The 57,302-nt window shown below is 60.6% G+C and carries 49 protein-coding genes (2 of these 49 running past the window's edge); 19 read left to right on the top strand and 30 right to left on the bottom strand.

The features are described 5' to 3' along the window. The 4 genes from J5W70_RS12490 to J5W70_RS12475 form a co-directional block, all read left to right on the top strand. On the top strand, nt 1-1,712 hold the 3' portion of the coding sequence (locus J5W70_RS12490; RefSeq protein WP_022397396.1) for a M3 family metallopeptidase. Its footprint begins 391 nt before the window's first position; only the last 1,712 of its 2,103 coding nucleotides appear in the window; its start codon lies off the left edge, out of view; its stop codon occupies nt 1,710-1,712. A 22-nt stretch (nt 1,713-1,734) separates the two neighbouring features. Further along, nucleotides 1,735-3,057 carry a Gfo/Idh/MocA family protein gene (locus J5W70_RS12485; RefSeq protein ID WP_022397395.1) on the top strand — a complete coding sequence of 441 codons (1,323 nt, stop codon included), beginning with the start codon at nt 1,735-1,737 and terminating at the stop codon, nt 3,055-3,057. A gap of 545 nt (nt 3,058-3,602) precedes the next feature. Next, entirely contained in the window at nt 3,603-4,412 is an 810-nt protein-coding gene (locus tag J5W70_RS12480; RefSeq protein ID WP_022397394.1) for a PEP-CTERM sorting domain-containing protein, read from the top strand. Between the two features lie 132 nt (nt 4,413-4,544). Further along, entirely contained in the window at nt 4,545-8,252 is a 3,708-nt protein-coding gene (locus tag J5W70_RS12475; protein WP_022397393.1) for a LamG-like jellyroll fold domain-containing protein, read from the top strand. 299 nt (nt 8,253-8,551) lie between these two features. Here the strand turns inward: J5W70_RS12475 and J5W70_RS12470 are convergent, their stop codons facing one another. From J5W70_RS12470 to nadA, 10 genes are all read right to left on the bottom strand, one after another. Beyond that, a complete protein-coding gene (locus J5W70_RS12470) occupies nt 8,552-11,344 on the bottom strand; it encodes a tetratricopeptide repeat protein (protein ID WP_102728084.1) in 2,793 nt (930 codons plus the stop codon). A gap of 301 nt (nt 11,345-11,645) precedes the next feature. Next, on the bottom strand, nt 11,646-12,773 hold the full coding sequence (locus tag J5W70_RS12465; protein ID WP_022397390.1) for an AMP-binding protein: 1,128 nt from the start codon (nt 12,771-12,773) through the stop codon (nt 11,646-11,648). A gap of 12 nt (nt 12,774-12,785) precedes the next feature. Continuing rightward, nucleotides 12,786-13,097 (bottom strand): ribonuclease III domain-containing protein, encoded by a 312-nt coding sequence (locus J5W70_RS12460; RefSeq protein WP_022397389.1) that lies wholly within the window; start codon nt 13,095-13,097, stop codon nt 12,786-12,788. Further along, nucleotides 13,094-13,903 carry a hypothetical protein gene (locus J5W70_RS12455; RefSeq protein WP_022397388.1) on the bottom strand — a complete coding sequence of 270 codons (810 nt, stop codon included), beginning with the start codon at nt 13,901-13,903 and terminating at the stop codon, nt 13,094-13,096. The genes J5W70_RS12460 and J5W70_RS12455 overlap by 4 nt, the downstream gene beginning before the upstream one ends. A gap of 35 nt (nt 13,904-13,938) precedes the next feature. Further along, entirely contained in the window at nt 13,939-14,523 is a 585-nt protein-coding gene (locus tag J5W70_RS12450) for an NADH-quinone oxidoreductase subunit C (protein WP_022397387.1), read from the bottom strand. 49 nt (nt 14,524-14,572) lie between these two features. Further along, the gene (nuoB, locus tag J5W70_RS12445) at nt 14,573-15,154 is read right to left on the bottom strand and encodes an NADH-quinone oxidoreductase subunit NuoB (protein ID WP_022397386.1); all 582 of its coding nucleotides are present in this window, start codon (nt 15,152-15,154) and stop codon (nt 14,573-14,575) included. A gap of 447 nt (nt 15,155-15,601) precedes the next feature. Continuing rightward, entirely contained in the window at nt 15,602-15,856 is a 255-nt protein-coding gene (locus tag J5W70_RS12440) for a hypothetical protein (protein ID WP_022397385.1), read from the bottom strand. A gap of 239 nt (nt 15,857-16,095) precedes the next feature. Beyond that, nucleotides 16,096-16,347: a hypothetical protein gene (locus J5W70_RS12435; RefSeq protein WP_022397384.1), complete on the bottom strand. Its 252-nt coding sequence runs from the start codon at nt 16,345-16,347 to the stop codon at nt 16,096-16,098. Nucleotides 16,348-16,399: 52 nt separating this feature from the next. Then, nucleotides 16,400-17,398 carry an SAM-dependent methyltransferase gene (locus tag J5W70_RS12430; RefSeq protein WP_022397383.1) on the bottom strand — a complete coding sequence of 333 codons (999 nt, stop codon included), beginning with the start codon at nt 17,396-17,398 and terminating at the stop codon, nt 16,400-16,402. 16 nt (nt 17,399-17,414) lie between these two features. Beyond that, nucleotides 17,415-18,350, bottom strand: coding sequence for a quinolinate synthase NadA (nadA, locus tag J5W70_RS12425; RefSeq protein ID WP_022397382.1), 936 nt, complete (start codon nt 18,348-18,350; stop codon nt 17,415-17,417). Between the two features lie 111 nt (nt 18,351-18,461). Between nadA and ffh the strand changes: the two genes are divergently transcribed. The 3 genes from ffh to J5W70_RS12410 all read left to right on the top strand — a co-directional run bounded on the left by ffh (nt 18,462) and on the right by J5W70_RS12410 (nt 22,922). Further along, nucleotides 18,462-19,901 (top strand): signal recognition particle protein, encoded by a 1,440-nt coding sequence (gene ffh, locus J5W70_RS12420; RefSeq protein ID WP_102721508.1) that lies wholly within the window; start codon nt 18,462-18,464, stop codon nt 19,899-19,901. Nucleotides 19,902-20,131: 230 nt separating this feature from the next. Further along, complete coding sequence (locus J5W70_RS12415) at nt 20,132-21,781, top strand: beta-N-acetylhexosaminidase (RefSeq protein ID WP_022397380.1); 1,650 nt, start codon at nt 20,132-20,134, stop codon at nt 21,779-21,781. Between the two features lie 382 nt (nt 21,782-22,163). Then, on the top strand, nt 22,164-22,922 hold the full coding sequence (locus tag J5W70_RS12410) for a DUF3313 domain-containing protein (RefSeq protein WP_180971737.1): 759 nt from the start codon (nt 22,164-22,166) through the stop codon (nt 22,920-22,922). Between the two features lie 133 nt (nt 22,923-23,055). Here the strand turns inward: J5W70_RS12410 and J5W70_RS12405 are convergent, their stop codons facing one another. Then, nucleotides 23,056-23,508: a 6-pyruvoyl trahydropterin synthase family protein gene (locus tag J5W70_RS12405; protein WP_022397378.1), complete on the bottom strand. Its 453-nt coding sequence runs from the start codon at nt 23,506-23,508 to the stop codon at nt 23,056-23,058. Nucleotides 23,509-23,681: 173 nt separating this feature from the next. On the opposite strand from J5W70_RS12405, the gene J5W70_RS12400 reads away from it, so the two are divergent. After that, nucleotides 23,682-24,218, top strand: coding sequence for a hypothetical protein (locus J5W70_RS12400; RefSeq protein ID WP_022397377.1), 537 nt, complete (start codon nt 23,682-23,684; stop codon nt 24,216-24,218). 771 nt (nt 24,219-24,989) lie between these two features. On the opposite strand, the gene J5W70_RS12395 is transcribed toward J5W70_RS12400, so the two are convergent. The 3 genes from J5W70_RS12395 to J5W70_RS12385 all read right to left on the bottom strand — a co-directional run bounded on the left by J5W70_RS12395 (nt 24,990) and on the right by J5W70_RS12385 (nt 29,064). Next, a complete protein-coding gene (locus tag J5W70_RS12395) occupies nt 24,990-26,636 on the bottom strand; it encodes a fumarate hydratase (protein WP_022397376.1) in 1,647 nt (548 codons plus the stop codon). A gap of 48 nt (nt 26,637-26,684) precedes the next feature. Next, nucleotides 26,685-28,271 (bottom strand): SecDF P1 head subdomain-containing protein, encoded by a 1,587-nt coding sequence (locus tag J5W70_RS12390; protein WP_022397375.1) that lies wholly within the window; start codon nt 28,269-28,271, stop codon nt 26,685-26,687. A 292-nt stretch (nt 28,272-28,563) separates the two neighbouring features. Then, nucleotides 28,564-29,064: a helix-turn-helix domain-containing protein gene (locus tag J5W70_RS12385; RefSeq protein ID WP_102721513.1), complete on the bottom strand. Its 501-nt coding sequence runs from the start codon at nt 29,062-29,064 to the stop codon at nt 28,564-28,566. Between the two features lie 210 nt (nt 29,065-29,274). Between J5W70_RS12385 and J5W70_RS12380 the strand changes: the two genes are divergently transcribed. The 7 genes from J5W70_RS12380 (at nt 29,275) to J5W70_RS12350 (ending at nt 35,131) form a co-directional block, all read left to right on the top strand. Further along, nucleotides 29,275-29,433, top strand: a complete 159-nt coding sequence (locus tag J5W70_RS12380) for a hypothetical protein (protein ID WP_156340781.1) — start codon at nt 29,275-29,277, stop codon at nt 29,431-29,433. Next, nucleotides 29,430-29,567, top strand: a complete 138-nt coding sequence (locus J5W70_RS12375; protein ID WP_022397372.1) for a hypothetical protein — start codon at nt 29,430-29,432, stop codon at nt 29,565-29,567. Before J5W70_RS12380 ends, J5W70_RS12375 begins: the two co-directional genes overlap by 4 nt. A gap of 93 nt (nt 29,568-29,660) precedes the next feature. Beyond that, nucleotides 29,661-30,260: a GrpB family protein gene (locus J5W70_RS12370; protein ID WP_022397371.1), complete on the top strand. Its 600-nt coding sequence runs from the start codon at nt 29,661-29,663 to the stop codon at nt 30,258-30,260. Nucleotides 30,261-30,432: 172 nt separating this feature from the next. Beyond that, nucleotides 30,433-30,729, top strand: coding sequence for a hypothetical protein (locus J5W70_RS12365; RefSeq protein ID WP_102727100.1), 297 nt, complete (start codon nt 30,433-30,435; stop codon nt 30,727-30,729). After that, nucleotides 30,726-31,817 carry a histidinol-phosphate transaminase gene (gene hisC, locus J5W70_RS12360; protein WP_022397370.1) on the top strand — a complete coding sequence of 364 codons (1,092 nt, stop codon included), beginning with the start codon at nt 30,726-30,728 and terminating at the stop codon, nt 31,815-31,817. The genes J5W70_RS12365 and hisC overlap by 4 nt, the downstream gene beginning before the upstream one ends. Before the next feature lie 32 nt (nt 31,818-31,849). Continuing rightward, nucleotides 31,850-32,494 (top strand): NAD(P)H-dependent oxidoreductase, encoded by a 645-nt coding sequence (locus tag J5W70_RS12355; protein ID WP_022397369.1) that lies wholly within the window; start codon nt 31,850-31,852, stop codon nt 32,492-32,494. Nucleotides 32,495-32,875: 381 nt separating this feature from the next. After that, nucleotides 32,876-35,131, top strand: coding sequence for a beta-hexosaminidase (locus tag J5W70_RS12350; protein WP_022397368.1), 2,256 nt, complete (start codon nt 32,876-32,878; stop codon nt 35,129-35,131). A 173-nt stretch (nt 35,132-35,304) separates the two neighbouring features. Here the strand turns inward: J5W70_RS12350 and J5W70_RS12345 are convergent, their stop codons facing one another. Further along, nucleotides 35,305-36,036: a hypothetical protein gene (locus J5W70_RS12345; RefSeq protein WP_146024189.1), complete on the bottom strand. Its 732-nt coding sequence runs from the start codon at nt 36,034-36,036 to the stop codon at nt 35,305-35,307. Nucleotides 36,037-36,226: 190 nt separating this feature from the next. On the opposite strand from J5W70_RS12345, the gene J5W70_RS12340 reads away from it, so the two are divergent. Then, the gene (locus J5W70_RS12340) at nt 36,227-36,628 is read left to right on the top strand and encodes a DUF4870 domain-containing protein (protein WP_022397366.1); all 402 of its coding nucleotides are present in this window, start codon (nt 36,227-36,229) and stop codon (nt 36,626-36,628) included. A gap of 90 nt (nt 36,629-36,718) precedes the next feature. Here the strand turns inward: J5W70_RS12340 and J5W70_RS12335 are convergent, their stop codons facing one another. From J5W70_RS12335 to J5W70_RS12285, 11 genes are all read right to left on the bottom strand, one after another. Beyond that, a complete protein-coding gene (locus J5W70_RS12335) occupies nt 36,719-37,666 on the bottom strand; it encodes a hypothetical protein (RefSeq protein ID WP_022397365.1) in 948 nt (315 codons plus the stop codon). Between the two features lie 129 nt (nt 37,667-37,795). Continuing rightward, nucleotides 37,796-38,137 (bottom strand): hydrogenase maturation nickel metallochaperone HypA/HybF, encoded by a 342-nt coding sequence (locus J5W70_RS12330; RefSeq protein ID WP_022397364.1) that lies wholly within the window; start codon nt 38,135-38,137, stop codon nt 37,796-37,798. Further along, nucleotides 38,130-38,675, bottom strand: coding sequence for a HyaD/HybD family hydrogenase maturation endopeptidase (locus tag J5W70_RS12325; RefSeq protein WP_022397363.1), 546 nt, complete (start codon nt 38,673-38,675; stop codon nt 38,130-38,132). The genes J5W70_RS12330 and J5W70_RS12325 overlap by 8 nt, the downstream gene beginning before the upstream one ends. A 19-nt stretch (nt 38,676-38,694) precedes the next feature. Further along, nucleotides 38,695-39,867 (bottom strand): cytochrome b/b6 domain-containing protein, encoded by a 1,173-nt coding sequence (locus J5W70_RS12320; protein WP_022397362.1) that lies wholly within the window; start codon nt 39,865-39,867, stop codon nt 38,695-38,697. Next, the gene (locus J5W70_RS12315; protein WP_022397361.1) at nt 39,864-41,621 is read right to left on the bottom strand and encodes a nickel-dependent hydrogenase large subunit; all 1,758 of its coding nucleotides are present in this window, start codon (nt 41,619-41,621) and stop codon (nt 39,864-39,866) included. Before J5W70_RS12315 ends, J5W70_RS12320 begins: the two co-directional genes overlap by 4 nt. Before the next feature lie 26 nt (nt 41,622-41,647). Next, nucleotides 41,648-42,868, bottom strand: a complete 1,221-nt coding sequence (locus tag J5W70_RS12310; protein WP_022397360.1) for a hydrogenase small subunit — start codon at nt 42,866-42,868, stop codon at nt 41,648-41,650. Between the two features lie 85 nt (nt 42,869-42,953). After that, the gene (locus J5W70_RS12305; protein ID WP_022397359.1) at nt 42,954-44,426 is read right to left on the bottom strand and encodes a carbohydrate porin; all 1,473 of its coding nucleotides are present in this window, start codon (nt 44,424-44,426) and stop codon (nt 42,954-42,956) included. Between the two features lie 634 nt (nt 44,427-45,060). Next, nucleotides 45,061-46,332: an adenylosuccinate synthase gene (locus tag J5W70_RS12300; protein ID WP_022397358.1), complete on the bottom strand. Its 1,272-nt coding sequence runs from the start codon at nt 46,330-46,332 to the stop codon at nt 45,061-45,063. A gap of 594 nt (nt 46,333-46,926) precedes the next feature. Continuing rightward, nucleotides 46,927-48,315 carry a P-loop NTPase family protein gene (locus J5W70_RS12295; protein WP_022397357.1) on the bottom strand — a complete coding sequence of 463 codons (1,389 nt, stop codon included), beginning with the start codon at nt 48,313-48,315 and terminating at the stop codon, nt 46,927-46,929. 26 nt (nt 48,316-48,341) lie between these two features. Next, nucleotides 48,342-49,919 (bottom strand): hypothetical protein, encoded by a 1,578-nt coding sequence (locus J5W70_RS12290; protein ID WP_022397356.1) that lies wholly within the window; start codon nt 49,917-49,919, stop codon nt 48,342-48,344. Between the two features lie 14 nt (nt 49,920-49,933). Beyond that, entirely contained in the window at nt 49,934-52,459 is a 2,526-nt protein-coding gene (locus J5W70_RS12285; protein ID WP_215832850.1) for a transglycosylase domain-containing protein, read from the bottom strand. Here J5W70_RS12285 and J5W70_RS12280 point away from each other — a divergent pair. Continuing rightward, nucleotides 52,458-52,715, top strand: a complete 258-nt coding sequence (locus J5W70_RS12280) for a hypothetical protein (protein WP_180971829.1) — start codon at nt 52,458-52,460, stop codon at nt 52,713-52,715. The genes J5W70_RS12285 and J5W70_RS12280 overlap by 2 nt on opposite strands. Here J5W70_RS12280 and pth read toward each other — a convergent pair. The 3 genes from pth to J5W70_RS12265 form a co-directional block, all read right to left on the bottom strand. Next, complete coding sequence (gene pth, locus J5W70_RS12275; protein WP_102722498.1) at nt 52,712-53,287, bottom strand: aminoacyl-tRNA hydrolase; 576 nt, start codon at nt 53,285-53,287, stop codon at nt 52,712-52,714. The genes J5W70_RS12280 and pth overlap by 4 nt on opposite strands. Before the next feature lie 117 nt (nt 53,288-53,404). After that, entirely contained in the window at nt 53,405-54,307 is a 903-nt protein-coding gene (locus J5W70_RS12270) for a DUF58 domain-containing protein (RefSeq protein WP_022397352.1), read from the bottom strand. A 38-nt stretch (nt 54,308-54,345) separates the two neighbouring features. After that, entirely contained in the window at nt 54,346-55,350 is a 1,005-nt protein-coding gene (locus J5W70_RS12265; protein WP_022397351.1) for an AAA family ATPase, read from the bottom strand. A 103-nt stretch (nt 55,351-55,453) separates the two neighbouring features. Between J5W70_RS12265 and J5W70_RS12260 the strand changes: the two genes are divergently transcribed. Both J5W70_RS12260 and J5W70_RS12255 read left to right on the top strand, forming a co-directional pair. Next, on the top strand, nt 55,454-56,311 hold the full coding sequence (locus tag J5W70_RS12260; protein ID WP_022397350.1) for a carbon-nitrogen hydrolase: 858 nt from the start codon (nt 55,454-55,456) through the stop codon (nt 56,309-56,311). Nucleotides 56,312-56,349: 38 nt separating this feature from the next. Continuing rightward, nucleotides 56,350-56,868: a hypothetical protein gene (locus tag J5W70_RS12255; RefSeq protein ID WP_215832849.1), complete on the top strand. Its 519-nt coding sequence runs from the start codon at nt 56,350-56,352 to the stop codon at nt 56,866-56,868. Nucleotides 56,869-56,946: 78 nt separating this feature from the next. Here J5W70_RS12255 and J5W70_RS12250 read toward each other — a convergent pair whose 3' ends face one another. After that, a protein-coding gene (locus J5W70_RS12250; RefSeq protein ID WP_022397348.1) for a zinc-dependent alcohol dehydrogenase crosses the window boundary here: on the bottom strand, nt 56,947-57,302 show its final stretch. The gene runs 751 nt beyond the window's last position; the window shows 356 of its 1,107 coding nt (coding positions 752-1,107); its start codon lies off the right edge, out of view — the gene reads right to left on this strand; it ends in the stop codon at nt 56,947-56,949.

Raw genomic sequence — 57,302 nt, 5'->3', positions numbered from 1 at the left:
TTCAGGAAACGCTGGCGGACTTCCGTGAAAGCGGGGCGGACCTGCCGGACGAGGTAAAGCCGGAATATGCGGAAATAGAAGCCCGGCTCTCCCTGAAGACCAAGAAATTCGCGGAAAACGTGCTGGACTCCACCAACGCCTGGGAACTCATCGTGGAAAATGAAGCGGAACTCTCCGGCCTGCCGGACTCCGCGAAGGAAGCCGCCCGGCTGGACGCCCTGGCCAACGGCCACGGCACGGAAGAAGCCCCCCGCTGGCGTTTCACGCAGAAATTCACCTCCCTCCAGCCCGTCATGCAATTTGCGGACTCGGACGGACTGCGCCGTAAAATGTGGGAAGGCTCCTGCTCCATAGGGAAGGACGGGGAATATGACAACGAGGCCCTCATTGCGGAAATCCTGGAACTGCGGGATAAAAAGGCCCATCTGCTGGGGTATGGCTGCTTTGCGGACTACGCCACCTCCCGCCGCATGGCCGGGAGCGGAGCCAACGCCTTGAATTTTATTAATGACCTCCATGACAAGGTGAAGCCCTCCTTCCTGAAAGACATGGAAGCCGTACGGCGGTACAAGGAGGAAAAAACCGGAAAACCCGTGGAAAAGCTCTCCCCGTGGGAAACCGCCTACTGGTCTGAAAAACGCCGCCGCGAGCTCTACTCCTTTGACGAGGAAGATTTGCGCCCGTACTACTCTGTGGAAAAGGTGATGGACGGCCTCTTCTCCATCTACTCCGGCCTGTACGGCATCACGGTAACGCCGCGCCCCACGGTGGCGTTCAAGCCCGGTGAATCCGGGGAAGTGCCGGAAGGCGCGGTGGAAGTATGGCACCCGGACGTCCTGTTCTATGAACTGCATGATGCGGAAAGCGGGGAACATCTCGGTTCCTTTTATGCGGACTGGCATCCGCGGGACTCCAAGCGCGCCGGAGCGTGGATGAACTACCTCAGCGTGGGGGAACCCCCGCGCGGCGGCAAGCCCCGCGTGCCCCATCTGGGCCTCATGGTCGGCAACATGACCAAGCCCGTTGGGGACAAGCCCGCGCTGCTGTCCCACCGGGAGGTGGAAACCATCTTCCATGAATTCGGCCACCTGCTGCACCAGCTCCTCTCTGATGTGGAGGTGAAATCCCTGGCTGGCACCAACGTGGCCTGGGACTTTGTGGAACTGCCCTCCCAGATCAATGAAAACTGGTGCTGGGAGCGGGAATCCGTGGACCTCTTCGCCGCGCACTATGAAACGGGTGCAACAATCCCGGACGAACTGTTCTCCAAAATGCGCGCCGCCCGCAACTACATGAGCGGCACGGACTTCATGCGCCAGCTCTGCTTCGGCAAGCTGGACCTGGAGCTTCACGTGAACTGGCCGCAGTACAAGGGCGCTCCGCTGGAGGAAACGGATGAACGCATCCTGGCGGACTACCGGGTGCCCATGACCCACCGCGGTCCCTCCGTGGCGCGCCGCCTGACCCACATCTTCGCGGACCCCACGGGTTATGCCTCCGGCTACTACTCCTACAAATGGGCGGAAGTGCTGGAAGCGGACGCCTTCAGCCGCTTCCTGAAGGAAGGGGTGCTGAACCCGCAGACCGGGCGCGACTTCCGCCGCTGCATCCTCAGCAAGGGCAACAGCAAGCCTGCCGCGGAACTCTACCGCGACTTCATGGGCCGTGATCCGGACGCGGAAGCTCTGCTTGTCAAATCCGGCGTCCTTTAAATCAATCTCTAATATAACCCTCATGCCTGAACAAAAAAGACTCTCTCTCGCCGGCATCGGGTGCGGCTCCCGCACGCGCACCTACATGAAGCTGGCCATGGAACAAAAAGACCGCTACCGCATCGCCGCCGCGGCGGACCCCGTGAAGCAGCGCACGGAAGCCGTGCGTGACTTTGCCCCGGAGGAAGAGCGGGACTCCATCCGCCTGTTCAAGGACGCCACCTCCCTGCTGGAGGAACCGCGCCTGGCGGACGTAGCCATCATCGGCACGCAGGACGACTACCACTACGCCCCGTGCAAAAAGGCCATGGAGCTGGGCTACCACGTCCTGCTGGAAAAACCCATCGCCAAGACGCTGAGAGAAACGCTGGAACTGCGTGACTTGGCGCGCCAGCTGAAACGCCGCGTGGCCGTGTGCCACGTGCTGCGCTACACCCAGTTCTACCGCACCCTGAAAAAAATCATCGCCAGCGGGGAAATAGGGGACGTCATCACCTTCAACGCCAATGAAGGCGTGGGGGCGTGGCACTTCGCCCACTCCTTCGTGCGCGGCCACTGGGGCAACAGCAAAACCTCCACCCCCATGATCGTGGCCAAATGCTGCCATGACATGGACATCCTCTACTGGCTCATGGGGCGGCGCAAGTGCCTCTCCGTAGCCAGCTTCGGGGAGCTCACCTTCTTCACGAAAAAAACGCTCTCCTCCCCCCGGCCGGAACGCTGCACGGACTGGACCACCCCGGTGGGGGAAGACCCCTGGGACGCCCGCAAATACGCCACGGACGACGAATGCAAGCGCTGGCTGGGCATGGTTTACGACCGCGCGCAGGAAGCCACCGCGGAGGAAATCTGCGAATGGCTTGAAACCTCCCCGTGGGGCAGGGACTACCTCCAGTGCGACAATGACCAGCCGGACCACCAGGTTTCCATCATGCGCTTTGAAGGCGGCCTGACCGGCACCTTCACGATGACGGCCTTTGAACAGGGCCGCCATATTGAAGTATACGGCACCAAAGGCAAAATCCGCGCCGGAGCCTTCTACAAGGAAAACGGCCCCGGTGAAATCACCGTCACGCCCCACTTTGGCGGAAAAACCCGCGTGGTGGAGCTGGAGGAACTGGCTGGCGGCTACCAGGGCCACGGCGGCGGTGACTGGGGGCTGGTGGAAGCCCTTTACGATGACATGCTGACGGTTCCCTCTCCGGCGGACATGACCACCTCCATTGAAGAATCCGCCCACTCCCATGTCATGGCCTTTGCCACGGAACACGCCCGGCTGACCGGCCAGGTGGTGGACGTGGCCGAATTCGAGCGCCGGGTCATGAGAGGTGAACTGGACTACTGATCCGGTAGTTCAACACTTCAATTTCCAGAAAACGGACGGGAAACCGTCCGTTTTTTATTGCTGGTTCCGGATGTGGAACCGTAGATGGCTGCAACCATCTTCCTCCATGAAAAACGGAATAATTAATGGAATTCGTGGAAATGTAGAAAAAGAATATTTGGTCAAGTCTGGAAATCATAAATATTCCGGTTTTAAATGATAAAAAATAACTTATTGGTCAGGACAGGGTTATAAAACGGACGGATTTGGAATCCGGAGTCAAGCCTACAAAATTGAAAGAAAAACGTTTTAAGGAAATTTGGCTTGGCAATATCCTGGAAATTGCCGTAGGGATTTCCTGATATAACAGGCTTTCTTTTTGTTCCGGCGATCATTACTGACCGTCTCTGCATGTTGGCGGCGGTAGCCGTCAGGGCCGGCGGTATAAGGCTGTGAAAAGGGGGATGGGGAAATGTTGCAGAGCATCAGGAAGAACAATTTTTCACGGCTGTAACATCCATACCGGATTCCAAATCCGGCATATATCTTGTGAATTGGCTAAAACCATGAAGAAATCATTCATTCTGCTATTATTGGCAGGCGCCGTCTCCGCGGCTTCTGCGGCTTCCCTGAAAATTAATCTGGGTTCTTCCTCTGCGGGGGATCCGGATTGGATCAGTGTGGCTACCCAGGCTTCCTCCATCACGGGAGGAAAAGCCGCCTCCTACGCCTCCATTGCTTCCTTGAGCAAAAACGGGGGAAACGTTTCCCCGTCCGTGGTTCTCGGCAATCTGGGCGGTCAGGACGTCACGCTCACCATGGCGTACAAAAGCACCGCCGCCATGAATGCGGGTTACCTGGACGCGACAGGCACGTCCCCCTCCATCAACTCCCTCTTCCCGGACAGCATGGCGCAATCTTCCATTTCCGGCAAGTGCAACGGGGTGAAGGGACAGACCGTCGGCCTGCAATTCACGTTGAGCGGCCTGGCGGCCAATACCACCTATTATCTGTACGTTCTGGGCAACAACGGTTTCTCAACCAATAAAACCAGCATGGCCCTCTCGGGCGGTGTCAGCAATGTCACCGGCAGCCTGATGGACGGCTATGAAGGAGCGGGAACGGTGACCGGTTCAACTTTCCAGGGGACGACGGATTCTTCCGGCGTGGGGATGGAATGGGCATTCACCACAAACAATTCGGGCCAGGTGACGCTCACTTATGAACGCTCCGCCGGAGCGGCCGCGGATGTGGTAAATGCAGATGTCAGCTTGAACGGATTCATGCTGGCAACCGAGCCCATTCCCGAACCGGCCACGGCATCCCTGGGGTTGCTCGGACTGGCGGCGCTGCTGTTGCGGCGGCGCAAAAACTAAGGAGCATTCAGCATTATCTTTGACGAGATGTCCGGAAAGAAGGGATGGACCGCCCATGTTGTTCATCCCTCCTTTCCGGCATTTTTTATTTGCAGAAGTCTATCTGTTAGATTATTTAATAACCTTATATCTATGAAAAAGAAATCTCTCTTCGGCGTCCTTGTGGCGGTGGCTCTCTCCGTTCTGGGGAATCCGGGGCAGGGTGCGGGAACGGTGGAATCCTTTGGCGTGGACTTCGGCAATGCGGCTTCTGCGGCACAGCCGGGCTGGACGAATATGGGGGTGGTGACCACCACGCCATCCTCCACGCTGAAAAGCGTGCCCCTGCGGAGGAATAACCTGGAAGCCTCTTCCTCCCCCGTGCTGGCTGGAACGCTGTTTGGCCGCTCCGTTTATCTGGCGGTAACGGCCAAATCGGAAGCGAGCGTGGGAAACATGTGCTATAACAACGCCAATTCAACGTGGCGGGAAAAGGGGGAAACCCGCGGAGGGCAGCCGGGCGGCGTGCTGCAGGCGGAAAGCGCCTTCTCCTTTCCGAATCATGGGGAAGCCCTGAATACGAGTTTGCAATTGTTTACCAACGGCATGGCGGTCCGGGCCGGCACGGTGCGCGTTTCCCTCTCCGGACTGGCGCCCGGCAAGGAATATGCCGTTTCTTTTTTCCTGGGCAGCGGCAAGCCCGCGTACCAGTCCGTTTCCCTGGTATCCGGCGCTCATGTGGACGTAAAGGCGCTTCAGACCTCCACCGGTTCCCGCACGGAAGACACGTGGAAAGGGGGCGTCAACACGGCGGACGCGGATACCTATATGGCGGTGGAATGGACCGCGGCAGCGGATGAGGCCGGGACGCTCGTTTTTGACGTGGTGAAGGAAGGCAGCTCCGCCGGAACCGGAACCCTGAATCTGAATGCGCTGACTGTCCGCACGGATGATACCCCGGCCCCTCCCGCTCCGGAGCCGAAGCCCGTCAGCGTGCTCCACAACAGGGCGCTGACCGTTCTTTCCTCCCCGGTGGCGCTTCCCGTGCCTGCGGATGCCTGGACCGGAACGGGGGAAATGACTTGCGAACTTTGGGTCAGGCCGGATGGGGACGCCGTCTCCGGCGCTATTCTTTCCCTGGGGGCTTCCACGCTCTCCCTGAACGGAGGCCGTCTGCATCTGGAATCCGGGAATGCGGAAACTCCCGCCTCCGTGGAGGCTTCCGGCCAGCCCTTCGCCGCCGGAACCTGGCACCATGTGGCCGTGGCCCTGGGAACGGAAAACGTCAGCCTGTATGTGGACGGAACATTGGCGGGAACCGCTCCTGCCGCGCCTTACCTGGCCTCCATGAAAAACGGCTGGACAGGCCTGGTGCTGGCTGCGCAGTTCAAGGGAGCCCGGGACGAACTGCGGTTCTGGAATGCGGAGCTGGGGACCGGAGCGGACGACTTTTTCCTGACGGGGCCGCTGCCCATGGCCCACCCCAGGTATGGCCGCCTGGTGGGGCTGTGGCGGCTGGACGGAGACTTCCGGGACGCCAAGTGGACGGAATTCGCGGACAAAACGGGCAGCTCCTTCACCCGCCCGTACCAGGCGGTGACGCCGTCCGGCACGGAATTCTCCATCGTCATGGACAACAACACCTTCCGCTACATGCTGGTGACCGGGTACGTCCGCGAAAGCCATATCATGTGGAACTGGCCGTCCCGTCCCCACATGATCAATAACTCGGATATCATTTACATCGGCGCCGCTTCCGCCGCCGCCAATGGGGACATCAGCTTTTCCTACCCGGACAACGACGTGACGGAAAGCCGGGGCGTGCAGCTTCTCCCCGCTGACGGCGCGCGGACGAACGTTCTGGAATTCACCGGAGAAGACGCTTATATGAACGTGGGCAACGGACTGCTGGCGGGCAGCAATGCCAACGCGTTCACGATTGAAGTGAACCTGGCTCTATCCGCCGGGGAGCAGAACGTCACTCTGTTTGAAAACGACAGCGTGTCCATGACGCTGGCGTGGGCGGATGGCCATTACAAAGCGCGCCTGCAGGCGGGCTCCACGGCTGCCTGGGAGGCGGACCTGCCCGCCGTAGCCCTTCATGAATACTTCTGGCTGGCCTTCATCCGCAATTCCACGGCGGGAACGGGCGTCTTTTACCTGAACGGCGCCCCCCTGCAAACGGCGGCGGTTGCCGCCGGGGAGATGAACGGCACGCCGAATGCCGTCGTGGGCCGGAACCTGAAGGGGAAAATAGACGACATGCGCGTGTGGCATCTGGCCCGGCCCGTCAACCGTTTGGGCACGGAAGTACAGCCCAACTGGAATGACCGTCTCATCGTGGCTCACTGGGGGAACAGCGACGTCTTTGGCCGTGATACCGCCTCCTGGGCGGAACATGTCCGCACGCTGCGCGGCATGACGGAAGGGGTGGGAGGCATGCGCATCCGCCTGGGTATTGCCGGAGGCGCGTGGAGCGCCATGCTGCCGGATGCCGCCGCCCGCCAGAGGTTTGCGGACGGCATCAGGGACCTGTTGAAAAAATATCCGCTGGACGGCGTGGACCTGGACTTTGAATGGCTGTACCAGGGGGACGGAAAATGGACCAGTTACGGCCAGTTGGCCCAGGCCATCCGGGAGACCAATCCGGACATGTTCTTTTCCATCTCCCTGCATACCGTCGCCTACTGGTTCCCCGCCGCGTACATGCAGTATGTGGACTACTTCACCTTCCAGAACTACGGGCCGGCCATTGACGTGAATACCTATAACAGCATGGTTTCCGCCTGCGGAAAATTCAGGAATCAAGGCTTTCCGGATAAAAAGATCATCCTGAGCGCCCCATTCCAGGGAACGCCCGGAACCGCCGGGCTGCCTGACGGCAAAAAGCCGGGAGACTACATCAAGGGCTACAGGGACATTGCCGCCAATTGCCCGGAAGCGGACAACCCGGACAATGACACGGCCGTCTATTCCTATTCCGGCCTCAACCTGACGCTCCACTACAACGGCGTCACCACTGTCAAAAAGAAAGCCAAATACATCAGCGACCAGAAGCTGGCCGGCTTCATGTACTGGGACATGGGGCTGGACGCGGCGGATGCCGCCGGGAGCAACAACTACTTTGACCGCCGCTCCCTGCTGCGGGCCGCCAACCGCTACGTCTCCTCCACGTCCTTTCCTATGACGGCTTCACCGTTCGGCTTGTCCCGGGTGGGGGCGTCCGTTCCCGCCGCAGGAGGGGCGGTGGATGTGGAAATTCAAATGGAAGAGGAAGCCCTGGGCTGGGTGGTGGCGGACTCCCCGGAATGGATTTCCGTTTCCGCCGCTTCCGGCATCGGCCGGACCACGGTCATCCTGACGGCGTTGGAAAACAAATCCGCCGCCGGACGGTCCGGAACGGTGGTGTTCCGCGCTTCCGACAAGCAGGAATGCGCCGTCACCGTGACGCAGGCCGGGGCAGGCCTGGCGGGCTATGACAAGTGGGTGCAGGACACCTTCCCGCCGGACGCCACGGCGGACCGGACGGCGGCTGATGCCTCCCCCGCCGGGGACGGCGTCACCAACCTGATGAAATACGCCACGGGCCTGGACCCGCTGAAACCCTGCGGAAGCGTGACGAAGGTATCCGTGGAAGAAGGCGTTGAAGGAAGCAGGCATCTGGTGTTGCGGTGGCCGGTAAATCCTCAGGCGGCGGAGGTAAAGCATGAAGTGGAAGTCTCCCCGGACCTGGTCAACTGGACTTCCCTGGGGGAAGTGGAAACCGCCGGAAGAACGTCTGCCGAATTCCGGGATGCGGAGCCCGTGCAGGACAGCGCCATGAAGCGGCGCTTCCTGCGCCTGAAAGTGACACGGGAATAACTTCAGCCGCCCTCCTTGTGGAGGTGCCTTTCCGCCCCTGCCGCCTTGGAAAGCAAAATCCGTCCCGGCACGGCATGGCCGGAACAGGGAGCGCCATATACCCATGCGGGCGGCCCGAACAGCCACGCATGGCAGAATGCACGAACCTTGAATGGGCCTCCTCATCTTAAAAACAGGGAATGTCCCGTTGAAGAATCGCGCTCGCTTTCCTCACCTCATTCCCAGCCGGCCGCAGAGGCCTGCGGCGCTCCCTGCTCCCGCAAACCCATTCCGGGGCATTCACCGGGCAAAGGCGCAGCCTATTTCCCCGCCTTCTTCTTAATCTTTTCCTTCACCCGCTCCACATTGGCGCGGGCGTCTTCATTCCCCAGCTCCGCCGCCTGTTCATACCACTTCCTGGCTTCCGCCAGGTCCTTGGCCACGCCCGTTCCGCGTTCGTACATGGAGCCCAGGTTGTTCATGGACTTGGCGTCGTCCTGTTCCGCTCCCTTAATGTAAAACTGGTAGGCCAGAGCCATATCCTGCGGAGTGCCGAGCCCTTCCTCATGCAGGTAGCCGAGCAGGAAATACATGCCGGGCACGGCATGCGTCTGGTTCTGTTCCAGCTTGGTCAGGATGTCCATCGCCGTTTTCGGGTCCGGCTCCATATCCTCTCCCTTGATGAGCAGGCGCGCCTTTTCCACCAGGGCTTCCGGGTCTTTGGTTGCGGCGGCTTTCAGCACATAATCCTTGTGAAGCTCCTTGTTCGGCTGCACGCCGATCCCCTGCTCGTAATACCGGGCCAGCCTCTTGAGGCCGCGCACGTCCTCCTTCTTCACCAGCGCGGTGGCCGCCGTCATGGCGGAGGCCAGCAGCTGCTGCCGTTCCGCAGGGTCCTGCACGTTCCCGGCCACGGTTTCATAATAATTGGCCAATTCGTCCAGGGCGGTCAGGCTGCCGAGTTCCACGGCCTGTTCCCAGAACTTCACGGCTTCCGGATTGATGGTTTTCGGGGCAGGGGCCTGGCGTTCCCTGCCGGACGGCGTCATCCAGGGGGGGACGGCTCCGGCGTCCGTCAGCGTATCTTCCGCGTTATCCTTCTGCCCCGGCTTGCGGAGCCACGGCGGGGTGTTTCCTTCCTCGCTATTCAAGCTCAGCTTGACCTGCTGGTAGGCGGAATGGGAGGTATTCCGGCTGGCGTTCTGCGCCGCCGTTTCCGCCGTATCCTGGGGATAGGCCGCCTGGTTGGCGAGGAAGAGCAGGGAGGGAATGTGGCCCCGTGCCGCCAGGCCGTGCATCATGGCGCTGTAAGGCTGAAGGTTTTCATTATTGGAGCTCCACATGTCCGCCGCGTCCACATGGCCCTTCAGGGCCCCCCGGAACATCCAGGAATCCCCTTCCGCCATGCGTTTTTCCAAGCCGAATTCGTAAATAAGGGCGCGGCCCAGCACGTACATGCCGCAGGGATCCCCCTGTCCGGCGGAAAGCCGGGCCCAGGCCAGGGCTTCCGGATAGCCGGATTCCTCGCTCCTGTAGCTGAACAGCATCAGGTAGGCCAGGTCCGCCTGGCTGCGGGCGTCCCCTTCCTGAGCTTTTTTGCGGAGGCTGGCGGTCAGCTCCTCCCACTGTTCCGGCGTGACGTATTCGGAAATGCCTCTCAGCGTAATGAAGTCCCCGGATGCGGCTTTCGCCAGGCAGTCGTTCAGCAGCGTTCTGGCGGGTTCCGCGGCCGGCTTGTCCATCAAATCCGGGTTTTCCATCTGGGCCAGGCGCAGCTTGGCCAGGGGATGTCCTTCTTCCGCCGCCTGCTTGTACCACGTGCGCATGTTCTCCTGCGCTTCATGGGCTTTGCCTATGGAATCCATGGTATTGGCCAGTTCCTCCTTCCACAGCTCGCCCAGCTGGACGCTGGAATCCGCGTCTCCAAGCTGGGAGGCCAGCTCCAGCTCCTTGTGCGTTTTGGCATAGGGGGGAAGCTGGTTGAGCTTTTTCTGGGGAAGGGAAAGAGGTTCCTTCAGGAAGGGCATGCCCCGTTCGTCATGAAGGGCCAGCAGGTCCAGGGCGGCCTTGCGCAGCTCCTGCTCCTGTGGTGGCTTCGCTTCGGAAACCAACTGGGCGTACCAGGCGTAGGCATTATTGCTGCCCAGCTTGCGGGCCTGGTCAAACAGGGTCTGGAGCAGGTAGCCGTCCACGGTTCCCCTTTTCTCCTTCATGCAGCCGGAGAGGTCGCCCAGCAGGGTTTCCAAATCTCCCCTGGAGCGCAATTCCGCCAGAAGCTTTCCGGACTGCTCCGCGGCAGTACCCTTCGTCATCTCCGCCAGCAGGCGCATGGCTGCCGCGTGTCCCTTCTCCGCGGCCTGGGAAAGGGGCTGGACGGCCATGTTCCGCCACTCCCTGCCGTCCGGATCGTTGCCGGAGGGCCCCCCGCCCAGGGAAAGGGCCAGTTCCCCCATCCGGGCCAGAAGAACCGGTTTGGCGTTTTTCCGGTGCTTCTCCAGGGACTCAAGCACCTTGCCGGGGTCTTCCTTCAGCCAGTCCACCCTGATAAAGGCAAGCTGGGCAAGCGCGTCCTGGTCGCCGGAGGCGGCTTTCTTTTCCAGAGGGGCGAGGTAGCGCTTCAACTCGGCTTCCGGCAGGTCCGTAACGGTGTACAGCGCCGTGACGGCGTCCAGGTCTCCCTTCTCGGCCAGCTTGCGGCAGGCGTCCAGCCATTCCGCGTGCTCCGGCTGCATGGACTGCGCCTTGAAAATCCCGAAAATCCCGTAGGGGTCCGTCATCATGAGCTTGGGAGCCGGATGACCGGATTTGGCGGCCGCTTCACGGAAGAAATGCTGCATGTGCTCCAGGCAGGCCAGCGGCAGGTCCCCCCGGTTCAGGTAATAAAGCCCCATCCAGTACTCCCCGGCCAGCATGTTGGCCCGGAAGTCTCCCGCGGCAGCCTTGCCGAGCAATTCCCCGTACGTCCAGCCGCCGTCCATGGGCAGCTGGGAAAGGTCCCGGACCGGGACTTGCTCCACCTGCACGGGTGGATTTGCCCCTGCCTGGGACGGAACGTCCTGGGCATGAACCGGAACGGAAAAAATAAAGGGAATAAGCAGAAGACGGGCACGCATGGATCAACTCTTTTCTAACAGGAAAAACCTCTGCCCTACAAGCGTTTTTCACGTGCCTGAATGTTTAATTATTGATGATGTCACGTTCTTTTTTTAAAGAAGACAAATGAAGCTGTGACGGGAGGCTCCGGGCACGTGTGCGGCAGCTCCCAAGGCAAAGGATAATGATAGCCGGGAAAGGCGGAATGGACAAAGTAAACAAGGGATATTAAGCCTCCCCTGTGCCCCTTCCGTCCATCCAGTCCATCCGGTCCATCCAGTCCGGATTATTTAAAAAAGAGCCCCGGGAGGATGCGCCTCACTAAACCTCCCGCAGTTTTTCCGGGCATTCCTCCAGCAGCGCGCGCAGCCGGCGGCGGTCCAGTTTTCCCATCACCGTCAGGGGAATGGGCGTTTCCATGACGGCCCGGATGCGCTGGGGGCCGGGAGCAGCTGCATTCCATTCGCGGCACGCTCGTTCCAGCGGCACAGAGGCGGGACCGCAGGCGACCAGCTCCATTCCGGCCCGCGGGTGCGGAACGGCCTCCACTACCGCCTCCGGAACACGGCGGCGCAGCGCGTCCTGGACGGCGTCCGGGTCCACCAGTTCCCCCAGGACTTTGACGAGCCTGTCCGCCCGGCGCAGGAAGGTCAGCAGACGCCCCTCCAGGCGCACCAGGTCGCGGGTGCTCCACCACTCCTGCGGCTCCACCCGTTCCAGCAGAAAACCTCCAAGAGGCTGCGTCAGCAGGCAGCCGCACAGCTTGCCTTCCCCCTGGAAGCGCAGGAGGCCGTCCTCGTCCGTCTTTGCCTCCCAGTGGGGCAGCAGGGAAAGGCGGTCCGTGTGGTACGGATCGCCGGGGAGAGCCGTGGCGAGCTGGGAGCCGGACTCCGTCATGCCGTAGCTCTGCACCACGGGCCAGCCGAGGGCGCGGGCTTTCCTGCCCGTCTCCATGTCCAGCGCCCCCCCTCCTACGATGATGCATCCGGCGGTGGAAGGCGCGCGGAGGCGCAGATTGACCAGGTCCACCACCTGCGTGGGAACCAGGGAGGACCAGCAGGCCCCGGAGCTTTTCATCAGGTCCGCATAGGCCTGGGGATTCCACCTGCCGTGAAGCGCATGGACGGCGGTCCCGGCCAGGGCCGCGCGCAGGTAAATCATGGCGCCCCCCACGTGCCAGACGGGCAGGGGGCAGCACCAGTCCCCGCATTCCGCGTGCAGGTGTTCCAGGGCTCCGCGCGCGCAGACGTCCAGGGCGCGCCGGGTGAATAAAATGGCTTTGGGCGGCGAACCGGAAGAACCGGACGTGGCAAAGGCCGTGACCCCATCCATGCCCCGGCGGGAAAGGAAGGCGGCGGCCTCTTCCGCCCAATCCCTCAAATGGGGGGGCGCCATCACGCAGGGGCCGTTGTCCCGGTCCCAGGGCAGGGGTGTTCCGGAGGCGGACATGGCGGCGGCAGGCTACCGGAGGGCTTTTCTGCGCAGGGTGTGCCAGCGTTCCTCCATGCGGGGCTTCAAATGATGCTCAATCCAGGCATAGGCCGCTTCCAGGCCTCCTGCCTTGAAGGTGCGGCCTATTTCCGCTTCCACGCCTGTGGCGTTGCCGGTGCGGCGCAGGAAATCATTGCTGGTGAATTCGATGAAAAGCTTTCCGTTGATCGCTCCTTCCTCCGCCAGAATCCATTCCCTGACGTACAGCGCCAGAATGGCGTCCCCTACCCATGCCTCCACGCGGAGGCGTTCTTCTGTGGCCTTGTCCATATGATGGTTCATGAAAATCTGGCAATGGCGGTTTTCCCTCCCAGCGGATCCTTGATGGGCGGCGGGGGCACACCGGGAGCCTGGTTCCCGGCGGGGGAGGCCGGCTGGCGGTTTTCCCGCGGAAGCTCCGGCAGGTTGTCCGTGGGGGTGGATGCGGGCGCGCCGGGCGCCGGGGGATTCTCCTTGCGGTCCTGCGGCGCGGGGGCGGCTCCCGGCGTAAGGGGCACGTCCAGCACCCTGTCCTGGGCCGCGCGGCGGTTGACCGCATCCTTGGCCTCCAGGGATTTGCGGAGCGCCGTCTCCGATTCCGAATTCCAGTACCCGGAATCCAGTTCAATGTAAATGTTGGAATAGGGGAGGGACGTCTTGGTCTTGATGACCAGCACGTTGAACTGCTTGGCGGCGTCTTCGATCAGGGAATTGATCGTGCGGCTCATCAATTCAAAATGCTGGCGTCCCGGAAGCATTTTATTGATATTATTGCGGTAGCGCTTGATGCCGGGGGCGTAATCCTCCGTAACGCTGCGCAATTCCGAGCTGATCATGATGCGGGGCACCACGTGGGCTTCCTCCTCCAGCATGTTCAGCACGTCCAGAAGCACTTCATCGGACGTCTTGTCGGAGACCATGGTCTTGATGCCGGCTCCCGTATAGGCCGGGAAGGAGGACTCCGCAATGACAATCCAGTTTCTGGCTCCCACGATCGCCAGGTTTTTATATAACTGGTCCTTCCATTCCCGCTCTGCCGGGTTGGCGTCCTGGCAGCCGCTGAGCAGGCTGATGATACATACGGGCAGGATGAGGGGGAGTCGGGTCATGGGAGGGACCCCGCCTTGCGGGGCTGGAAAATGGGCTAGAATTTATGGGACCGGGGTTCGCGGCAGGCGCTGGGGCAGCGGCCCTGTTCCGTGGCGAACGGCGCTCCCTGGGTGGGGGCCGCCTCCGTAAAGGCGACGCCCGGCAGTTCAGTAGGTACGCCCTGAACGGGGAAATCCTTTCGCAGGGGGAAATAAGGATAGCCTTCCCACATCAAAATGCGGCGCAAATCCGGGTGGCCGGAGAACTTGATGCCCATCAGGTCCCATACTTCACGCTCGTGCCAGTTGGCGGACTGGAAGATTTCCGTGACGCTGGGCACTTCCTCTCCGTCGTCCACCTTCGTCTTGAGGCTCAGGTTCACGCCCGTTTCCGCCTGCGTCAGCGTATAATTGACTTCAAAGCGGGGGCTTTCCCCCATGTTGTCCACGGAGCAGAGGTTCACCATCATGTCAAACCCGGCGGAATCCCGCAGCCAGCGGACTACGTCCGCCACGGCATGGCGCGCGACGGTCAGCGTGATGTCGCCCCGGAACTCGTAGCGGTCCGTGATGACGTCTTTCCCAAAGCGGTTCTGGGCGTTGTCTGCGGCGGTCTTGATCTGTGATTCTAGAGAAGGCATGGAGAAGAAATGGTAAAAGATGGAACGGAGTAAAACGGTCGGAAAAGGTTTATTCGAGAGGCATTTCCGTCTCGACCGGCACGGGGGCATTGGCTTCGCGCGGTTCCTCCTTCTTGAAGAACGTGCGTGCGGGCTGCTGGGTATCCAGCTTCTTGCGGAGGGTAAGCAGGGCTTCCAGGATGGCCTCCGGGCGGGGAGGGCAGCCGGAAATGTAAACGTCCACGGGAATAATCTTGTCCACGCCCTGGAGCACGGAATAGGAGCGGAACATGCCGCCGGTGGAGGCGCACGCGCCCATGGCGATGCACCACTTGGGCTCCGGCATCTGGTCCCAGATGCGGCGGACGGCCAGGGCCATCTTGTAGGTGACGGTGCCGGCCACGATCATCACGTCCGCCTGGCGGGGGGAAAAGCGCGTTACTTCCGAACCGAAGCGGGAAAGGTCATACCGGGAGCAGGCCACGGCCATGAACTCGATGGCGCAGCAGGAAAGCCCCATCGGCATGGGCCAGAGGGAATTTTTACGAATCCAGTTGATGGCGGCGTCCAGGGTGGTGTAGACAAAATTGCCTTCCGCGTTGGAGTCCAGTACTCCTGTTTCGTAAACATTCGGTTCGTTCGTGGTGACCATGATAACAGATGATTCTTGCTGAAGCCAGATTAGCGAGATGCCTTCAACTCTCAAGCCTTAATTTGGTTCAGCCATGATTTTCTGCGGCCTGTTCCGGCCCTGTTTTCCGGGTGCCCCGGAGCGGGGATGAATAAACCCGCACAGGGTTTCCCCCGTGCGGGTTTTTATCCAACTATATTACCTATGAAACTCAGAACTCCCCATAATGGGTGGCGGTCTCTCTACCTCCCGCCGCCCGGTTTGTTACTGATGCAGGTTAGAGTCCCGGGTGGGGGCTTGCGTTCAAAAAGGAGAAAATTTTTATGACAGGCCCATGGAAGGAAATACAGGATGCTTTGAGAATGAATGCATCATGTTTTTACTGCCCTGAAAGTGGAAATAGGGGGTAGACCCGGTTTCCCTGCAATGTTGGCGTGCAGGGTGCTTTTGGGAAGGAGGGAGGATGCTTTATCCTCGGTTATCCCTGTGCCGGGAGGAGCGGATGACAAGGTGCGCGACTAGCCAGAGGCTGAGGGCAATAGTGGCTAAAAGAGCCGGCATGCTTTCCGTGATCTCTCCTAACAACAGCACGGCCAGGTCCGCTCCCAGAAGAAGGATGCCCATGAAACGCCAGTACGGGGATTCCCCGTCATGTCTGGCGCGCGGGGAAAACTCTGCTCGAAGGGACGGGATATCCAGCAGAAAGGAAAGAAGGTCAAACATGGTTTTGTGAAAGGAGTTGGAAGGAGGAAGTTGGTGGATGAGCTTTGTTATCGGAAGGCCGGGATGTTATGGACTAACTTATTTACAAGGGCCGGGAGGCCCTTGTTCCCAAAAGCGCGGTCATGATAGGAAATCCGGGATGGGACAATTCCAATGACATGCATGAGAAGCGGTCGCCTGGGAACGAAGGCCTCCCGGCCTTCGTATCTAAACTTCCCCTAGGCATAACCACGGCAATTTTATTTATAGTCATGATTCCGGAGGGATTGGACAATAATATAAGCGATCAGCCAAAAGGCAAAGACCATGCCGAGAACAAGAGCCGCCATGCTGTTCATATGTATCCATAAGAGCAGAGATCCCATGACGATTGCCAGGAGAATAATACCCGTCCATTGACGCCTCCGGGATTGTTCGTCATCCCTGCCACTCCCGGGAGGTCCAATCAATGAGGATAAAATATCTTTCAAAAAATCGGAAAGATCGAACATAGGGGCACACAGGAAGTTTAACGATGCAAATTCGGGAAAGGAATGACGAACATTACAGCCGTTCCTGGATCAGCACGTGGAAATGGCCTCCTGCGCCGTGTTCGTCCGTCAGGAAGGCGTCCTGCGGCGTGTTCTCCGCGTAGGGGAGCAGGTAATCCCGCTGGGTCATCAGGGTGACCGTATCCCCCAGGCAGTTGCGGGAAAGCTCCAGCAGGTCCGTAAAATTCACGTCGCAGGTCAGGTCCGTGAGGCCGGGGTGCCGGTACAGTTCCTCCCCGGTCAGCACCTGGTGGCTTTTATACCCGCGCAGGGAACCCTGGGGGCGGCGGTAGTAAAGCCGCTCCATTTCGTCCCCGTAGTCGATGACCGTCATGACGCCCATGTTCCAGAGGGGCAGCCAGCCGGTGAACCAGCGTGCGTAGGAATCGTGAATCTCCAGACGCTGCCCCGGCTGGGAATCATATTCCAGCATGTGGGAGAAAAGCGGCTGTTGGCGGACGGGGCGCAGTTCCTCCCGCACGGCTCCGTCCTTTACGGTAAGCCCCACTTCCCGCCAGCCCTCTTCCGTGTACTCAAACACGCGGGCCGGGAAGGCGTCCACCAGCTCGTTGGAAAAAATGAAGGCTTTGCCGCCGCAGTGCTTCAGCGCCTTTTCCATGGTAGCATAAATTTTGGCCTGGCTTCCCAGCAGAAGGTGCTGGAATTCGCGCAGCCGGGGGGAGGACTCCACAATCACGTAATCCGTATTCAGGCGGTTCCAGAACCCCAGTTGTTCCAGAACCTTGACGGCCAGGGCTCCGGAGCCGGCGCCTATCTCCAGCAGGGGCAGCCGCCTGCCGCAGCGGGCGCAGGCCTCCTTCCAGCGTGCGGCGACGGCCTTTGCCAGAATGGGGGACAGCGTGGGAGTGGTGGAAAAATCCCCGCGGCTCCCGATGTTTTCAATGGAGGAGGAATAATACCCCTCCTGCGGGTGGTGCAGGGCCAGCTGCATGAAGGCTTCCAGGGAAAGCCAGCCGCCGGCGGCCGCGATGTGGTCGGAAAGGCGTATCATGCGGGGGAAAAATGGGTCAGGATTTGGACTGCTCCAGCATGCGCAGCAGCGGGGCTTCCGCCCTCTTGCGCAGGTCTTCCGGCAGCTCCAGGGCGGGGGAAAGGTCCCGGAGAGCCAAGTACAGTTTTTCCAGCGTATTCATCTTCATGTACGGGCAGGTGCTGCAGGAGCACTGCTCCGTGGGGGCGGGAATGAACTCCTTGCCCGGCACCAGCTTGCGCAGGCGGTGCAGGATGCCGGATTCCGTGACGATGATGAAGGATGAAGCCGGGCTTTCCGTGCAGTAGGGAATCATCTTCTCCGTGGAGCAGATGTGGTCAGCCAGCAGGCGCACGGCCTCCGTGCATTCCGGGTGCGCCACCACCAGTGCGCCGGGGTGCTTCTCCTTCAGGGCCAGAATCTGGTTCCGCGTAAATTCCATGTGCACGTGGCAGGCCCCGTTCCACAACTCCATGGGGCGTCCCAGCTGGCGGCCTACCCAGGCGCCCAGGTTCTGGTCCGGCACGAACAGGATGGGACGGTCCTCCGGAGCCTGGGAGACAATCTTCACGGCGTTCCCGGAGGTGACGATCACGTCCGCCAGAGCCTTCACGCCGATGGAGCAGTTCACATACGCCACCACGTAATAATTCCTGTCGGCGTTCTCTTTCAGGAAGGCTTCCAGTTCCCCGGCGTCGCAGGAGGCTTCCAGGGAGCAGCCGGCGTCCGCGTCCGGCAGGATGACGGTTTTGTCCGGATTGAGGATCTTGGCGGTCTCCGCCATGAAATGGACGCCGCAGAAGGCGATCACGTCGCAATCCGTATGCTGCGCCTTGTAGGCCAGCCCCAGGGAATCGCCCACGTAGTCGGCCATGTCCTGGATGTCCCCGGTCTGGTAGCTGTGCGCCAGAATGATGGCGTTGCGTTCTTTTTTCAGGCGTAAAATTTCCTCTTTCAGGTCAAAAGGTGCCATGCGGGAAAAGATGGGGGGAAGCCCCCGGCAAGTCAAGCATCATGTCCCATGCAGGGCGCACTTGTTGACGGGGGGCGGGAAATGTGGCACAGTCTGGCGCATCATACGATTATGTTTTCACTTTTAGCTGATAAACTGGATAACACGTTCCGGAAGCTGCGGGGCCTGGGCAAGATTTCTGAAAAGAACATTGCGGACGCCCTGCGGGACATCCGGCTGGCCTTGCTGGAAGCGGACGTGGAATTTGGCGTGGCCCGGGAATTCATCGGCCGCGTGAAGGAGCGGGCCATGGGGCAGGAAGTGCTCAAATCCATCAAGCCCGGGGAACAGATCGTCAAAATCTTCCGGGATGAAATCGCCGCCCTGCTGGGCGGAGACGCCGTGGGACTGGACCTGACGGACCCCGCCAGAATCATGGTAGTGGGCCTGAACGGCGCGGGCAAAACCACCACCAGCGCGAAGCTGGCCCTGCGCCTGAAAAACGAAGGGCGCCGCCCCCTGCTGGTGGCCTGCGACCTGGTGCGCCCCGCCGCCGTGGACCAGCTGGCCACGCTGGCGGCACAGATAGAAGTGCCCGTGTACAAGCCCGCTCCCGGCAGCCGGGACGTGGTGGCCGTGGCGCGTGAGGCCCTGGAATGGGCCCGGACCCAGAACGGGACCGTGATGATTTTTGACACGGCGGGCCGCCAGGAAGTGGACGAAGCCCTGATTGACGAGCTGCGCCACCTGCACGCCTTCCTCTCTCCGCGTGAAACCCTCCTGGTGGTGGACGCCGCCACGGGCCAGCAGGCCGTGAACGTGGCCCAGACCTTTGACCGGGCCGTGAACGTCACGGGCATTGTCCTGACCAAGTTGGACGGTGACGCCCGCGGGGGCGCGGCCCTCTCCATGCGCTCCGTGACGGGCAAGCCCATCAAATTCTCCGGCGAGGGGGAAAAGCTGGACCAGTTCGGCCCCTTCGTCCCCGGCCGCATGGCGGACCGCATCCTGGGCATGGGTGACATCGTGGGGCTGGTGGAGCATGCCGCCGCCCGCATTGACGAGGAACAGGCGGCCAAATCCATGGACCGCATGATGTCCGGCAAATTTGACTTTAACGACTTCCTGGACCAGATGAAGATGATGCAGAACCTGGGGCCGCTGGAAGGCCTGCTGGGCCTGCTCCCCGGCTTCGGCAAAATCAAGAAGCAGCTTCCGGACGGCGCGCTGGACCCCAAGAGGATGAAGCACATGGAAGCCATCGTGCTCTCCATGACGGCGAAGGAAAGGAGCAATCCCAACCTGCTGAACCCGTCCCGCCGCCGCCGCATTGCCGCCGGCTGCGGCCGCTCCCTGATGGAGGTGAACAAGCTCATCAAGAACTTTTCCGAAATGCGCAAGATGATGTCCGGCAAGGGCAAGATGGGCGCCATGATGAAACAGATGGGCGCCATGAAGGGGAAAGGGGGCAAGATGCCCGGCCTTCCCGGCATGGGCGGCGGTCTTGGCGGCCTGAAAGGCCTTGGTGGGCTTGGAGGAGGCCTGGGCGGTCTCTTTGGCGGACGCAAATAGGCGGAAACGGATTTAACCCGGGGCGCGGCGAACATGGCCGCGCCTTTTTTAAAGAAAGGGCGGGGAGCGCCGCAAACCCTTGCGCCGGCTGAAATGAATACATCCGTCAGGACGTCCTGTTCTTGGGAAAAAGAATTCACCGCCGCCCGCCTTTATCTTCCGTTCCCGCAGGGGCCTGCGGCGCTCCTCTTTTATTGAAAGAACGGAATGCTGCTCCCCGTACTCCCGGAATGATGAATAAGGGGCGTTTTTACCGGATGGCGGCGTGGCTGGCTCTGGCCGGGTTCCTGAACGCCGGCATGGCGGAAATGCTCCCGGCGGAGGATGTGCTGCTCCCCGCTCCTTCCGCATGCACGTCCGACCGGTCCGCCGTGGCGCATCTTCCGCTGCGGCTGGCGGTCTATGCTCCTGAAAAGGATGCTCCCGCAGTGGAAGCCATCCTGAATGTGCTCAACGCCCAGGGCGTCCTGTCCGGCCTCTCCATGACCCGTGACAGGGATTCGGCGGACGTGGTGTGTTCGGTGGAAGGAAACCCCGCGGGAACCGGAGAAGGATATGAGGCGCGTCTGGAAGGAGGCCGGGAAGGACGGGGTGTGCTGCATCTGAAAGCGGGGGCGCCCGCAGGCCTCTTCTACGCGTGGCAGAGCATGGTCCAGGTCCTGAACGCCAACCGGACCGGGGAAGGCTTCTCCGTGCCCGTCTTCTCCATCAGGGACGTCCCCCGTTTTGAATGGCGGGGCATCATGCTGGACGTATCCCGCCACTTTTTCACCATGGCGGAGGTCAAGCGCATGATTGACACCATGTCCCTCTTCAAGCTCAACCGGCTTCACCTGCACCTGACGGACGGCCCCGGCTGGCGGATGGAAATCAGGAAATACCCCCTTCTCACCTCCATGAGCGCGTGGCGCGTGCCGCTGGCCAATGGAGAATGGAACTGGCAGGAAGTGAAGCTGGCCATTCAGGAGCATGACCCGGAGGCCACCTACGGAGGTTTTTACACCCGGGAGCAGATGAGGGAAATCATTGCCTATGCCCGCAGCCGCCAGGTTACCATTGTGCCGGAAATAGACCTTCCCGGCCATTCCTATGCGGCCATGCATGCCTACGGGGACTTGATCTGCGACGGGGTGGACTTTCCCGTGGAAGGGAAAAAAGGCCGGGACGCCGTCTGCATGGGGCGTCCGGAAACGCTCCGCTTCGTAAAAGACGTGGTGGATGAACTCAAGGCCGTCTTCCCGCCCGGCTCCCCCATTCATCTGGGCCATGACGAGGTATCCGCGGAAGCATGGAAAAAATGCAGGTACTGCCAGAACCGTTTGAAAGACCTGAACGAGACGGATCTCAAGGCCCTGAGCCGGGACTTCCTGCAGCAAATTGCGGACTACGTGCGGAAAGACGGTTATGACGCCATCGTCTGGGATGAGGCAGGGGAACTGGAGGCGGACAAACACATCTTCGTCATGGCATGGCGCGGCAATGACTTTGCCGCGGCGGCGGTCAGAAAGGGGCATCCCGTCATCCTGGCCCCGTGCTCCCACTTCTACTTTGACTACTACCAGTCTTCTGCCCCCACGGAACCGAAGGCCATCGGGGGCCTCATACCGCTCAGGCAGGTGTACGGCTATGAACTGCCGGAGCTGTCCCCGGAGGAAGCCTCCAAGGTGCGCGGCCTCCAGGCCAATATCTGGACGGAATACCTGTACGACATGGGGCTGGTGGAATACATGGCGTGGCCCCGCGCCCTGGCGCTGGCCGAACGGGCCTGGAGCGACTGCGACCCGCGGGACTATAAATCCTTCCGCAGCCGTGCCGCCCTGGCTCTGAAGCTTCTGGAAAAACTGGCCGTGAAATACCGTCCCATGGATGAAGAGGATTAAGGCCCCTCCCGGGTGGCCGTTCCTTTAAAAGGGTTTTCATGGACCTGCCGCGCCTTTTCCTTTTGGCATTCCCGGACGGCTCCGTTCTCGCGAACGGTAACAGGGAAAACAGGCCGGAGGCCCCTGTCTCCTCCCGTGCGCTTCTGATAAAAAGTTCCCACCCTTGTCAACATCCCTGCCGGGATATTTCCGGATGCAGGGAGGGGAATTTCCTTCCGTTTCCGTTCTTCCTGACCGGGGGGATGCCGGAAATCTGCGTTCCCTCTCCTGCCGCCTCAACGAGGAAGGCGCCGGTTTCCGCTCTTGAGCGGTTTGTTTCCTGGGTTTTATTGACAGCGGATGCCGGGTCATGTATGAAATGACTCTAGCTGATTGCCTGTTTATGAAGAAACACCGGTTCCTGTTCCTCGCTTCCCTGATGGCGCTCGTGCTGCTTGGCGGCATGGCGGTAGTGGCTTGTTCCAATAACTTCAAGCATGTGCCCCGGACGGGCTTCGTGACTCATCAGGTAAAAAATTGCGACTCCCATATCCCGTTTGATGCCTACTGGAATGCTGATGATAAAAAAATCTGGAATGACAAGGTAAACGGCGTGGACGGCAAAAAAGTCCTGATGGCCGTCGTTCCGGTGGATACGGTGCACATGGATGTGAGGCCGGATACCGCGGAAGGATTTGATGCCCTGCACCGTCTGGCGGAATACTTCCGGAAGAGCGTCACGGCCAGCATGGAAAAGGAAGTTGCGGAAAATCCGCACTTTGAGATGGTGCCTCCGGGAACCAGGGGGGCCTATACGCTGGAGCTCGCCATCATCTCCATCACGCCCACGAACGCCAAAGCCGGCATTTTTGTCACGGCGTTGAGCGGCATCAAGGGGGGCGGCCTGGTCAAGCGGTTCATCAAAAAGGGCCACATCGCCATGGCGGGACGCCTGCGGGATGAGGACGGACGCATCGTTTCCGAATTTGCGGACTACGAGGAAGACCACAGCGCCCTGCTGGGCGTGGATACCAAGGATTTTAAAAAATACGCCCACCACCAGCGCACCATTGACGAATGGGCCCGTGAAATTACGGATGTGTATTCCTCTACGTACGGGCACTGGACGCAGAAGCGCATGATCTCATTCAACCCCTTTTAAGGGATAAGCCTCCGCAGACCGTATGCGGGGGAATTGCCCGGCAACCGGGTAACCGTCCTGAAAGGAGAACCGTGAAATGCGGTTGAAACGGCATTCCCGGCGGAACGCGTGGCGGAAGGAATAGCCCGCGCTTCTATTCTCCGTATTCCGCCCAGGAACTGCTGGTCTCCCACACGCGCACGCGTTCCAGGGTGACGCAGTCCCGCACGGGGTATTCGCCGGAACCTTCCCTGGCCTTTTCCAGCGCATGCCGGGCGAAGTTGAAAATGGTGCGGGCCATTACCTCGCTGGTGGGGTCCTCCCGGTCAAACGGAATGATGCGCTCCCCGTACGCGGCCACGAAGGCGGCGTAATTGGGGTCATCCGTATTCACGCACAGGGAATGGTCAAACTGCTGTAGAAAATCCCCCATCATCTGCTTGATGGCCTTGAAATCCACCACCATGTCGTTGGCGTCCAGCGTATCCGCCCGGAACACCATCTCCACGGAACGCGTATGGCCATGGGGGAATTTGCAGTTGCCGGGGTGCTTGGACAGAAGGTGCCCGCTTTCCAGTTCAATGGATTTGCAGATTCGGTAGGCCATGAAGGCAGGATAGCGTGGGAAGGGGCGGGGGGCAATCCCAATCAGAGTCTGCCTGCGGTCCGGTTCTCTGTGTGCGGAACGGGGTTCGTAACGGATTCTGCCGGCCGTGGGCGGCTTTTCCTTGCGGGCGGCTGTGATTTCTGGCAACCTTCGGAAAACCAGACTCTTGCCCTATGGCCTATCTTTCATGGTCCTTCCTGAAAATGGGAGAAAAATCGGATCGCAGGACAAGCCTCCTTTTCCTGCTCATGGCGGGCATTCCCATCATTTTTACCGCCTTCTTCGTCTTCATGCTGGGGGCGGCCACGGTCTGGTACGCCTGGCCTGTTCTGCTGCCGATGCTTCTCCTCCTCTATCTCCCCTTCGCCCTGCGGAAGGAAAAGGTGCAGAGCGTCCATTCCAGGAATATCCTCTTTGGCCGGGACCCGCTGACAGTCGTCTTCAGGCCGGTGGTGAGGAACTGGGTATATGCCGTTTATGCCGTGCTTCCGGCGTTGCCCCTCCTGTTTTCTGGTTGGAAAATGCCCCTGGACAGTCTCGGGAACGGAAGGAATCTGGCGGAATTCTTCCTGATGTGGATATCCCTGTATGCCGTCTTCACGGTGCTGACGGTTTTCCTGGGAAAGGCACGGTATTTGAAGCCGGGCAGGCTGCTGCTGGCCGCTGGCGCCAATCTGGCGCTGATGCTGCTTTATTCCCTGCTTGCGTGAAGCGGGCGCACTGTGTATCCGGCGTGTTCTCCGGCCTTCCCGTGGACGGGGGCTTTTCCGTGGCGCTTGCTGCAATGGGGGAACCGCGTTGCCCTGCCAGCCTGGCGGCCATCTCCGGAGTTGTTGGAATGGACGTGCTCTATTGCCGTTCTTTCCCTGAAACGCCCGCCCCGGGCATGGGAGAATGGCGCGGAAAGACAGGAATACTCTCCGGGACGGGGAAATTTGCTGAAATTGAAAATCTTGAAATAATATTGTTTTTCTGTAAAATCTCCGCGCCGGGTTGATCCCGGATTAAGAAAAGGAGGTGTACCATGTGAATGACTGTATCATACTAACCAGGCTGATTGAGTTACTCATTGTAATGTTCAGCTAACGAAAAGCCCCGTCCTGTAGCAGCAGGACGGGGCGATTTATTAGAGGTAAATGTGATTTGTATGATACTAACCGGAGCCACTATGAAAAATTTCCATAAATAGTCAAGCGGGAAAAACTTCCGGCAATGTCTTACAAACGGTTTTTTAAAGGCTGGAGATTCTCCCTGTAACGGGTGGCGGATTCCACCTGTTTATATCTGCGCTTCTTCCTCCTTCCGGATTTAATGAATGCTTGAAACGGCAGGCCGGGGATATTCGGAAGAATCTACCCAAAAGCTCAAGGGAAAAAGGAGGGGAGATAAAACGAGTTTTCCCGTAAAGGACCGTAAAAAATCCCTGTTCCGCGCGGCATGGCGGAACAGGGAGAAAAAATCCGGCGCTCTGTCCGGGCGGCTTAATGGGCGCAGCCGGCGCAGGCCCAGCCTTCGCGGATCTTCGCGAAGAAATCGTTGCCCTTGTCGTCCACCAGAATGAAGGCGGGGAAGTCCTCCACCTCAATCTTCCAGATGGCTTCCATGCCCAGTTCCGGGTATTCCAGCAGTTCCACCTTCCTGATGTTATTCTTGGCCAGGATGGCGGCGGGACCGCCGATGGAACCCAGGTAAAAGCCGCCGTGCTTCTGGCAGGCGTCCGTCACCTGCTGGCTGCGGTTGCCCTTGGCGATCATGATCATGGAGCCGCCGTTTTCCTGGAACAGGTCCACGTAGGAATCCATGCGCCCCGCGGTGGTAGGGCCGAAGGAGCCGGAGGGATACCCTTCCGGGGTCTTGGCCGGACCGGCGTAGTACACGGGGTGGTCCTTCATGTACTGGGGCATGCCTTCACCCTTCTCCAGGCGTTCCTTCAGCTTGGCGTGGGCGATGTCGCGCGCCACGATGATGGTGCCGTTCAGGCTCAGGCGCGTGGTGACGGGGTACTTGCTCAGTTCCGCCAGCACTTCCTTCATCGGGCGGTTCAGGTCAATGGAGACGGCCTCGCTGGAGGTCATGCGCAGCGCTTCCGGAATGTACTGTCCGGGATTGGTTTCCAGCTGTTCAATGAAGATGCCTTCCGGCGTGATCTTGGCCTTCGCGTTGCGGTCCGCGGAGCAGGAGACGCCCAGGCCCACCGGGCAGGAGGCTCCGTGGCGGGGCAGGCGGATGACGCGCACGTCCAGCGCGTACCACTTGCCGCCGAACTGGGCGCCCAGGCCCAGCTTGCAGGCTTCCTCATGCAGTTCCTTTTCCAGCTCCAGGTCGCGGAAGGCGCGTCCGTACTCGTTGCCCGTGGTCGGAAGGTTGTCGTAATACTTGGTGGAAGCCATCTTCACGGTTTTCAGGCACTTTTCCGCGGATGTGCCGCCGATGACGAAGGCGATGTGGTAGGGCGGGCAGGCCGCCGTGCCCAGCGTGCTCATCTTCTCCACCAGGAACTTCTTCAGCGTGGCCGGATTCAGCAGGGCCTTCGTTTCCTGGTAAAGGTAGGTCTTGTTGGCGGAGCCGCCGCCCTTGGCGACGAAGAGGAAGGAGTACTTCATGCCTTCCACGGCTTCAATGTCAATCTGCGCGGGCAGGTTGGTGCCGGTGTTCTTCTCCGTATACATGTCCAGCGCCACGGTCTGGGAATAGCGCAGGTTGTTCTGGGTGTAGGCGTCGTAAACGCCGTGGGAAAGCTGTTCGCAGTCGTCGCAGCCGGTCCAGACCTGCTGTCCCTTCTTGCCCACGATGGTGGCGGTGCCCGTGTCCTGGCAGAAGGGCAGGATTCCGGCGGAAGCCACTTCCGCGTTGCGGAGCATCGTCAGGGCCACGCTCTTGTCATTGGCGCTGGCTTCCGGGTCGTCCAGAATGGCGGCCACCTGCTTCAGGTGGGCGGGGCGCAGGAAAAAGGCCACGTCATGGAAGGCTTCCGCGGCCAGCAGGCGCAGGCCCTCCGGTTCCACCTTCAGCATGGGGTGTCCTTCAAAGTCACCCACGCTCACGTAGTCGGACGTGATGAGGCGGTACTGGGTGTCGTCCTTTTCAATGGGAAAAGGATCCTGGTAATGAAAATCCGGTGTTGCCATAACGGGAGGCAATATAGCGGAGCGCCGCCCCCGGTTCGAGCAAAAAAATCAGGGGCGGTTCAGGCCCGAATCAATCATTAAAAAAGGCTTCTGTTCGCCCAGCGTACGGAAAGGAACGCAGTTTTTAAAGAACCACGGGCTGACGGAAAACAGCATATCCCTGAAGACGTGATACAGGAATTCCCGGTGCATGCGCCGTTCCTCTTCCGGAGTGAGGATGTAAATGACGGAAATGGGCTGAATGAATGTGATCACGGGGATTCCCCACATCTGCAGCAAGCTGTCTCTGATCTTGAACATCTGGTGAACCTTCCCCTGAAAGACAATCGCCACGGCCACGGTTCCCGCAGGGCTTGCGTCCATGAAGGCATGCATTTTTTCCCATGCACGGGGCAGCAGTTGGCAGGTAATCGTGCCGTCCTGCTCCCGTGCCGCGTACCGGATATCCTCCGGGCCGATCAGGGATTCCGGCCGGATAAAGGCCCAGGATGGAACAGGCTCCGGGAAATCAGGGCGGGTGTAGGGGATGGAGCGGAACCCGCTTTTCAGATGAATGGTTTTCCCTTGCCGGAGTTCCGGGAGGAACCGCTGTTCCAGCTCCGTGCTGCGGGGATGCACGGGATAAACGGCCAGCTTCTTTTTCACCTTCCTCTGCTGTTGTTCCGTGAGCGGCGGAAACTGGGTATTGATGGCCGCGCAGAGGGCATCCAGCTGGCGGTCATCTCCCGGCACGGGAATGAGGGTGGCGTGGGAAGGCATTTTATGGAATACGGGCGTAGACAGGATGGCGCCGCGCAGGACCACGGCCATTCTGTCCTTGCCGGGCCGGAGGGCGGCGCAGGCCTGTTCCAGGTTCCTGTACGCTTCTTCATTCCAAACGATGTCCAGATGCCCCGGATAATCCAGATTGGGGCGTGCGGACTGGGCGTAATCCCCGGTGACGATGGGGGCGTTCCCCAGAAACAGGTATTCCTTCTCCGCGTCTTTTTCTTCCTCCGCGCCCGGGCGGCTCCAGAGCCGGTAGCCCGGTACGGAAAGCGTCCCTTCTTCCACCAGCCGGGCGTTCTCCGGATGGATGGCGTACAGGGCCAGATCACGCGGAATGAAAGGGGTGGTTTTCCCCGTGGCGGCCCGGTGGTTGAGCAGTTCCGCCAAGTTGGCGGCTTCATTCTCCCCGTCCAGTCCGGAAATTTCAAAAGCACGGGAAATAATGGCCTGAACCACCGGGGCCGAATTGACTTTTCCCTGAACGACGACAGCCAGCCTGTCATGTCCCAGCCTCATGGCGGATGTAGCCGTTTTCATGGCCCTCCCTCCCGGCGTGTTCAGGGTGATGTTGAGATGCTCCGGTCTGCTCGGATCGACGCCTGCCCGTTCCACCTCCGCCTCCGTAATGACCGGTTCATCTTTCAGGAACAGACGTTCCCGCTGCATCTTTCCGTGGCGGTCGCGGAATTCATACACATAAGGCGTGTATCCTTCCGGAACCGGTTTTCCTTCCCGGTCCAGCTCCAGGCTGTCCGGATGCACCATCCTGACGGCAATGGAGGGAACGGCCGGCGGAGCCGCCTCCGCACGGGCGGAAAGCGGGAGCCAGAAGGCGGAAATGAACAGCAGGCAGAGTAGTTGTCTCATGGTCAATATGATAGAACCCCTCTAACACGTCAGGCAAGAAAAAAGAGCGGACGGGAGCGGCGCAAGCCCCTGCGGTAATTAATATCCCCATCGTGCCCTGCGGATACGCGTATTTTAAATCGTTTGCGGAAACCCATCCCGGTTTCAGTTGCCGCAAGTGTTTGAGCCGTTCCCGGGGCCTTGACAGGAAAATCCCCCGGAACCGCAGGGAGCCGGGGGATTTCAGCCGAAGAGGGGCTCAGCGGGAGGGCGGTGTCCCTGCACGGGGCGCGCCTGCCATATCCGCCATGGGTTATTGCCGCGGCTTGCGGCGGGGAGAAGAAGGTTCGGAGAATGAGGAACTGGAAGAGGAGGAAGGCCTGGGAGCGCCGTACTCCTCCGGAATTTCCGCTGCCAGAGGGATGTCGTTCGGGAGGCTGCTTTCGTCGTCGTAATAATTCTTCATCCTCTTCTGGGCGTCCTTGATCAGGGTGGCTTCCGCCCATTCCTCCACCGTCATGTTGTCTCTTCTGGCGGCTTCTTCGATGAGTTTGTAATCCTCGGCGCTCAGCATGACGGCGAAGGGTTTCCAATGGGCTCTTGCCGCCTCCTTCAGTTTTTTCTCCCTTTCCGTCTTTTCCATCATGAGCCGGATGAGAGCTTCCTTGTCTTTGGGAATGGCTACCTTGGCAAGCCAGTTGCGGACCGTGTTGGGAGACACGAAGCATTCCTCCGCAAAATCATTGCGGGAGATGTTCTGCTGTTTCAGCCAAGCCTTGATCTGCACTTTGAGTTCATCCTGATTCTCACTCATGCATATCTTTGTAACGAAAATGGTGCGATTTTTCAACCTTTTTTGCATAATATCATTTTAACGGTATATTTTCGTTGACTGAAATACCGTTTCAGGTGCATTATTGCATCGTAAGCGGGTTATTGAAGCCCTTATTGCACCAAAAGAAGGATTTTTATGAAGACGGGAAATAAGAAAAAGAGTCAGAAAAAAATTCAAATCAAGGGAAAAATGCCGTTATCCGTCCATTTTTTCCGGGATGCGGAAGCGGACGCCCTCAACGTGGAGCGCTGCCAGCTTGATAAGGCTACCCTGATTGCCTGTGCCGTCAAACGTCTCCGGGAAGATCTGGGCAACGTCCCGGATTCCGGTAAAAAACCTTCCGCATGACTCAGGAGATTTACTGGGAACTTCTGGCGTGGCTGTTCCGCTCTTTTCTGGCGGTGACTACCTTCGCCTTTGTCGTGGCCGGGTACCAGGCCCTGCGCTGCCGTCCGCGGGACGGCAGCAAGCGGAGAAAGTAGGGAATGGCAAAAAGGTCCGCGTTTCCCCGGCGTCAGGCCGGGGAGGACGCCGGGGAGGTTGACTCACGGCTTCGTCTCCCTTATCTTCCGGGAATGTCCCGCCGTGTTTCGGATGAAGCCGCCCTGTCCGCCATGAGCCTTGAAGAACTCTGGCGCTTGTTTCCCGTCATCCTGAGCGAATCCAGGCCGGAGTGGGCGGAAATCTACCGGAGGGAGAAAGAGATGCTGGAATCGGTGGTGCCCCTCTCGCGCATCAGCCGCCTTTCCCACTTCGGGAGCACGTCCGTTCCGGGCCTGGCGGCCAAACCCACCATTGACATTCTGCTGGAAGTGCGGCCCGATTCATTTGTTTTTGAAACGCTTCCTCTGCTGGAAAAGTGCGGCTACCGGGAAATGCACCGGGACGAAGCGCAGATGCGCCTGGTTCTGGTGAAGGGCTATGCCGCGGACGGCTTCCGGGGGCAGGCGTTCCATCTGCATGTGCGGCCCTGCCGGGATTGGGATGAATTGTACTTCCGGGATTACCTGGCCGCGCATCCGGATGAGGCGGAAAGGTACGCCGCCCTCAAGCGTTCCCTGAAAGAGAAGTTCGAATTCAACCGGGATGCCTATACGGAGGGAAAAACGGAGCTGATCGCTGCCATGACCCGCCGGGCGAGGGAAGAAATGCCCGGCAGGCACGTCCCGGCATAAGGCCGTTAAACCGGGTTGCTTTTTATAGGGCAGGGGATGCGCGGAAAGACGGAAGGAAAGGGCAGGCGGACATTCCAAACTTGCTTGATGGTGAAACTTCCATTGTCGTCCACAAGGGCATGGATTTGGCACGACCTTTCCGGAGGGACATCTGCTTTGAACCACCCTTTCCATGTTTGGGAAACTGCCCAAAGAGCGGAAGTCTAATTTTTATCCTTCCGGGCAATACTCGCCCGCCGCGGCATTAAAAAGCCTGCTTCCGGCTGTTCGCGCCATGGATACGTTTATTTTGGTGGCGGGAAGAGGATTAAGCCGGTTGGAAAGGAAGGCCTTTCCGGGGGTGAAAGAAATTCCGCCGCTTCCCGCAGCGTGGATGAGGCTGAATGACAGGCATGTTTTTAAGGTCCGCTCCGGATGGAAATCCGTATTGCCAGAAGTGGGGAATGGCGGTAACATTCCGCCGCTATGAGTATTGAGAGTTTCGCAAACCAGCATGTGCTGGAATTGGTGGCTTACCAGCCGGGCAAGCCCATTGAGGAGACGGCCCGGGAACTGGGCCTGGATCCCCATGATATTGTGAAACTGGCGTCCAATGAGAACCCGCTGGGGCCGTCCCCCAAGGCGGTGGAGGCCATTGCCCGCGCGGCGGCAGGCGTGAACATTTATCCGGACGGCGCGGCCTTCCGCCTGCGCTCCGCCATTGCGGAGTTCTGCGGCGTGGAGTTCGGCCAGACGGTGGTGGGCACGGGCAGCAGCGAGGTGATTGAGCTGATGTGCCATGCCCTGCTGAATCCCCGGGCGGAGGTAGTGGCCGCCAGGCACGCCTTTTCCATGTACCCCATCATGTCCAAGCTGTTCGGCGCCACGTACGTGGAAGTGCCCAACAAGCCGGACTGGACGCACGATCTGAACGGCTTCCTGGATGCCGTTACGGACAACACGCGCATCGTGTTCATCACGAATCCCACCAATCCCGTGGGCACCGTCGTGACCCAGCAGGAGATTGACGATTTCATGGCGAAGGTGCCGGAACACGTGCTGGTGTGCTTTGACGAGGCGTACCGGGAGTTTTCCGACAATCCGCCGGATACCCTCAAGTTCGTGCGGGAAGGCCGCAACGTGATTGTTCTCCGCACCTTCTCCAAGGCTTACGGCCTGGCGGGCCTGCGCGTGGGCTACGGCATTGCCCCGGAACACGTGTGCAGCATGCTGCACAAGGCGCGCGCGCCGTTCAACCTGCACGTGCTGGCGCAGGAGGCGGCCCTGGCCGCCCTGGAAGACCGGGAGCACGTGCGCCGCACCGTGGAGAACAATGCCGAGGGCATGCGTTTTTACGAACAGGCTTTCCGGGACATGGGGCTGGAATGGATTCCCAGCCAGGGCAATTTTGTCCTGGTGAAGGTGGGGCAGGGCAGGAAGGTGTTCCAGGACATGCTGGCCAGGGGCGTGATCGTCCGCGCGCAGGACGGCTACGGGCTGCCGGAGTGGATCCGCATCAGCATAGGCACCCCCGCGGAAAATGCCCGCTGCATTGAAGTTTTGAAGGAAGTACTTTAAACAGTTTCACCGTTTTTCCTGTCTCACCTTTTATGATCTCTCCGGAACAGTACATTGACGGTCTTGAATGGCGTTACGCCTGCAAGAAGTTTGACCCCGAAGCCCGCATTGAGAAACCCACCTGGCATGCGCTGGCGGAAAGCCTGCGCCTCAGCCCGTCTTCCCTGGGCCTTCAGCTCTGGAAGTTTGTGGTGGTGACGAACAAGGAATTAAAGGCGCGCCTGCGGGAAGTCTCCTGGAACCAGTCCCAGGTGGAGGACTGCTCCCATTACGTGGTGCTTTGCGCCCGCAGGACGGCCACCCAGCGGGACGTGGACCGCTACCTGGCCCAGATTGAGTTCACGCGCCACCCGTCCGCGGAAAAGCTGGCTTCCTCCGCTGATTTCTATACTGGCTATGTAAAATCCCTGACTCCGGAAAAAATGCACACCTGGCTGGATTGCCAGGTGTACATTGCCGCAGGCTTCCTGCTCAGCGCGGCCGCCGCCCTGCGGGTGGATTCCTGCACCATCGGCGGCATGGACCGCTATAAGTATGATGAGATTCTGGGCCTGGACGGCACGCCGTACCGCTCCGTGGTGAGCGTGGCGCTGGGCTACCGCGCGAAGGACGACGATTACGCCCGCGAGGCCAAGGTGCGCTTCCCCGCCGGGGAGGTGATCGACATCCGCGCCTGATTTCTCCTTCCCTTTTCCCCCTGTCCGGGGCCGGATTTCCTGATTGGAGGTCCGGCCCCTTTTTTTGTCCGGCAGGGCGTTTACCTTCCGGGCGCATGGTCTTTTTCCCGCGTCCGGAGCGTGCCTGTTTTTTAATCTCGCCAAGAACGGGATGTTTGAGATAATAACTTGCCTGAACAAGATTGGCCGGTCCTCCCGGGCCCGGCGGTTTTCCTTCATGAAACCTGACGCGCGGCAATCCGCCCGGCGGAATGCCTGCCCGGACGGCGGAACGAAGGAGAATTCACCCGCTTTTTCCCCTTTCCCTGCAAGAAAAGGACGGCGGGCGCGTAGTTCTTGGCACGAACCAGATCCTCCTTTTCCCTGAAACGACACGATAACATGAAGAAGAACCTATTCCTGATGATCGCCGCTTTTGCCGCATCTCCCTTGATGGGGCAGGACGCCAAGCAGATTGCGGATTCCCTCACCATCCCTCCGGTGAAAGCGGGCGCAAAACAACTGCCGATGCCAAGCGCCTCCGGAGCCCAGATCAAATTCCTGGGGGCCGACTATGAGCAGCTTGTTAACAGCAAGGGAAAGATAGCCCCCGTTATTTCAGACACCCCCGTCAACGTCAGCTTCAAGGTGACCAAGGACGGCAAGGAAGCCATCAGCAAGGATTATGAAATCATGCTGCAGGCCCCGGACGCCGCCCAGGGCAATCCCAAGCCGCGTATCATTCCGGAGATCCTGCAATGGAAGGGCGGCCAGGGCGAGTACAAGCTGGGGAACACGGTTTCCGTAGCCTGCCCGGAAAAAGAGCTGGCGCAGATATTCACGGCTGATCTGGAAGACGTGGCGGGGAAGAAGGTCAAGCTTGTCCCGCCCGGCGCGAAGGCGGATATTTCCTTTTCCCTGCTGAAAGGCGGCAACCTGGGCAAGGAGGGGTACAGGCTCCAGGTGACCAGGGACGGCGTCCGCATTGGCGCGGCTACGCCCACCGGGCTGTTCTGGGGCACGCGCACGCTGCTGCAGATGCTGCGCCAGACCCCCGGCAGCGTTCCCTGCGGCACGGCAGTGGATTTCCCGCGCTATGAGCTGCGCGGCTTCATGCTTGATATTGCGCGTACGCCCTATCCCCTCAGCTACCTCAGGGACGTGATCCGCACCATGGCCTGGTACAAGATGAATGATCTGCACCTGGTCATCAACAATAACTTCATTTTCCATGAAATGTATGTGGACAAGGGCCGCGATCCGTTCAAGGAGCTCTATGCTGCCTTCCGCCTGGAATCCAACATGAAGGGCAAGGACGGCGTTCCTCTTACGGCGAAGGACCTTTTCTACACCAAGAAGGAGTTTGCGGATCTGGTGGATTACGCCGAACGCCGCGGCATCAGCATCGTTCCGGAGATTGACACTCCCGGTCACGCGCTTTCCTTCACCCGCCTGCGCCCGGACCTCATTTACAAGGGACCCATGAACCATGAAAAGCGCCGCAGCGAGATGCTGGACGCCGCCAACCCGGAGACGATCAGCCTGGTGGGCAAGGTATTTGACGAGTATTTGCTGAAAGACCCCAAACTGGGCCGCCCGGTGTTCGGCAGCAAGGTGGTGCATGTGGGCGCGGACGAGTTTTACGGCAACAAGGAGGATTACCGCCATTTTGCGGACGCCGTGCTGAAGCATGCCCTGAAGCGCGGTTATACGCCCCGCATCTGGGGCAGCCTGAGCACCAAGCCCGGCAAAACCCCCGTGGTGAGCAAGGGCGTTCAAATGAACCTCTGGAGTACCGGATGGATGAGGGCCTGGGAGGCCGTGAACCAGGGCTATGACGTCATCAATACCAATGACGGCGCCCTGTACGTGGTGCCCTACGCCAACTATTACCGCATGGACAGGAACCACAAGGGGCTTTATAATAACTGGATTCCCAACCGCATCGGGAATGAAACCCTGCCTTCCGGCCATCCCCAGCTCATCGGCGCGGCTTTTGCCGTCTGGAATGATGAGACGGACCTCAAGCACTCCGGCTATGCCCCCTATGACATTTGGGGCGTTATTTCCGGCTCCATGGACGTGCTGGCCCAGAAGATGTGGGGGAAGGCCAAGGCTCCGGATTCTTTTGAAGAGCACCGGGAGCTGGTCAAGGCCATCGGGGAAGCCCCCCGTACCAACCCCCTCCACAAGTGGAAGGATTCCAAGCCCTTCTCCGTGGTTCCGGGCAAGCTGCCCCAGCAGTTGAACCAGCCCGCCCTGGGGCCCGGCTACCGCCTCACCATGGAGCTTGAGCTTTCCGCCGCTCCGGAAGGGAAGGAGCAGGTTCTGCTTTCCGGCCCGGAAGGGGAGCTGTTCGCCGTCATGAAGGACGGCACCATGGGCTTCCGGCGGGATGACTCTCTGGAATTCTCCTTCGGCGCCAAGCTGCCCGTCGGCAAGAAGGTGAAGGTGGAAATTGTGGGAGAGCCGGAAAAAACCACCCTCCTCATTGACGGCAAGCCTGCGGGCACCATGGTGCTCAAGAGCTTCCGCAATCCGGACGAAAACTTTGAACCCCGCACGAAGGGCGTGCGCTCCACCTTCGTTCTCCCGCTGAAGGTGCTCGGCTCCTCCTTCCAGGGGAAGGTGTTTGATCTGAACGTCCAGCCGTTGTAACGGCCCGTGCCGGAAGCGGCGCGGGCCGGATAATCCCGGGCGGCTTCTTCCGGAGCCGGGCGGCCTCATGCGCCGCACTCTTTCCAGCGCCCCGCAGTCTCCGGACTTGCGGGGCGTTCCTGTTCCCGGCGCCGTTCTGGAGCGCCGGAGATGGGGAAGTTCCGCGCAGCGGTTCAGTCCCGCATGCCCCTGTACCTCATGGGGCGGTAGCCGCTGTTCTCCAGCATGGGGCGGCTGAAAACGCGCTCCGCGCACTTCCAGACCGGCAGGGGGCCGGCTTCACTGCCCAGGAACCTGTCTTTTTCCGCTCCCTCCCAGCGGATGAACAGGAGCACATGGCGTCCCGGAGCAATCAGGATGTCCCCCGTTTTCAGCTCATCCCAGGAGGGGAGGGAAATGGAAAGAACGGGGAGCTCCCGTGTGGAAAATGGCCTGGACAGGCGCCAGCAGCGGGAGACGAAGCCGGAGCAGTCCACCCCGGCGGCAAAGCGGCTGGCGGCGGCATCCCCCGCGGCCTGCTTTTCCGGGGTGCCCATGTCCCCGGCCGCGGCGGGGGAGCCCCCGTTGGCGGCATCCGCCTTCAGGCGTTCGGCGAACTGCCGCGGGGTGTCGAACCCGCCCCATTTGTACGGCATGCCGGTGGAACGCGCGCCGGGGCGCCACCACGCGCCGGCATGGCCTCCGGCTGCGGAGGCGTCCGGCGTATCTATCCGGATGCCGTCCTCGTCCGTCCCGTGGCGGACGTTCCGGGGAGAGCCCCGCCAGGCCATGGAAGTATAGGCCCGGCTGGTTTCCAGGGCTTCACGGCGGGTGACGGAAGAAGCGGGAGGCAGGATTTCCGGCGCGCCGGGAACACAGGCCCCCAGGCAGGCGGAGAGGGTGAGCAGCGTCAGGGTGTTGGTCATGGACTGCATGTGTAGCCACTTCCCGCCGCGGAGGCAAGGATGATTGCAGGAGAACGCTTTTTATTCGGAAAACGAACGGTCTGGAAGCTTGACTACCGGGTGGAATATGTGAAAAAGGGGTTAACTGAGGCGGAAAGGAATGGAAGAGGTTTCCGTTCGCCCTCCCGCTTCCCATCGCCTTGCATTTTTTATGGACGAAGAACAACAAATCATCCAGGAGCCGGTTCAGGAACCCGCCCCTGAAAAACAGCCCGACAAGACCCAGGCCACTCTTACGGCGGTTTCTCCGCTGGTGTCCGTCTTTTTCGGTTTCTCCACCGGCGTGAACATCATTCCGCCCCTGATCTGCTGGCTGGTCTGGAAGGATGCCAACCCCCTGGTGGACAAGGTAGGAAAGAACGTTCTGAATGCCCAGATTTCCTGGGCGATTTATTCGATTGCGGCCTTCCTGTTATGTTTTGTCCTGATCGGCTTCGTGCTGGCTCCCGCGGTCGTCATCGCGTGGATTGTTTTCGCCATTATCACTGCCGTCAAGGTGGCGAACGGGGATTACGATTACGTGGCGCCCCTCACGATTACGTTCCTGAAGTAACGTTTTTTCCACTTGCCCATTTATGAAAAAGCCGCCGGCATTCTGCGCCGGCGGCTTTTTTGCGGAATGGGATCCGTTTTCCGGAGAGGTTCAGATGGGCATGTCCTTTTCACTGCCGCCGTACATGAACGTATGGAGCAGGCGCGTGACCTGGTTCTGTTCCGCGCGCAGCTGGGCGGAGGGGCGCAGCGCGGCGTACGTCAGGCTGTCATGCCCGGTGAATTCCCTCATGTGGAAGCCCTGGAAGCTGGTCATGGGTTCGCTGTCATGGAAGAGCTTGCCCCTCCGGAGCAGTTCGTCAAAGACGTGTTCCGCCTCCCGCGTGCGCGTCAGCGCGTTTTCCGGATGGGGCACGCGGATGACCAGCGCGCCGCCGTCCCCGCGGAAGTTGATGCCCGCTCCGGCCATGACGTCCGCGGAAGGCTGGCTGGTAACGCTGCCCAGAAGCAGAACGCCGTCATCTATCAAATGGATGCGGCTGGCGTGGGCTTCCTCCTTCACGTGCAGCACGCCGCCGTAAATGTGGGTGGATACGCTGCCGGAAAGTTTTTTGATGCGCATCAGGCCGTGCTTGATGACGAGTTCCGAGCCCTCGGCGGGCAGGTCCACTTCCGAGGCGAAGAGCCAGCCGTCCGTCATGGCGATTCTGCCTTCATGCTCTCTGGAGCCCTGAATGCGGCCCTGGCCCATCAGAAGGCGGCCGCCGTTGATCTCCAGGCTGCCGTTGGCCTTGTTTCCCAGGAAAACGGTCATGTGGTCCGGCAGGTTGCCCAGGAGCGTCATGGTGCCTCCGTTACGGATGACCAGGTGGGCGGTGCGGTGCCCGTGGTCCGGCTGGTTGGGGCCTCCCACGTAAACGGGGGCGTTGATGATGTAAAGATTGCCGCCGGAATCAACGGTGAGGGAATCCTGAATGTCCGTCTGGCCCTGCACCACGTCATTGCTGATGGTGACCGGGCACATGTAGGAGACGCGGTTCATGGATGAGGCTGAAAGCGGCATCATCCCTGTTAGAATGAATGGGTTGATATTGCTCATGACGCTGGTTACATAGTTGGTTTGACGTTTGAGGCGCGGTGGATGCGCGCCAATGGTATTAGACCGTCCGGGCGGGTAAAATGTTCGGGTAAATTCACCTTATTTTCTTCCGGACGGGAAAAGCGCGGTTCACTCCCATTCCACCCGGGTCAGTTCCAGTTCCCGTCCCCGGAGGATGGCCAGGGCAGGGTCTCCGCAGCCGGGGCAGATATAGCCGTGCTCCGTGAAGGAAAAATCCGCGCTGCAAGCGTCGCAGCGGCACAGGGCCTCCACCCACGTGACGTCCAGGGCGGCGTCCTGCGCGGCATACGCGTCCTTCAGGGCCAGGAAGGCGGATTGCAGGGCTTCCGGCACCACGCCGCTCAGGCTGCCGATGGTCATGTGCACGCGCATCAGCCGGGTTCCCCCGTTCTTTTCCATGAGCCGCCGGGCCATGTCCAGCGCCCCCTCCATGATGCCTACTTCATGCATGCGCGTCTTTCCGGGCCTGGTATTCCTCCAGGGCGCGGGCGATGAGGGTTTCCACCAGGTCCAGCGCCTGCGGCACGGCCTCCCGCACTTCCGCGGACATGGGCTGGCAGAAGTCCGTATGCCCGGCCTCCACCCCCACCAGCGTGATGATGCGCGGCAGGGTTCCGCACAGCTGGGCCGCGCCCAGCACTTCCTTCATGCCGATCTGGTGCGGTGAGATGACGCGGGAGAAATGGCGGGGGAGTTCGTCCCGGCTGCGCGTGACGACGGTTCCGGGCGGGGCCCCCGTCTTGACGGCGTCCAGCAGGATGACCGTATCCGCGTCTTCCAGCAGGGGCAGCAGGGTCATTCCCAGCGTGCCTCCCTCCTCCACATGGACCAGCGGGCCGTAGTCCCGTTCCTGAAGACGGTGGGCAAGCTCCACGCCTATGCCGTCATCCCCCATGAGCGGGTTGCCCACGCCCAGCACGAGCACGGGATAGGCGTTCCCCTTCACGGGGCAGCCCCGGAGTTCTTCCGTGTATGGCTCCAATTCCATGGCAGATGCGGGGGAAGGGTTATTCATCCCGGAATTTGACGCCCTTGCGCAGCCAGCGCCCTCCGCTGAACATGGAGGAGATGGTGCCGTCCCGGTCCACGTTTCCGGAGAGGATGGAAAGGTACACGTGAACCATGGCGAAGATGATGAAGCACCACATGCCGATCAGGTGCACCAGGCGCACGTACGGAACCCCTATCAGGTCGTTCAGGGGCATGAACCAGTGGTAGAACCAGTGGCGCGGCTCATACAGGGCGTACAGGGCCAGCCCGGTCACCACCATGGTGGTGAACAGGACGTAGACGCCCGTGTACGTCCACTGCTGTAAAGGATTGTGGCCGATGTAGCGGGGGCCGTCATAACTGCGGGCGAACACGTAGTCCACCGCCGTGGTGAAGAGGTCCTTCCACTGCTGCCTGGAGATGGGGAAGAGGGCCCGGAAGCTCTGGTACTTGTTGGAGGCCATGAAGAAGCAGGAGAAGCGCAGCATCATCACCACCACCAGGGTCCACCCCAGCGCGTAGTGCACGAAGCGGAGCGTGCCGAACTGGAAGGCCCCGTGCAGGTCCCCCATTTTCAGGAACCACCCTTCCGCAATGCAGATGCCGGTGGAAGCCAGCCCGATGATGCAGAACACCCAGGTCCAGTGCAGCACGCGCAGCGGCCAGTCCCAGACGTGGAAGTAGCGGAAATTGGCCTTGGCCATGGAAAGGCGGCGCACGTCCCTCATGGCGTGCATGGGCACCACGCCCAGCAGGCGCCACGGCGCGCCGGGCCGGTGGACGGCCACGGCCACGGGTTCAAAGCCGGAGGGGGAGTATTCCTCAAAAGCCTTGTTCATGCGCTCTTTTTCCAGATGGCTGACTTCACACAGCTTTTCCAGGGCCTTCAGGCTGCCGCGGGCCACCATGAAGGGGGTGGCGTCCTCCTTGTCCGCGGCTTTCAGCATGGCCGTGCTGTACGGCCTTTCCCGGGAGGGCGCCTCCCAGGAATTCTCCTGCTGGGCGTAGGGCAGGGCCACGCCCCGTTCCCGCGCGGCGTGGAGCAGGGCCAGGTCCCCCGGGTCCGTGCTGCCGTTGGGGGAGGCGCACACGGCCAGGGCCAGGATTTCCTCCGGCGTGTAAACCGGGCTGGCCGGAATGGCGTCCTCCACCGCCAGGGTGAGGTCTTTGTCGATAAGAGTCGTTTTCACGGGTCCTGTCTGGTCAGAATGGCCTCCCCTTCTTCGTCAAACAAGTGGACGGCGCAGGATTGGCACGGGTCATAGCTGTGAACGGTGCGCAGGGGTTCCACCGGGCGGGTGGGGTCCACCAGCGGGTGTTTTCCGGTATGGGCCAGGGAATATTCGTACGGCCCCATCTGCCCCTCCGCGTCGCGGCCGGAGCTGTTCCAGGTGCTGGGCACCACGGCCTGGTAGTTCACCGTCTGGCCGTTTTCAATCCGTACCCAGTGGCTCAGGCTGCCGCGGGGCGCTTCCACCCAGCCCACGCCCTTGCAGGAGGAGGGCCAGGTTTCCGGCTCCCATTTTTCCGGGTTGAAGGTGGCGGTTTCCCCATTCTTGATGCGGTCCGTCATCTCCTGGAGCTGGTTCACCATCATGTCCACGTTGATCAGGGCGTCCAGGGAGCGGCCGTACACGCGGCCCAGCGTGGAGTTCAGGAAGGCGTTGTCACGGGGAATGCCCAGCTTGTCGCAGGCGGCGTCCACCCGCTCCACGATGGCGGGCACCCCCTGGGCGTAGCCGATCATCATGCGGGCGTTCGGGCCCACGGCCATCGCGTGGCCGTCGTAGCGCGGGGCTTTCACCCAGGTGTACTGCGGATGGTCGGAGAGCCACTTGTAGGGCGGCCTGGGGCCGTTGTAATCCGCGTTCGTCTCCCCGTCGTACGGGGCCAGGCCCGCATCCCGGCCTTCCGTGTACTTGTACCAGGCGCTGGTGACGAATTCCTTGATCTTGTCCTGGTCAAAGGGAAGCACGTTTTTATAGTCCCCGTTCAGCAGGACGCCGGGCTTGATCATCCCCTTGCCGGCGGGAGCTCCGGTGTTGATCTCGGACGGGTCCCCGGTGCAGAAAAAGTTGGGGTTGGACGCGCCGATGTGGGCGTAATCCTTGTAAAATCCGGCGATGGCCACGATGTCCGGGTAGTACACCTTGTGGATGAAGTCGTGGCAGGTCTGCACCAGCTGTTTCAGGTAGCTCAGGGCAAACTGGTTGATGGCCTGGTCATTGTTCATGTTGATGGCGCAGGCCATGCCGCCCACCAGGAAGTTCGGGTGCGGGTTCTTGCCGCCTAGGATGGTGTGGATCTTGATCATGTCCCGCTGCCAGACCAGGGCCTGGAGATAGTGCGCCACGCCCAGCAGGTTCACCTCCGGCGGCAGCTTGTAGGCCGGGTGGCCCCAGTAGCCGTTTGTGAAAATGGAGTACTGGCCGTGGGCGATGGAGTCCTTCAGCTTTTTCTGCACCCCGGCAAAGTACGTGGCGGAGGACAGGGGCCAGTCTGAAAGGGATTTGGCGATGGCGGCGGTTTCCTTGGGGTCCGCCTTCAGGGCGGACATCACGTCCACCCAGTCCATGGCCTGGAGCTGGTAGAAGTGGATGACGTGGTCCTGGATGCCCAGGGCGCCGCTGACCAGGTCGCGCATGAGGCGGGCCTGGACGGGAACCGGGTATTGCAGGGCGTCCTCCACCGCGGCCAGGGCCGCAATGGCGTGCGTGCCCGTGCAGACGCCGCAGATGCGTTCCACGAAGGCCCAGACGTCCCGCGGGTCCCGCTTGCAGGCGATCACCTCAATGCCGCGGTACTGCGTGGTGGAGGTCCAGGCGTTCTTGATGACGCCGTCCCCGGCCTCCATCTCCACGCGCAGGTGGCCTTCAATGCGCGTCACGGGGTCAATGACCACCCGGCTGGATTCCGGAACGTCCGCTGATGTGTAATTGCTCATGGTAATCTGGTGGTGAAAGCTTCTGGTTATTCTTCAGTTTCCTTGTCGGGCGAGCCGGGAGCGTCCCCGAAGGCGGGCAGGGAGACGTTCGCCTCCTCCTTCATGTGCTGCTTCTTGTAATGGATGGCGGAACCTACGGCATGGGCGGCGATCGCCGCGCCCGCGCCGGCCACGCCCACGGCCCCGATCACGTTGGCGGAGGCCTCCACGCCGAAGCCGTTCACGTTGGGCAGCGTCTTGTAGAAGGGGGTCATGCGGTCAAAGAAGTACAGCTCCGTGCAGCCGATGCACGGGTGGCCGGACTGGATGGGGAAGCTGACGCCGCCGTTCCACTTCACGATGGGGCAGGGGGAAAACGTATCCGGCCCCTTGCAGCCCACCTTGTACAGGCAGAAGCATTCCCGCGCGTTCTCATCGTCAAACACGTTGACGAACTGGCCGGCGTCAAAGTGGGCGCGGCGCGGGCAGTTGTTATGGATGCGGGTGCCGTACGCCATCAGCGGGCGCGTCTCCAGGTCGCATTCCGGGGCGCGGTCAAAGGTCAGGATGTACATGATGACGGCGGTGATCACGTCCCCGATGGGCGGGCAGCCCGGCACATTGATGACCGTGCGGTCCGTCAGGATGTCCCGGATGCCCACGGCCCCGGTAGGGTTGGGGCGGGCGGCCTGGATGGAGCCGAAGTACGCGCAGGAGCCCACCGCCAGGATGTAGGAGGCGTTTTCCGCGCAGTGGCGCAGCATGTGCTCCACCGTATCCCCGGCCACGGTGCAGTACACCCCTCCGTCGTTGACCGGGACGGAACCGTTGATGACGAGGATATGGGGTTCCTTGATGGCCTCTTCCAGGGCGGCGTTGGCTGCGTCCCCGGAGGGGGCCATCAGCAGTTCCACGTAAGGCATGGAGACGGCGGAAAGCACCATGTCCCCGATCTCCTCGTTATAGCTGCGGATGGTGCTTTCCAGGCACCCGGTGCATTCCTGGAGCTGGAGCCAGATGACCACCGGGCGTTTCAGGGCGGCCATCTTGTCCGCAATCTCCTGGGCGTTGGAAACGCCTCCCGTCACGGTGGCGACGCCCATCAGGGCGATCATTTTCAGGCACCATTTATTGAATTCGCGCCGGCTGACGCCGCGGCGCTCCATGTGTTCCCCCAGGGTTTCCCCGGGACGCCATGTGGTTAAAATCTCATGATTCAGGGAGGCCTGCTCCGCCTCCTGCATGGAAGGTTGCTGCGTGCGCTTCATGTGCGTGGTCCAAATAAATCGTTTTCATTTAGACACGATTTCCGGGAAATGCGATCAATATTTTCCAATTTTTCAGGGGCTGCCCCTACCAGGACCAGACGTTCTGGATTTGGAAAACCACGGCCGTCTGGCCCCTGCGGCCGTTGACGGGATTCTTGACGAGCTGAATGTCAGGCTGGAGCGTCATGGTGGGCGTCACCTGGGCCACATAGGTCAGTTCAATGCCGTATTCATTCTTGTTCACGTACGGACCATTCTTTTTGGCGCCCTGCTGCCAGAGGAAGCCCAGGCCCAGGTAGCCGTCATTGGAGGCGCCTTTTCCGCGGAAGGGGGAGAGGAGCACCAGCCCCGTGGTGGCCGCGCAGCGCACGCCGGTCAGCGTGGCGGCGTCATCGCTGGCCCAGCCGCCGCGGAAGAACCAGCCCAGGTGGCTGCTGCGGCCAAGCTGCTGCTGGAAGTTCACGGCCACGCCGCCGCCGTTTTCACTGTTGCTGGTGGTGAAGAAGGGCTGGAGGCGGTACACGCCGGAACCCATGCCGCAGAAGTCCTCCGCCACGTAGCCGAATTCAAGCACGTTCGTCCAGTTGTCCGAGTTCAGGTTCCTGAACGGGTTGTGGTTCTGGGTCATGTTGTTGGCGGCGGTGGCTCCCATCACGTAAAAGGAGGTGGTGGGCTGCCATGCGAAATGGAAGCCCAGGGAGTTGTCCGTCAGGGGCAGCATGGGGTTGTTGCCGAAGACGCTGTTGGTCAGGTTATTGTTGTGTGAGTTGGCGTAGGCGTTGTGGTCCATGTAATTGGTGGTGTCCAGCTGGCCCGCCATCAGCAGGAGCTTGCCGCCCGCTCCCACCCATGCCAGGCTCAGGTTGCTGAGGTGGGGGTCCGGCCCCTGGAAGGAACTGGTGGGATTCTGGAGGGAGCCCAGCGTGGTGGCGGGGCCCTTGCTCCCTTCATTGAAGTCAAAGCCGTTGCCGAAGTCGAACTCGGAGGCCAGGTACAGGCCGCTCCCCGTGGAGTTGTTGCGGAAAATGGTAATATTGGTCAGCAGGGAGCCGTTATAGGAGGGGAAATCCGTCTTTCCGTTCAGGCCGCCGCCCGTCAGTCCCGTGTAGTTGAAGCCGAACTGGGCGGAATAGGTGATGCCGTATCTGGACAGGGCGGTCTTGATCTTCTGCGCCCCGGTGGAAATCATGTCTTCACGGATCCAGGCGTTCGGTTCCGCGCAGGTGTTGCCGAAGACGTAGGAACTGTCCAGATACGGCATCATCTTGAGAGGCTTGGCCGCAAACCATTCAATGCCGGGGGCGGAGGGCCTGGCCTCATGCTGGAGAAGAACGCTGGGCCTGGTGGGAACGCCGGGCGTTCTCTTGGTGATTTGTTCTTCCGGCCGCATGCCCTTCAGCAGGCTGGGGCTTATTTCCCTGCCTTCCAGGGTTTTCACGCGCAGGCCGCGTTCCGTGTTCAGGTAGGGAGGCGTGGTCGTCACTACGGGTGCGGGCTGCTGGGCCAGGACGGGATCGCAGGAGGCCACGACGGCGACGGCGCACAAGGAGGGAAGCATGACATGTTTCATATAGACAATCAGACAAGACAGCAGACGGAAGTGTCATAACTCAACTGAAATGCTGACACGAATACCTGTTTTTTCCCGCCTTTCCTCAAAAAGGGAAGACTGCCCCTCCCGCCGCCTCATTCAACCGGGCATGAGCAAGCAGGTGCGGTTCTCCGTTTCCTGGCGTCCGCGCCGCCGTATTCCAAACAGCGTGGAGGGGGAGGAAGGAGGAAAGGCATGCCCCCTGTTCCGTCCCGGATTCCCTTGGTTGGCAGTTGGCCGTGGAAACGCTTCCATAGAAGAACGGGAATGGGAATATGAGAGAAGGAAGGGAGGGCTTTAAAGGTAAAAAGGCTGGTTATAACCGGGGCTCCTGTACGGATTTCAATAGAGAGTGGAGAGTGGAGAGTGGAGAGTGGAGAGTGGAGAGTGGAGAGTGGAGAGTGGAGAGTGGAGAGTGGAGAGTGGAGAGTGGAGAGTGGAGAGTGGAGAGTGGAGAGTGGAGAGTGGAGAGTGGAGAGTGGAGAGTAGGGGCGCAAAGAAAAAGGCGGAGAAGGCAGAAAAAAAGAGGGCCGTTCCGCGCTGGGGAAGCGGAACGGCCCTTGAAGGTAAAGGGAGGCTTGGGAAAGCCGGAATAGGGGGGTTATTTCACGGCGATCGTCTGTTCGCGGTCGGGGCCCACGCCCACGGTCGTGACGGGGCAGCCGATGAGCTCGCTCATGCGCTTGACGAATTTCCTGGCGTTTTCCGGAATCTCTTCCCAGGAACGGCAGGCGGAGATGTCCTGCATCCAGCCGGGCACCGTTTCATACACGGGCTTGCAGCGTTCCCATTCGTCCACCGTGGCGGGCGGATAGGCCAGGATTTCACCGTCCAGGTCATAGCCTGTGCAGATTTTGATTTCCGGGCACTTGTCGTAGCCGTCCAGGTTGGTCATGGCCATTTCGTCAAAGCCGTTGAACATGGCGGAGAAGCGGAGCAGCACGCCGTCCGCCCAGCCGCAGCGGCGGGGACGGCCCGTAGTGGCGCCGAATTCGCGGCCCATGCTGTGCAGGTGGTTGGAGATTTCTTCATCTTCCGTGACGAAGGGGCCGGAACCCACGCGGGTGGTATAGGCCTTGCACACGCCGATGATGCGGTCAATCTTGTGCGGCGGAACGCCCGTGCCGGTGCAGGCGCCGGCGGAAGAGGTGTTGGAGGAGGTGACGAACGGGTAGGTGCCGAAGTCCACGTCCAGGTAAGCGCCCTGGGCTCCTTCAAAGAGGATGCTCTTTCCGGAGGCCACGGCTTCATGCATGACCGGGATGGTATTGGTGATGTGGGGGCGCAGCACGTCCGCGGCGGCAGTCACTTCCGCCACCATTTTTTCTTCATCCATGGAGGGAAGGCCCATGCGTTCCATTTCCGCGTTCGCCATCTTGATGCGGCGGCGCAGCACTTCGTCAAAAATCCTGGGATCCCTCATGTCCGCCATGCGCACGCCTATGCGGCGGGCCTTGTCCGCGTACGTGGGGCCAATGCCGCGCTTGGTGGTGCCGATGGCTTTTTTGCCGAGGGCGGATTCCTGGGCGGCGTCCATTTCCTTGTGGAAGGGGAGGACCACGTGGGCGCGGTCGGAGATGAGAAGGTTGTCCTTCGTGATGGAGACGCCCTGGCCGCGGAGCTCATTGATTTCCTCCACCAGGCCGATGGGGTCCAGCACCACACCATTACCGATGACGCAAAGCTTGCCCGGCCACAGGATGCCGGAGGGGACAAGGTGAAGGATGTACTTCTTCCCGTTGGCGATTACGGTATGGCCCGCGTTGTTGCCGCCCTGGCCGCGTGCCACCACGTCGGCGGATTCCGTCAGGAAATCGATCATTTTGCCCTTGCCTTCGTCGCCCCATTGGGAGCCGATAATAATGGTATTCATGATAAAAATGGAACTCGGAGACCTTAATGAGATTCCCGCCTTATGGCAAGACAATCTTACAAAGTTGTTAAGTTTTCCTGATAAGATGAGTTTGAAGAAGGGAAACGTTCCGGGGAGCGGAGCGGGGAGGATGAGCGTGGCTGTGCCGGATTCTCCGGGTTCAGGACAGGGAATGAGGCAGGGAAGGCAATGCCGGAGGAGGAAACCGAAAGAACATGCAATCGTAAAAGGAAACGGTGGAAATGCTGATTCACGGTGGTTTTGCGCCTCCGGCGTCCTGGGAGCCGGAAGATTCTCGCCTCTCGCAGGTAAAAGCTTTTCCGGAGCGCAGAGGCGGCTTTTCTTTCAAATACCCGTCGCTCCGCTCCGGCGGAGGCTGCGATGAGGGACGGAGGCCCTCATTTCCAGGGGCGGCCGGACGTGAAAAGAACGATGGAAGTGTTTGCTAACCGCATATTTGCGGTTTCCGCCCAATACCCAGGGCATCCGTAAGGGGAAACTTTTCCTTCCTGTAAAACCTCCCCGGCAGGTAGCAGGTAAGCCGCCGTTGGAAAAGCACTGGAGAGTGGCCGCACAGACTTTTTAAAGAGGAGGTCAGCGGAAATGCAGGGCGGAGCGGTGAGCCTCCGCGGGAACCAGAGTTTTCCAGATGTCTTCATCCGCGGCGATCATGCGCTGGATGTCCCGCGGCGTGTGGCGCAGCAGGAATTCATTGAAGAAGGGGACGTCAACCACCAGGCCGTTCGCCAGGAAGTGCTGGTACAGGTGCACGTATTGTTCCGGGGCGCGGAAGGTGCGCGCCGTGACGAATTCCCCGGATTTGCGGTTGAGCCAGGGAGAGACGTACAGGCGCGTCTTGTTCTGGAAGGTGCGGCCGAAGGATTCCAGGATGCCGCCGGGGATGTCCTCCGTCCATTTTTCCTTGAACAGTTCGTTCAACAGGCCGATGGAGAGGGCGATGGCGATGGGCTCGTTCGTGTAGCGCGCCAGCAGCTCGGACAGGTTGTCAAAACGGGCCATCTTGGTAATCAGCACGTTCTTGCCCAGGGCTTTCAGGCTGTCCGCGCGGTCCAGGAATTCCAGATGGTCCACGTCCCCGCCGCGGAGCAGGTTGTTCATGGATATTTCACAGATTTCCAGGCAGCGGTCCGCCTGCGTTTCATTGATGTGCGAGAGGAAGCATTTTTTCACCTGCGCCATGACTTCCAGATGCAGGTTGCAGACGGGATTGAAGCTGCCCCTCATCAGCACGATGGGGCGTTTGTACAGCACGTCCGCCGCCTGGGCCACCTGGCCGTTTGCCAGGAACAGGGTGGCCGGCGTCAGACCGGATTTGACGAGCTGGAGCGCAAAAAGGCGGTTGTCCACCATGGAGAAGCCGTGGCCCTCAAAGCGGACGACGTCTATCTCCACCAGGCGGGGATCCAGATTGTCCACCAGGGATTCAATGAATTCCTCCAGCCGGTCCCTTTTGAAAAAGACGGCGTGCAGGATGTTGACGCCCAGGATGCCCAGGTCCTTCATCTGGCTGTCGTGGTCCGGGTCATTCAGGCGCACGTGAATGATCAGGTCGGACGGTTCCGCCTCCGGCTTCAATTGGAAGCGCACGCCTATCCAGCCGTTCCACGGGCCGTTGTCCCGGTAGCCTTTCACCTTCACCGTATTGCAGAAGGCGAAGAAGCGGGTGTCCTTGCCGCGCTTGGGCCCCAGGCGGTTGACGAGCTGGGTGAATTCGTAATCCAGCATGCCTTTCAGGCGTTCTTCCGAGACGTAGCGCTTGACGGGGCCGTACAGCGTGTCGCTGACGGTCATGTCATAGGCGGAGATGGTCTTGGCCACCGTGCCGGCGGCCCCGGAGGCACGGAAGAACCAGTTGGCCGTTTCCTGGCCGGCGCCTATTTCCGCAAAGGTGCCGTAAATGGTGGTGGCCAGATTGAGTTGGAGGGCTTTGTCCTGTGTTTGCGCTAATGCTTTGGAACTCATGGAAAACGGGAACCGGTTCTGGATTGTCAGTTGGTGGTGGGAAGGAGGTTGCGGGTGGCGTCGCTCATCCATCCGGAATACAGTAGCTTGTCAATAATGACGGACTGGTTGCCGGGCAGGTCCGCCGGGTAGTGAATGAGCACGCAGGCGCGCACGGGGCCGTTGTAAAGGAGCTTGGTCAGTTCCAGCGCCAGCGGGGAATACCTGTCCACGTACGCGTTCAGGCGCTCCCCGTTGGGGAATTCCAGGGAGAAGTTGATGTAGGCGGTATTGCGGTAGCTTTCCGCGGAGGATTCCTCCAGGAAGGGCGGCTGGTAGATGCCGGGCATGCTGAGGGCTATTCTGACGGGGACGGGTTTGGAGGGCTTTTTGGCTTCCAGCTCCGCCGGGAGCATGGGGGAGTAACCCTCCCAGGCTTCCCAGTCCAGCTTCCATTTGCCGGAGTTCCGGTCATACAGGAAGATGGCCGGGCGGACGGTGTTGTCATCCATCAGCACGGATATCTGGAGCAGGTCCCCGTTCTTGGAGCTTTTCCCCGCTTCCTGCGGCAGGTAGTCCTTGTACCGCCCGTAGGAGGCCCAGTGAGCCATTTTGGGGCGCACGGCCTCGGGCTCCATCACGTAGTTGAGCCTTTCTTCGTCTGATTCCGCCATGCAGTAGAGGGCCAGTTCATTCATGGCTGCCGTGATGTGGGCGGAGACGGATTCCACTTCCCGGTCTTCCTCCCTGCGGGGATGGGTCATGAGCCGGTATTGCTGCTCCCTCTGCTCCAGTTCCGCCAGCAGGTCCTTGTTCACGTCCAGGGAGAAGACCGCTTCATGGTCCACAAACCGGTCTGAAATATTCAGAATCTTGGAGCCTTCCGCTTCCATGTCCTTTCCGCGCAGGAACATGAACACGCCCAGCGAGGCCAGCACCAGGCCGGAGACAAAGAGCCAGATGTGCCAGGTGGGGCGGCGCTCGCTGCGGGCGGCTTCCCGGGCGGTGGGTTGGTATTCCGGCTCTTCATGCGCCAGGGAGGCGCTGCGGGCGGCTGTGATGGCAGGGGCGGCGTCCCCCTTTTCCTTCCGCTTGCGGATTTTGGTAGTGGGTTCCGCAGGGATGGGGATGGAAGGCCTGGTAACGGCAATGCTCCGTTTATCCGTCTTTTTCTGAGGCGTAAGAGATTTGTGGGAAGATGCGGACGGGGAAGCGGAGGGGCTTTCCTCCTGCGCGCCGCCGTGCCGGACGGAGGCTGCTGGTTCAGGCGTCCCTTCCGGGATTTCAGGCGCTTTTTCCGGAGCTTCAGGCATCCGTTCCGGGGCCATTGCTGGCTCTTCCTCCTGCCGGGTGGCCGTGACGGTGGAATGGCAGACGGGGCATTTCACCTTGTTCCCTATGCAGGAGGGATTGACGGCAAAGGAATTGTTGCACACGTTGCAGCGGCAGGGGACGGCGGCCTGTTCTTCCGTTTCATCCTTGACTTTCTCTTCCTGCCGGGCGGTGACCGGAGCGGCGCAGATGGGGCATTGCACCTGGCTTCCCAGAAAAGACGTTTTCACGGCAAAGGGGTTGCCGCATGACGGGCATGTGCAGGCTACCGTATCCTGGGAGGGGGTGGGCATGGAAGAAAAGGGAGTTACAGGTGGATGAATTCCGGAACGGGGATGGTGATGGGCTTGGGAGCGGGCAGCGTGATGCTCGTGTCCGTATGGTCCGGAGAAACGGGGTCTGCGGAAAGGGCCTGGGCTTCCGGCACGTTTTCACCCGCGCCCAGCAGTTCATAGTTGCGGTTGGCGGGGCCCTGGTTCAGCTCCGTGTGGTAGGGGTCGTCCCCCTGGAGGATGGCCTTGGTGGGCAGGATGGGCGGCAGGGGCAGGATGCGGTTCTGCGCCGTGAAGGGTGAGACGGGGGCGGAGATGTCCTCCCCGTGGAGGTCGCAGAAGGGAAGGCTGGAATCCCCCTTGCGGAGGTATTCAAACATGGTGTGGCGGCGGTATTTCTTGTCCACCGGATCAATGTCATAGCAACTGTGCGTGGCTCTCTTCCCGGTGGTCAGGCAGATTTCCACCCGTTCCACGCTGGGGGGCGGGGCCAGTTCCCCGGCGGGGAAGAGGCGTTCCGCCTCCGTGACGGCGGCGCCCAGGACGGAGGCGCAGGTGTCCGACGAGAAGGCCCCGTTGTAAATGGGTTTTTTCCCTTCCAGGAAGCCTACCCAGATGCCGCAGGTGATGCGGCTGTCATAGCCGAACAGCCAGTTGTCCGCAAAGTCATACGTAGTCCCCGTTTTCACGCCCCCCCTGAAGTCTTTCGGCAGATGCGGGGCCACGCGCTGGGCGGAGCCGTTTTTCAGGGAGGAATTCAGGATGTTGTGGAGCTGGAAGGCCGTGGCGGTGGAGGTGGCCCCCTTCCGCACCTGGGCGTTGTTCCGGGTTTCAATGGCCTGGTTGGATTCCCAGATCAACTGGCCGTCCTCATCCTCTATCCTGTCCAGGTAATAAATATCCTGCGGGCGGGAGCCGCCGTTCGGGATGGCGGTGTAGGCCAGCGTCATTTCCTTCAGGGAGGCGGGTTCCGTGCCCACGAAAATCTTGGGGCGGTAAACGGGGTTCACCTCCGTGCTGCCCGCTTCACGCACGGGCTTGCGGATGCCGAAGTCCGTGAGCTTTTTCACGAAGGGGGATGTGCCCATGTCCATCCCCATGCGCAGGGAGGCGGCAATCTTGGAGGCGGACAGGCCGCGGTGGGCGGTAATCATGCCTTCATAGCGGTTTTTGGAGCTTTCCGCGCCCCATTCCCCCAGGATGCCTTCCGAGCCGCCGATGCCCGTCAGGCGGTTGTCAATGGCGTCGTCCAGAATGCGGGTGACGGGGCTTTTGCCCGTGTCAAAGGCCGTAGCGTACAGGAAGGGCAGGATGGCGGTGCCGGTGGGGCGGGCGCCGTCCTTGATGGCGTCATACTGGCGCTTGGTGTAATCCCTGCCTCCGTGGTAGGCCAGAACGGCGCCGGACTGGTTGTCCACCACCAGCAGGGCTCCTTCCAGGTAGCGCGGCTTGTCCCCGGAGGCTCCGTGGTAGTCCGCGGCTTTCTGGTGGCGGTAGCCGGGGCGTTTTTCAATGTTTTCCAGGGCCTGTTCCAGGGATTTCCCGGTGGCCTCCTGAAGCTTCCTGTCAAGGGTGGTGTAAATCTTGAGGCCGGCGGCATTCACGCGGTCCTCCCCCAGATAGGCGGTAATCTCTGCGGAAATGCGGTCGTAAATGTGGGAGACGCCGCGTTTCAGCGGCCTGGGGTTGAGCCCCAGGTCCATGGCGGAGAGGCGTTCCGCTTCATCCGGCGTAATGTACTTTTCCCGTGCCATGCGGTTGAGCACATGGTTGCGCCATTTCAGGTTGCTTTCCGGATTATTGAGAGGGGAAAGGCCGTTCGGGTTTTTAATCAGGGCGGCGATGGAGGCGGCCTCCCGCGTAGTGAGGTCCGCAGGTTCCTTGCCGAAGTAGCCCAGAGAGGCGGCGCGGATGCCGTAGAACCCGCTGCCGAAGTAAACGCGGTTCAGGTAAAACTCCAGCACCTGGTCCTTGCTGTACCGTTCCGTAATGCGGCGCGCCAGCGCTATTTCCACGAATTTGCGGCCAAAGCTGCCTTCATTCCTGGCCTTGGCCCGGTTCTTCAGGTCGTACGCGTTTCTGGCAAGCTGCTGGGTGATGGAAGAGGCTCCCTGGTTGGCGTCCCCGCTGTTGTGGATGTATTCCCTGCCTGCCCGCAAAATCCCCAGGAAGTCATAGCCCGGATGCTCCCGGAAGCGGGAGTCCTCCTGGGCGATCAGCGCGTTGACCATGGCGGGCGAAATCTTGTCCAGCGTGACGTAGCTGCGGTTTTCCACATAAATGCGGCCTATTTCCTCCCCGTTCCGGTCGTAAATAATGCTGGGCTTTTCCAGGTCGTTGATGCGTTCCAGGTCAAACTCCGCCGCCCAGTTGTCATAGCGTTTCCAGGCCATCATGAAGCCAAAGTAGCCCACGGCCCCCCCGATGGCGGCCAGAACCAGGCACCACAGCACCAGCTTCCGGATGAAGCTCCAGAATCGCTTCCTGGGCTTGGCCTTGGGTTGGCGCCTTTTGTTGGCCTGCATGTGCCTGCGCGGAGCTTGTGAACTTAATTCAGCCATGAAGATGAAGCAAGATTTGTCCTGGGAGGAGAAAAAACGTGCAAAAATCCTAGCGGATTCCCGTTTGTTTAGCAATACCGTACACTGTTGGCGAGCGAAAAAAGAAGGCATGCGTCCCGGGAATCTCCCGGAACCCCGCAGGCTACTGAATCATCCTGCGTCCGCAGGACGCGCCGGCTTTAAGGAAAAAGCGCGTCCGTTCCCCGCGCGTTTATATTTTAATGCCGCAAGGGCTTGCGGCGGTCCGGGCGGCTAATGGTCCTGCACGGCGTTGAAAATGTTGCCTGCCTTCGTGATGCCGTGTTCCATGGTGTACAGCACGGCGTCCGCCGCCTTTCCCAGCATCACGTCCAGAAGCTCGCGTTCCTCCGGGCGGAATTTGCCCAGCACGTGGCCGATCATCTCCCCCTTGCCGCGTGGCAGGCCGATGCCGAAGCGGAGGCGCGGGAACTCCTGCGTGCCCATGTGGGCGATGAGCGACTTGATGCCGTTGTGGCCGCCTGCGGAGCCTTTTTCCCGCAGCTTCATCACGCCCAGCGGAAAATCCACCTCGTCATGAATGACGAACACGCTGCGCGGGTCCAGCTTGAAGAAGCGCATCATGGGCCCCACGCACAGGCCGGATTCATTCATGAAGGTGGCGGGCTTCACCAGCAGGACGCCGGGGCCTGCCGCCAGCTCGCACTTGCGCTGCCTGTCCGTCTTGAACACGGCGCCCCACCCGGCAGCCAGGCGGTCCACCACCATGAAACCCGCGTTGTGGCGGGTATCTTCATAAGTCCTGCCCGGATTGCCCAGGCCCACGATCATTTTAACGGGTGCGTCCACGATGGAAGAGAAGGAGAAAAAAATGAAAACTGCCGCTTACGGCGGCACGGAAGGCGCGCGGGAAATCCTGCACCCGTTCCGCGGCGCAATCAACCGTTCCGTGAGACAGCCGGGCGCTTATCTGCCCGCTTTCTTCTTCTGCCGCCCCATCAGGAACCCGGTCAGCACGTCTTCCAAGGCGTCCCCGGTCCTGACCAGGCGGTAGTCCGCGTTAATGTCCGTGCAGATGCGGCGCGTTTCCTCCAGGTAGCCGGCCACGATGGCGCGGTACTCGTCCGCGATGAGGTCCGGTTCCGTAATCAGGGAGCCGCCGCCCTCCATGTCCACAAAGCGGATGGGGCGGTCAAAGTCGAAGTCTATTTCCAACTGGTCCACCAGATGGAACACGGCCACGTCATGCTTGCGGAAGTGGAGGTGCCGAAGGGCGTTTTTAAGTTCCTCCGTATCCGTGAACAGGTCGGAAAAAATCAGCACCAGGGCACGGCGGCTGACGCGTTCCGCCAGTTCATGCAGAGTCTCCGCCAGCACGGTTTCCCCCTTGGGGTACTGCGTATCCATCTGGCTGATGAGCACGTTCAGGTGGGCGGGGCGGCGGGAGGCCGGAATGTGCAGCGTGGCGCCGTCCTTCGTCTGCCGGGAAAAGCTCAGCCCCACGGCGTCCCCCTGCCGGATGGCGATGTAAGCCAGGTTGGCCGCCAGCCTGCACGCGCGCATGTACTTGGACTCCACCTGCTCCGGGTGGTAATTCATGGAGCCGGAAAGGTCCAGGACGATGTAGGCGCGCAGGTTGGTATCCGCCTCAAACTCCTTGATGTAATACCTGTCTGACCGGGCGTACGCCTTCCAGTCCAGGCGGCGCGTATCATCCCCGGAAACGTACTTGCGGTACTCCGCGAACTCCACGGAGGAGCCGCGGTTGGCGCTTCTGTGGCGGCCGGATACGTTCCCCGTCATGCTGTGGCGCGCTTCCAGGGGAAGATTCCCCAGGCGGCTGAGCAGGTCGTGGTTCAGGTACTTCATGGGTGGGCAGGGCAAGGGAGTGGATAACGCGGGGACGGTCAGACTTCCGCCGCCAGGCGCGCCACGGCCTTGCGGGGCGTGATGCCCTGGGACTCCGCGGCGAAGTTCGTGACCACGCGGTGCATCAGCACGGGCTCCACAATGGCGTCTATGTCCTCCTTGCGGACGATGTAGCTGCCCTGGAGGGCGGCGCGGGTCTTAGCCCCCAGAATGAGGAACTGGACGGCGCGGGGGCCCGCGCCCCAGGCCACGTACTGCTTCACCCATTCCGGAGAAGTCTCCAGGGAGGGGCGGGTGGCGCGCACCAGCTTCACGGCGTACTCGTAAATATGTTCCGGGACGGGCACGCGGCGCACCAGGTCCTGGTAAAAAATGATCTCCTCCCCGGAAAGGACGTGCTTGAGCTCCTCGCTGCGGTTTCCGGTGGTCTCACGGGCGATGCGCATTTCTTCCTCCTCCGTGGGGTAATCCACTTCAATCAGGAACATGAAGCGGTCAAGCTGGGCTTCCGGCAGGGGATAGGTGCCTTCCTGCTCAATGGGGTTCTGGGTGGCGAGCACGAAGAAGGGAGGCAGAAGGGTGAAGGTGCGGCCCATGACGGTGACGCGGCGCTCCTGCATGGCTTCCAGCAGGGCGGACTGGGTTTTTGCGGGGGCGCGGTTGATTTCGTCCGCCAGCACGATGTTGGCGAAGACCGGGCCCTTGATGAACTCAAACTGCCGCTTGCCGCCGGCGGAATCATCCTGGATGATGTCCGTACCGGTGATGTCCGCGGGCATCAGGTCCGGCGTGAACTGGATGCGGTTGAAACTGAGGTCCAGCGTTTTTGCCACGGAGCTGATCAGCAGCGTCTTCGCCAGGCCGGGAACGCCCATCAGGAGCGCGTGCCCGCGGGAGAACAGGGCGATGCTCAACAGCTCCACGACGCGCTGCTGGCCGATGATGATCTTGCTCAATTCCGCGGAAAGCTCCTTGTAAATGGCGCCGAGCCGGTCAATGGCGGCTACGTCGTCGTCAGGCAGAGATGGGGTGGTGGGTTCCATATTGCATGTACATAACACTTTTCATGCCCTTTTCCATCAAATAATCGCGCCGCATTCATTTTCCCTGCTTGGAATGGGAGGGGAAACGGGGTAAGGAAGGGGCATGCCGAAAATCGCACTCATTCAACTGTCCGCAGACGCCCGGCCCTCCGTGAACAAGGAAAAGACGGAAGCCGCCATCCGGGAGGCCGCCGCCCATGGGGCGCAGATCATCTGCACGCAGGAACTCTTCACCACGGAATACTTTTGCAGGACAGAGGAATGCGACCTTTTCAACCTGGCGGAACCCATTCCCGGAGAACTGACGGAAGCCCACTGCAAGCTGGCCGCGGAGCTGGGCGTGGTGATTGTGGCCTCCGGCTTTGAAAAGCGCGCCACCGGGCTGTACCACAACACCGCCTGGGTGGTGGACGCGGACGGAACGTTCCTGGGCATGTACCGCAAGATGCACATACCGCAGGACCCGGGCTTTGAGGAAAAATTCTACTTCACCCCCGGCGACCTGGGCTACAAGGCGTTCGACACCAAATTCGGGCGCATTGGCGTGCTCATCTGCTGGGACCAGTGGTACCCGGAAGCCGCGCGCCTGACGGCCATGCAGGGGGCGGAAATCATCTTTTACCCCACGGCCATCGGCTGGTTGCCGGAGGAAAAACCCCTGCTGGGGGAACAGCAGCACTGCGCGTGGGAAACCGTGCAGCGCGGCCACGCCGTGGCGAACGGCTGCTACGTCTGCGCCGTCAACCGCGTGGGGACGGAAGGGGAAAGCGAATTCTGGGGGCAGTCCTTCGTGGCGGACTACTACGGCCAAATTGTCGCCAAGGCCCCCGTCAGCGATGAAGCCATCCTGTACGCGGAGCTGGACCTGGACGCGCTGGAAGACCACCGCCGCATCTGGCCTTTCTTCCGCGACCGCCGCATAGACTCCTACGGCGGCATCACGGAACGGTGGGGAAAGTGAATCTGTAGAAGACCCGGCTCATGTATTCGCGGGAACCCATGGACCGACAACGGGAGCAGACCGTGGAAGTGCTTCTTGCCATGGAAGGACAGTGCCGTGAATTAGTCATCGATTGTCGGCAGGGAATGCTGGGAAAGCAGGGGTGCCAGGTAACCGTGTTGAGACGTGAACACATCCTGTCCCTCTTGCAGGAACTGAACCGTCTGTATGATTCTGGAATCCCCAGAAGGGAGCTGAATGATGATGATGAGGAAGACGACGAGAATTGCTGTTTTTCCTGGATTTATGAATTTGATTTTTTCCTTCAGGAGTCCGGCTTCCTGCTGCATTTCGTCATTGATGCCGCCCTGGATTCCGACGGCGTCATCAAGAAATATTTGACGCTGGAGAGACAGGTGCATCTGGAAGGGGCGTACCTTAAAGTGAGCGAACCCATGGTTCTTGACCCTGACGCATTGGTGCAATTGAAAAGAAAAGTCGCGGCTATCATGACCGTTCCTCCCAATACGGGGCGTTTTTTGGACTGGAAGGATATCTACCCTGGATTGGATGAGTGACGTTCCCCTCTGGAAAGGCGGCGTAAAAAAACGCCGCTCCCGGAGGAACGGCGTTGAGGTAAGAAAAAGAGTTTCCACTTAGTCGCAGATGACGGCAATCTTGATGCCCTTCATCTGGACGTTCGTTTCCAGGGCTTCCGTGATTTCATCCAGCTTGAAGCGGTGGGAAATCAGCTTGGTCAGCGGCAGGCCGATGCCGTAGGCGCGCTTCAGGAAGTCGAACGTGGTCGGGTAATCCTGCGGGGAATACACCCAGGAGCCCACGGCGGTCACTTCCTTGTTGCAGAGGTCGTAATGGTGGTTGATGACGCTTTCCCCGCCGTCCATGAAAAAGCCCACTTCACACAGGCCGCCGCCGCGCTTCACGAACTTCCAGGCGTTTGCCCCGGCCTTGCCCACGCCCGTGCACTGGAAGACGAAATCCGCCAGGCGGC

Origin of the sequence: Akkermansia massiliensis (assembly GCF_018847375.1) — a bacterium.
Classification (GTDB): Bacteria; Verrucomicrobiota; Verrucomicrobiia; order Verrucomicrobiales; family Akkermansiaceae; genus Akkermansia; species Akkermansia massiliensis.
The sequence above is the reverse complement of the archived record's forward strand: the minus strand, read 5'-3'. Positions and strand labels throughout refer to the sequence as shown.

Coding starts and splice junctions, on each gene's coding strand:
- J5W70_RS12380 (WP_156340781.1), top strand. CDS start 29,275: ATGCCGTTATCCGTCCATTTTTTCCGGGATGCGGAAGCGGACGCCCTC.
- J5W70_RS12405 (WP_022397378.1), bottom strand. CDS start 23,508: ATGGCCTACCGAATCTGCAAATCCATTGAACTGGAAAGCGGGCACCTT.
- J5W70_RS12280 (WP_180971829.1), top strand. CDS start 52,458: ATGAAGATGAAGCAAGATTTGTCCTGGGAGGAGAAAAAACGTGCAAAA.
- J5W70_RS12325 (WP_022397363.1), bottom strand. CDS start 38,675: ATGGAATTGGAGCCATACACGGAAGAACTCCGGGGCTGCCCCGTGAAG.
- J5W70_RS12455 (WP_022397388.1), bottom strand. CDS start 13,903: ATGACCCGACTCCCCCTCATCCTGCCCGTATGTATCATCAGCCTGCTC.
- J5W70_RS12485 (WP_022397395.1), top strand. CDS start 1,735: ATGCCTGAACAAAAAAGACTCTCTCTCGCCGGCATCGGGTGCGGCTCC.
- J5W70_RS12300 (WP_022397358.1), bottom strand. CDS start 46,332: ATGAATACCATTATTATCGGCTCCCAATGGGGCGACGAAGGCAAGGGC.
- J5W70_RS12435 (WP_022397384.1), bottom strand. CDS start 16,347: ATGTTCGATCTTTCCGATTTTTTGAAAGATATTTTATCCTCATTGATT.
- J5W70_RS12385 (WP_102721513.1), bottom strand. CDS start 29,064: ATGAGTGAGAATCAGGATGAACTCAAAGTGCAGATCAAGGCTTGGCTG.
- J5W70_RS12335 (WP_022397365.1), bottom strand. CDS start 37,666: ATGAGCAATATCAACCCATTCATTCTAACAGGGATGATGCCGCTTTCA.
- J5W70_RS12440 (WP_022397385.1), bottom strand. CDS start 15,856: ATGTTTGACCTTCTTTCCTTTCTGCTGGATATCCCGTCCCTTCGAGCA.
- J5W70_RS12450 (WP_022397387.1), bottom strand. CDS start 14,523: ATGCCTTCTCTAGAATCACAGATCAAGACCGCCGCAGACAACGCCCAG.
- hisC (WP_022397370.1), top strand. CDS start 30,726: ATGAGTATTGAGAGTTTCGCAAACCAGCATGTGCTGGAATTGGTGGCT.
- J5W70_RS12330 (WP_022397364.1), bottom strand. CDS start 38,137: ATGCATGAAGTAGGCATCATGGAGGGGGCGCTGGACATGGCCCGGCGG.
- J5W70_RS12390 (WP_022397375.1), bottom strand. CDS start 28,271: ATGAGACAACTACTCTGCCTGCTGTTCATTTCCGCCTTCTGGCTCCCG.
- J5W70_RS12365 (WP_102727100.1), top strand. CDS start 30,433: ATGTTTGGGAAACTGCCCAAAGAGCGGAAGTCTAATTTTTATCCTTCC.
- J5W70_RS12350 (WP_022397368.1), top strand. CDS start 32,876: ATGAAGAAGAACCTATTCCTGATGATCGCCGCTTTTGCCGCATCTCCC.
- J5W70_RS12480 (WP_022397394.1), top strand. CDS start 3,603: ATGAAGAAATCATTCATTCTGCTATTATTGGCAGGCGCCGTCTCCGCG.
- J5W70_RS12340 (WP_022397366.1), top strand. CDS start 36,227: ATGGACGAAGAACAACAAATCATCCAGGAGCCGGTTCAGGAACCCGCC.
- J5W70_RS12370 (WP_022397371.1), top strand. CDS start 29,661: ATGTCCCGCCGTGTTTCGGATGAAGCCGCCCTGTCCGCCATGAGCCTT.
- J5W70_RS12415 (WP_022397380.1), top strand. CDS start 20,132: ATGATGAATAAGGGGCGTTTTTACCGGATGGCGGCGTGGCTGGCTCTG.
- J5W70_RS12355 (WP_022397369.1), top strand. CDS start 31,850: ATGATCTCTCCGGAACAGTACATTGACGGTCTTGAATGGCGTTACGCC.
- J5W70_RS12430 (WP_022397383.1), bottom strand. CDS start 17,398: ATGATACGCCTTTCCGACCACATCGCGGCCGCCGGCGGCTGGCTTTCC.
- ffh (WP_102721508.1), top strand. CDS start 18,462: ATGTTTTCACTTTTAGCTGATAAACTGGATAACACGTTCCGGAAGCTG.
- J5W70_RS12465 (WP_022397390.1), bottom strand. CDS start 12,773: ATGTCCGCCTCCGGAACACCCCTGCCCTGGGACCGGGACAACGGCCCC.
- J5W70_RS12270 (WP_022397352.1), bottom strand. CDS start 54,307: ATGAAGTACCTGAACCACGACCTGCTCAGCCGCCTGGGGAATCTTCCC.
- J5W70_RS12470 (WP_102728084.1), bottom strand. CDS start 11,344: ATGCGTGCCCGTCTTCTGCTTATTCCCTTTATTTTTTCCGTTCCGGTT.
- J5W70_RS12475 (WP_022397393.1), top strand. CDS start 4,545: ATGAAAAAGAAATCTCTCTTCGGCGTCCTTGTGGCGGTGGCTCTCTCC.
- J5W70_RS12295 (WP_022397357.1), bottom strand. CDS start 48,315: ATGAGTTCCAAAGCATTAGCGCAAACACAGGACAAAGCCCTCCAACTC.
- J5W70_RS12310 (WP_022397360.1), bottom strand. CDS start 42,868: ATGAAGCGCACGCAGCAACCTTCCATGCAGGAGGCGGAGCAGGCCTCC.
- J5W70_RS12290 (WP_022397356.1), bottom strand. CDS start 49,919: ATGCCCACCCCCTCCCAGGATACGGTAGCCTGCACATGCCCGTCATGC.
- J5W70_RS12375 (WP_022397372.1), top strand. CDS start 29,430: ATGACTCAGGAGATTTACTGGGAACTTCTGGCGTGGCTGTTCCGCTCT.
- J5W70_RS12260 (WP_022397350.1), top strand. CDS start 55,454: ATGCCGAAAATCGCACTCATTCAACTGTCCGCAGACGCCCGGCCCTCC.
- J5W70_RS12395 (WP_022397376.1), bottom strand. CDS start 26,636: ATGGCAACACCGGATTTTCATTACCAGGATCCTTTTCCCATTGAAAAG.
- J5W70_RS12345 (WP_146024189.1), bottom strand. CDS start 36,036: ATGACCAACACCCTGACGCTGCTCACCCTCTCCGCCTGCCTGGGGGCC.
- J5W70_RS12400 (WP_022397377.1), top strand. CDS start 23,682: ATGGCCTATCTTTCATGGTCCTTCCTGAAAATGGGAGAAAAATCGGAT.
- J5W70_RS12285 (WP_215832850.1), bottom strand. CDS start 52,459: ATGGCTGAATTAAGTTCACAAGCTCCGCGCAGGCACATGCAGGCCAAC.
- J5W70_RS12460 (WP_022397389.1), bottom strand. CDS start 13,097: ATGAACCATCATATGGACAAGGCCACAGAAGAACGCCTCCGCGTGGAG.
- J5W70_RS12265 (WP_022397351.1), bottom strand. CDS start 55,350: ATGGAACCCACCACCCCATCTCTGCCTGACGACGACGTAGCCGCCATT.
- J5W70_RS12410 (WP_180971737.1), top strand. CDS start 22,164: ATGAAGAAACACCGGTTCCTGTTCCTCGCTTCCCTGATGGCGCTCGTG.
- J5W70_RS12315 (WP_022397361.1), bottom strand. CDS start 41,621: ATGAGCAATTACACATCAGCGGACGTTCCGGAATCCAGCCGGGTGGTC.
- nadA (WP_022397382.1), bottom strand. CDS start 18,350: ATGGCACCTTTTGACCTGAAAGAGGAAATTTTACGCCTGAAAAAAGAA.
- nuoB (WP_022397386.1), bottom strand. CDS start 15,154: ATGGTCACCACGAACGAACCGAATGTTTACGAAACAGGAGTACTGGAC.
- J5W70_RS12255 (WP_215832849.1), top strand. CDS start 56,350: ATGGACCGACAACGGGAGCAGACCGTGGAAGTGCTTCTTGCCATGGAA.
- J5W70_RS12305 (WP_022397359.1), bottom strand. CDS start 44,426: ATGCTTCCCTCCTTGTGCGCCGTCGCCGTCGTGGCCTCCTGCGATCCC.